This is a genomic window from Paenibacillus sp. sgz302190 (assembly GCF_059820445.1).
The window spans coordinates 1-43,670 of sequence record NZ_JBZYAO010000056.1; the positions used below are offsets into that span (position 1 = coordinate 1).

2 protein-coding genes and 5 pseudogenes are annotated in these 43,670 nt (G+C 51.8%); all 7 read right to left on the reverse strand.

The window, feature by feature from the left end:
* On the reverse strand, positions 1-2,932 hold a 2,932-nt coding region (locus tag AC6RNO_RS34300; RefSeq protein ID WP_497108180.1), incomplete at its 3' end, for a beta-ketoacyl synthase N-terminal-like domain-containing protein.
* Positions 2,933-3,037: 105 nt separating this feature from the next.
* Positions 3,038-20,698: pseudogene (locus tag AC6RNO_RS34305) on the reverse strand (SDR family NAD(P)-dependent oxidoreductase); the annotation flags it as partial.
* 476 nt (positions 20,699-21,174) lie between these two features.
* Positions 21,175-25,696 (reverse strand): annotated as a pseudogene (locus AC6RNO_RS34310) (SDR family NAD(P)-dependent oxidoreductase); the annotation flags it as partial.
* 349 nt (positions 25,697-26,045) lie between these two features.
* Positions 26,046-32,420, reverse strand: a pseudogene (locus AC6RNO_RS34315) (SDR family NAD(P)-dependent oxidoreductase); the annotation flags it as partial.
* A gap of 283 nt (positions 32,421-32,703) precedes the next feature.
* On the reverse strand, positions 32,704-33,471 hold the full coding sequence (locus AC6RNO_RS34320; protein ID WP_497108181.1) for a polyketide synthase dehydratase domain-containing protein: 768 nt from the start codon (positions 33,469-33,471) through the stop codon (positions 32,704-32,706).
* Positions 33,463-35,601, reverse strand: a pseudogene (locus tag AC6RNO_RS34325) (type I polyketide synthase); the annotation flags it as partial. The pseudogene AC6RNO_RS34325 and the gene AC6RNO_RS34320, both read right to left, overlap by 9 nt.
* 252 nt (positions 35,602-35,853) lie before the next feature.
* Positions 35,854-43,653: pseudogene (locus AC6RNO_RS34330) on the reverse strand (PfaD family polyunsaturated fatty acid/polyketide biosynthesis protein); the annotation flags it as partial.
* Between the last annotated feature and the right edge of the window lie 17 nt (positions 43,654-43,670).

Genomic DNA, 43,670 nt, shown 5'->3' on the forward strand with positions numbered 1-43,670 from the left:
GACGCAGCTGCCCCTGGCTTTGCGCCGATAAGACGATCAGGTAACCCGGCTTCCCGGCGTGCACGCGCTCCATCTGCGGAGCTTCTTCGATCACCATGTGCGCATTCGTTCCTGTAGCGCCGAATGAGCTGATGGCGGCACGCCTTTTGACCCCTGGTTTCACGTTCCATTCCTTCAATGCTGTATTCACATAAAAGGGACTGCTCGCAAACTGAATGTTCGAATTGCCCGACTCGAAGTGTAGAGAGGGCGGTATCTGCTTATGCTGCAAGGACAGCAGAATTTTGATTAACCCGGCTACACCGGAGGCAAGCTGCGTATGCCCAATGTTCGTTTTCAACGAACCGATCGCACAAAATTGCTCATCATCGGTATAATGGCGGAAAGCCCGGCTGAGCGCCTGATACTCGATCGGGTCGCCGAGCCTGGTGCCCGTTCCATGCGCTTCAACCATCTGAATCTGTGCCGGATCAATGCCAAACGTTTCATACACCTCGCGCTCCAGCCGTTCTTGCGACTTGAGGCTGGGCGCCGTTATGCCGTTGGTCGTACCGTCCTGATTGATCCCCGAACCGCGAATGACGCCGTAGATATGGTCACCGTCATCGATTGCGTCGCGGAGGCGTTTGAGTACAACCGCCCCAACGGCTTCTCCCGGCACCATACCGTCAGCCCGGTTGTCAAAGGTGTAGCACTTGCCGGTACGCGACAGCATCCCCGCTCCATCGGCCAACAAGTGATATTGAGGCGTAGCCTGGATATAAATACCTCCGGCCAAGGCCATGTCCGTCTCTCCGGACCACAATCCCTGGCAGGCGAGATGGATCGAAACAAGAGAGCTGGAGCAAGCCGTATCCACAGCAATAGCAGGACCTTGAAGATCCAGACAATAAGCAATGCGAGCCGCAATCGCTGAATTGAGAGAGCCCCATAACGCCTGAGGAGGAAGGTTTTCGGTAAACAGTGTGTTATAATCCCCTGCCGCACATCCAACGTACACCCCGCAGCGAGTTCCCCCAACTTTGGCTCCTGCGTACCCCGCATTTTCCAGCGCCCTCCATGACTCCTCTAAAAAAAGACGCTGCTGCGGGTCCATATAAGTGGCCTCAATCCCCGATATATTGAAAAATAACGGATCGAATTGATCGATCCCATCCAAAAAGCTTCCGTAATCGCAATACAAGTCTTCCTTTTTATGGTATTGGGACAAGTCCCAACGGGAAATTCGATCTACCAGATTATCGCCATTAGCCAAATGTTCCCACAGCGCATCCACACTGCCGGACTTGGCGAATCTGCCACTCATTCCAATGATAGCAATAGGTTCATAATAAGCGGCAGAGTCTGCTTGATCGGTCAGTTGAGAAGTATCCGTTTCTCTGATCGTGCTTCTCTGTGAATTTCCCACCTGCCTAAAAGCGTTTTTATGCTCCTGCGGCTCTGCCTTTATTTCCTGATGAGGAACCGAAGAATGCTCGCTTCCCGGCAACATGGCTGCAATGGCATCTCCGTGCTCTGACACAATAAACTCCGTTAGGCGGCGAATCGAGCTAAAATCAAAGATGTCGGTGGTTTGCAAATCGATCCTCAGTATGTCGGAAACCGCTTGAACAAAATTGACGCCAATAATGGAATCAAGTCCATAATCGGCAAACGATTGATCAAGATCGATCAGATCCCTGTCCAGCTTCAATGCTTCAGACATCGTTACGATCAATCTCTCTCTCACGAAATCGACGATTCTGGAGTTGGAGGAAGCCTCACGCACGCTCGTCACCGGACGATTGGGTTTATCCCGACGGGACGGGGGCAGCTCGCCTTTTTCCTTTTCAGATAATGGAGCGGGCTTGCTTTCCTGTATTTGCCGAACCACTCCATCGCTTTCAGCAACGATAATTTGTTGACCCAAATGATGAGATTCTTCCGTCGGGAAGAATACAGAGCCAAAGCCTTCGCTTTCCAGCACCTGCTGCCATACACTAGGATATAGTCCAGGACAGCCCGGAATGCGCAGCTCCGGATCTTCATACAGCCACCATCCTTTCAGCAGTCCAAAGGTCAGATGGGTGAACAAAGAATGTGTGCTGATTTCATTCAATAAAAGGAGACCGTTTTTTCTCAAGAGAGCTTTGGCGTTGCGCAAGGTTTTTTGAATATTGGCCGTGGCATGCAGCACATTAGCGGCAATTACCACGTCATAGGCACCCGGTATAATGCCTTGTCCGGCAACAGACTGCTCTGTATTGAAAATTCGGCAAGTCAAATAAGGATTGTCCGGGCCGTATTCTTTTTCGGCATGCAGCAAAAAGGCTCGCGAAATATCCGTATAGCAATATTCCTTGATATGATCCCTGTACGCCTGCAATCTATTGAACAACCCTGCGCTCGTCCCTCCGCTCCCCGCGCCAATCTCAAAAATTCGTATCTGCGCAGAAGGATTATGCTTGAGTGTTTCTTCTATAAATAAAATCAGCGTATTTCCGAGCACATCGTTAAAATAGTCCGATACACGATTGTTCTTATAGATACCCTCAACTAATTCCATCGAGGATCCTGGAAACATAATATCTGTAGCGGGCAGTTTTCCGGCGAGAATGTCGGGCAGCGCACGAAGCGCTGCGTCGACTAATCTCACTTGAGCTTTCAGATCGGGTTCATTCAACCAAGCTGTCTTCTGCTGTTCCCATTCCTCCCATACGGTGTTCACATTCGCAGGAACTTCATCGGCCAGATAATAAAACTGCCCATCGCAGGCAAGTATTCGTTCTTGAACCAGCAACAATAAACTCGTTTCCAACCATCTCTCATATCCATGGCTGATCCCGGTGTGTTTGAGGTCAATGTCCGTTCCCTTACTTCCATGGAACGATATGCCCACAGCCTGCAATTGCGCCCACAGCAGCTTGCTGAGATGCCGATCCATTACCTTCATTCTTTTCCCTCCTGTACACGTGCAGCAAATATCTTACACTTTGACGGTTAACCGTTGATAGTAGGCTGTCAATCTTTCGGTGTAAGCAATTAACAAATATTGGACAAGATTAAGGATTGTCGGATACTCCAAGAAAATAGCCGGTGTCATATCCAGTTCGTAGGTCTGATTTAATCTCTGAATAAGTTCGACCTGTTTGATTTGATCGAATCCGTACTCATCCAACTCCACATGAACATCCAAGTACTCATCGCTGACCTCAAGCAATTCAGATAAGTACCGTACGAGTACCTCTTGCACTTGAGAGCGCACTTCCCCGATCTCCGACTCTGCCGCTTGCGGGGAAGCAGCAGACAAATCCAAAGGCTTCACTGCGCTTTTCAGTTGCTGCTTCATGTTCTGAAACACAGAGGCAACCGTTTCCGGGTACAGCGCAACCTGTTCCTCGGCCTCAGTTTCTTTCTGATCGCCGGAATGGAGCGGAAGAGTACGGCCGGTAAACTCCATATCCGCTTTGTCACTCATCGCAGGAACCCAATAGCGGTCCCTGGCAAAAGGATACGTGGGCAAACTGACTCGCTGCCGTATGCCGCCGCCATACATATTCTCCCAATCCACAAATGCCCCATTGCTCCACAACGCCAGAACTTCACCATATTTACGTTGTTGAAGCAATCCGGGTATATCAGCAGCCGAGCTCTCGTCGGCCGAAGCGAGAAATGCCTCTTGCCCTCGTTTTCGATGCCCCGGATAAAGGCCTTCCACAGCGTTGTTGCCTTCCAGAAAAGCCTCCAGCTTCATCTTAAGCTCTTCCGATGAAGCAGCCTCAATGCCCAGGCGCTCCTCCATAGCTTCCCTTCCGACTTGCAGCGTGTACGCGATATCAGCGAGCATGTTGTCAGAAATCGATTGTTGCCGCAATACATGCAGCAATCGATCTGCCTGTTCGCGCAGCCGCTCCGGTTGTTTGGCGGACAGCACAATGAGTACAGGCTGCTGCCCCATGGCAGGCTGCGGAGAATGCTGACGGCTTTGAGGCACATATTCTTCAAGAAGAATATGGACGTTAGAGCCTCCGGCCCCGAATGCGGAAACGCCTGCTCTTCGCGGATATTCCTTCATTACTCCGTTTATGCTGATTTGCGGACGCACCCACTCCTCCAGCCTTTGCTGAACGACAAACGGTGTCTTGCCAAAGTCGATGTTCGGGTTCAACGTCTCTGCGTGCAGCGAAGGAACAAGCTGTTTATGCTTCATCTGTAGTAGTACTTTCGTTACCCCAGCGATCCCCGCTGCGCTCTCGCAATGCCCGATGTTAGACTTCACCGAGCCAATCGCACAGAACTGCTTGTCTTTCGTGTACCTCTGGAAAGATTTGGACAATCCTGTTATCTCTATCGGATCGCCAAGCGATGTTCCCGTGCCATGCGCTTCGATATAACTCACCGTTCTTGGGTCAATGCCCGCTTCTTTCAATGTTCGTGCAATGACATCAGCTTGGGCATTCGGATTAGGAACGGTATATCCGTTCGTTTTGCCGCCGTGGTTAGCCGCAGTTCCCTTGATCACTCCGTAAATCTGATCGCCGTCAGCGACCGCCAGATGAAACGGCTTGAGCAGTAATGCGCCCACTCCTTCCCCCGGGACATACCCGTCTCCCCCTTCCCCGAAGCTCTCGCATCTGCCCTTGCTCGAAACGAATTTGCCCTGACCCAGATTCAAATACTTATTCGGGTGAATCGATACATTCACACCGCCGGCAAGCGCCAGCTCGCATTCGCCGCGCAAGAGCGCATTGCAAGCCAGATGGATCGCCGTAAGAGAAGAGGAACACATCGTATCAATCGCCATACTCGGACCGTGAAAGTTACAGAAGTACGATACCCGATTGGCAATCGATGACGGACTTCCTGCAAGAGCGATAGAACGGCCTTGCGTCTGCTCCTGCGCTCCGTAAAGCTGATATTCTTCATACATCACTCCGACGTATACGCCCACGTTGCCGCCATAGCCATTCCCATAACGCTTACTTAAAGCTTCACGGGTATAACCGGCATCTTCCAATACTTCAAATGCGCATTGCAGGAATAAACGCTCCTGCGGGTCCATGATTTCCGCTTCCCGAGGCGAGATGTGGAAAAAGAGCGGGTCGAAACGATCTACGCCTTCCATGAAACCGCCCCACTTACTGTTCGTTTTACCCAACTTCGTCTTATCTTCATCGTAATATAAACGATAATCCCAGCGTTCCTGCGGAATTTCTGTGATACTGTCTTTGCCATCCCGCAAATTGCTCCAGAACTGCTGAATATCGACTGCGCCGGGATAACGGCCGGCTACACCGATAATCGCGATGTCCAATGCAGAGGATGACCTTGCTTCCTTCTCGTCTCGACGGGAAGGAACGAATCGCTCAGGCTTACTGCCGATCCTCTCCACCTTCTCGCGGCTTACCGGTTCTGAGGCTGCGGTGTGAGTGACAGCTCCCCCTGAAACAAGCTGCGGCTGTTGAATCTCTAACAGATTCAGCAGCTGCGCCCGATGGTTTTCAAGGAAATAATCGCTCAATGCATCTAACGTCTGATATTCGAAAAAGAGTGTTTTAGACAGGGAACCGAAGGTCTCTTCCAATTGGTTGTTCAACTGCATGATCATCAAGGAATCAATCCCGTATTTCTCCATTGGCATCATGGGATCAATCCGATTCGCAGGCAGTTTGATGACAGCAGCGAGCAGTTGCTTCAACATATGAACCGCTTTTTCCCGCAATTCGTCCGGATGAACCGCAACCTCTGACAGCTTGGAAGCTGCTTGTGCTTGCTCCACAGACGGCGAGGGCTGCCGGAACATCACGGATTGCAGACGCTGAAGATGGCCAGCCACTACCGATACCTGACTCCCTTCCGCGGCCCAGCTTCGATAGAAAGACTGAAGGCCGGCTTCTGTCTCCAGACTGACGATGCCCGTGTGCTGACGCATCATTCTCGCTAGATCGGGATCAACCTGCATCCCGCCATCCTGCCACAGCGGCCAATTGATCGATAGGGAGCGTCCCTGACGCCGGCCTTCTGCCGCCAGTTGGGAACGATAGTGCGCATAAGCGTCCATGAATGCATTCGCGGCGGCATAATCGCCTTGGCCGGCGCTTCCCGCCATTGCCGCCAAGGAAGAAAACATAATAAAGAAATCGAGCGTTTCATCCTTGGTCGCTTCATCCAAATGCATCACACCGCTAACCTTCGGAGCGAGAACTTCCTGCAGCTCATCCTGCGTTTTCTTCAACAAATAATTATCGCGAATGATGCCGGCGCAATGGATGATCCCATCAATCCTGCCATATTCCCGCTGTATCTCATGAATCCATTCATTTACGCTGTGAGCCTTCGTGATATCGACTTGCCGGTAAGCAACCTTAGCGCCGAGCTTTTCCATCTCTCTGATCTTGTCTCGCTTCTCCGGCTTCAAAGAAGTGCTGCCGGCAAGCAGCAGGACGGGCATTTTCACCCGGCGGATAATTTCGTTGGCAAAGATCAGACCCAAACCGCCGGCTCCGCCTGTGATGACATAGACGCCGCGATCCTTCCACGGCAGGGCTGCCAGTTGTCCGGGGCGATCCACTTCTGCCCAGTTGCCCACATACCGATTACCCGCTTCATACCGAACTCTCATGTCCAAAGTGCCTGCGTTTATTTCTAATAATTTGGAAATAAATACGTCCTCGGTCGACTCCGCGCCAATACATTGCACGGTTATTCTCGGATTCTCCAAGGCAGCTGTTTGCAGAAGCCCGAACAAACCGCTGAAAAGCTGCTGTTCCTTTTTTGTTGAGAAGACAAGCTGAATCAATACCTTCCCTGCGGAAGGCTTTCTCAAGAGCGCCTGAATCTCTTCAAGTATCCATTCCGCATACGTCTTGTACCGATCAGCAACGCCCTGTTCCTGCGATTGCAGGACAATAAAGCGAACACGGTTAAAGCGAGATTTCCAGTCGTCTTCCAGAGGATGTTCCGGTTCGCACATCATGACCAGATGCTCGTCATATTCGACATCTTGCCCGGCCTTGGCCGCCTGCTCTGTCCAGGCCGGCGCAAACAACGACGGCTCGGCTCCATTCTTATCCGCAGCCTGTTGCAATTCACTGTCCCATGCACGAGAAGTGTATCCCTTCAACCGTATCCGCGTACTTCCATCGGCATCCATCATATCGATATCGAGCTTTTGGAGCGAACTCTCGGGATGGCTGCCCTCACTGTAACGGATCAAAGCCCACATCGAAGCCGTACATGCCCCCCTGATTTCGATCTCCTGCAGGGCAAATGGGACGATGGGACGGATTAACGGCATGTCCTCTTCAGCATACGAACCCAACAAAAAGCCAATCGTTGCCTGCAAGGCCGCATCCAGCATGCCGGGATGGAGCACAAATTCATGCGAACCGACTGCAAAGGGTCCTGGCAAAGCCAGTTTGGCCAAAATTTGCCCCTTTCCGATATAAAGGGTTTCAATGCCTTGATGGGACGGCCCATAGTCGATTCCGATGGCCTTAAACGTTTTATACACGCGGCTCCGGCTTATTTCGGTATGACTGCACGAAGCCTGCAAAGCCGGCAAATCCCGCTTTTCCACAGCTGCTCCATAGCCCCATGCGGCTAATCCTTTACTGTGTACGATGCGTTCGTTGTTACTGCCGTACGATGCGCTGTAAATTTCAAAAGCCGCTTGGCCGGCTTCCGTGGGAACAAGTGCAATATGCAGGCTGGCAGGCTCCTCAGCGATCGTAACCGCTCTTGCCCAGACGATATTTTTCAAATACAGGATATCCGTCCTATCGCTTCCCGGGCTTTCGTTGGGTCCGCCAAGCGATCTCTCCGCGGCAGCGCGAGTCATTTCCAAATAGGCTGCGCCCGGGAAAACCTTTTGCCCGTTGACTCGGTGATCCTTGAAGAAAAATTCCTGTCCTGTAAAAAGCGATTCAAACCGTTGTTCCGAAAAATCGGAGGTGTTGCGATGCAGCAGCGGATGCAGGATCGCCAAAGTCCCGTTAGATTGGCTGCCATACTCTTTCTTGGCATCCGGCACCCAGTAGCGTTCCTTAGCGAACGGATACGTCGGCAAGCTGATTAAACGCGGTTTGCCCTCCTTGTACAGTTGACTCCAGTTCACGGAAAGTCCTCTGACCCACAGTTCCAGCACGTTTGCGTAAGCTTTTTGCTCCATCCATCGCGTTACAGAGTTCCTGATCTCCTCCTCCGAGCCGAACTGGGCAATCAGCTTTTGAATCCGTTGAGCCTGCCCTCGATACAATAATCCGCTGCCTTCGCCGCCTTGTATGAATGCTTGGAGATGCTGTTCCAATTCAGGGACGGAGGAAGCCGTCATAGCCAGACGCTCTTCCATCGCTTCACGCCCTGTCTGGAGCGTATAAGCGACATCCGCCAAGGCGGCGTCATCGATCTGTCTTTTTTGCAAAAAAGCTAACAACTGCTTCGCTTGCTCATAAAGGCGATCTTCATTTTTAGCCGACAGCACAATAACCGCGGGGGCGTCAGGTGTGATTGCGGCAGTCCGGCGATCAGCAGGATGCTTGGGCACATATTCCTCAAGCACCACATGCGCATTGGCGCCTCCGAAGCCAAAGGAGCTTATGCCCGCTCGCCGGGGCAGCTCATTGCCATCCTTATCCTTCACGGCCATCCAGGCCTGTTTTTCCTGCACAATGTAAAAGGGACTGTCTTTCAATTGGATATATGGATTGATCGTCTCACAGTGCAGGCTTTTTACCAATGTCCGATGTTTAAGCTGCAGCAGCACCTTGATTACTCCGGCAATTCCCGCAGCCAACTCAGCGTGTCCAATATTCGATTTGACGGAGCCCAAGCCGCAGTAAGCCTCCGGCCTCGGTGAACTTCCCGCCATTTCATGCAAAGACTGGAAGGCGGATTTGAGCCCGTTAATTTCAATCGGATCTCCAAGCTCCGTGCCCGTGCCGTGTGTTTCTATATAAGTGATCGTGTTCGGATCAATGCCTGCTTGCGTATAGGCTGTTTTGAGCAGATCGGCCTGGGCTTTCGGATTCGGAGCCGTCAATGAAGTCGCCCGGCCGCCGTGATTTTCGGCAGCTCCCCGAATCAATCCGTAAATCACATTGCCGTCCCGCTCGGCTGCGCTCAGCTTCTTCAAGAAGAGCATGCCTGCGCCTTCGCTGCGGACATATCCATTAGCTTCATCGGAAAATGTTTTACAACGGCCGTCATGCGCCAGCATACCTGCTTTGTTGAAACTGATATGCCCGTCCGGCGTAACGATCGTATTCACGCCTCCGACAATTGCCATCTCGCAACTGCCGTTTTCAATCGCGCTCACCGCACGCACAATAGCAACCAAAGAGCTTGAACAGGCGGTCTCAATCGGTTCGCTCGGCCCGTGGATATTCAGAAAAAAGCTCATTCGGTTAGGTCCTACAGAAGGAACAAGCCCGGTTGAGGAATAGCTGTCTACGGGAAGCTGAGCCTTGGAAATCAGACTGCTGTAGCCGCTGAAAGATGTTCCTGCAAAAATCCCCGTTTTCGTACCCGATAAACTTTGCGGTGACATTCCCGCATCTTCGATCACCTTCCATACATGGGTCATCAACAGCCGCTGCTGGGGATCCATTAATTCGGCCTCGCGCGGAGAAATCCCGAAAAACAAAGGATCAAATTCGTCCACACCGTCGATAAAACCGCTCCACTTGATATTGGTCTTATTTTCTTCTTTCGCCGGATCGCCGTAAATAGCTCTCCAATCCCACCGATCAGCGGGGATTTCACGAATGCAATCTTTGCCCTCGGCCAGATTGCTCCAGAACTCATCGATGTCCCGGGCCATCGGGAAGCAGGCGCTTACACCTACAATCGCGATGGCATCCGAATCGGCGGCGGCAGCTGCCTTTCTTTCGGAAGAAACCTCGGGAAGCTTGGCAAATCGGCGGCCGCGGCGGGTTGCGAAAGAAACAGACGCGGGTTGGTTGATCTGTCCGGTTGAACCGGTCAAGCTCTCCTCTTCCCCCGCAGCCCGTAAAACGCCGGGGCTTCCAATCGATTCGGCAAACTTTTCCCTAATACTAGGGCCGTGTTCCTCCAATAAATAGGCAGCCAGACTCGCCAAGGTTTCATACTCAAAAAAGACGGTAGGCGCCAATTCAAGCTTGAAATCCCGATTCAGATCGTTGGCGAATTGAGTGAACGAAATGGAATCACACCCATATTCGCTCAGCCCGGTATGGATATCGATATCATCGCCGTTCACTTTAAGCAATTTGGAAATCGCTGCCGTTAGAGCGGCCAGCAGCTTGTCCGGCAAGCTCTTTGCATCTCCAACCGCGTTTTGTCCAATGGACGAAGCGATTGCGGCAATCGGCTTTGCCGCAGCAACGCGCGGCGGAAACAGCTTTTGTCTGATTGGCGCAGGCCGCCCATTCACAACGATAATCCGGCTTTTATTTGCGGCGAATCCCTGAAGCAAAGCTCGTATGCCCGATGGCGTCGGCAGCGGTACGATCCCCAGATTATCCTCCATCCATTGCCCGGTCTGGGCAGGCACCTGCATCCCGCCTTCCTGCCACAACGGCCAATTAATCGAAATCGTTTGACCATGGCGTTGACCCTGCTCGGCTAGCGATACCCGATATCCGGCATAAGCATCCATAAAAGCGTTGGCAGCCGCATAATCGCCCTGTCCCAAGTTCCCCATCACGGCAGCCAAAGAGGAGAAGATCATAAAAAAGTCCAGCGGGAGTCCGCGGGTCGCCTCATCGATATGGATCAGGCCGTTCACCTTGGGAGCCATAACCTCGCGCAGCTGTTCCTGACTTTTCACATGCAAGTACTGATCGCGAATGAGACCTGCACTGTGGATAATGCCATCCAATCGGCCATAATCCTGTACGATCTTATCGATGAAAGCAACAACGGCTTCTTGATCCGCTGCATCCACCTGCCTGTAGTGAACCTGATTGCCGGAAGACGCCAGATTCTGCAGCTTGGCTTGCATATCTGCGGAAAGCGGCGACCGTCCTGTCAAAAAAACTACAGCCCCTTCCACATGCCGGGTCATTTCAGCAGCAAAAATAAGCCCGAGATTGCCCACACCTCCTGTAATGACATAAATGCCGCGGTCCTTCCAGGGATAATTTGGCGTATGATCCAACGCCTCTATCTCCTTCCAAACGCCTACACGGCGTTTACCTTGGCGATATTGAACCCGTCCGTCCGTTGGACGTACACGGTTCTCCAGCAGCCTCTGCTTCCAGACTTCCGAAGCAGCTTCGGGCTCCATTTCAATCAATTGACTCACAATTTTGGAATTCTCCATCTGGGCTGTTTGCAGCAGTCCATACAGGCCGGTCCACAGCCGCTGTTCATTCCTGCACGAGCCGACAAGCTGAATCAGCACTTTGCCGCTGGAACCGTTGTTCAGAATCGCCTGCAGCTGTGCCAATATCTGAGCCGCATACGCTTGAAAGCGTTCAGCGAGGCTGTCCTCTTCCGAATGAAGATGGATGCAGCTTGTTTCATTCATATGTTGCGCAAGCCAAGCCGCCAGATTGTTATCCTGCTCGCAAATCAACACCACATGCTGCTCAAAAGAAGCCTGCACAGCGGGTTCAATCGCCTGTTCGTCCCAACCCGGCTCAAACAACAAAGTCGCTGTTTGAACCGCCGTATCTGCACGGTCTCCCTCCTCATCCAGAACGCGAGTTGTATATCCTCTCATTCGCACGCAAATTTGACCCGTTTCATCCATCAGATCGATGTCGAGCTTCTGCAGTTTATCGCCCGGTTTGCTTCCTTGACTGTGCCGGATTAATGCCCACATTGAGCTCGTGCATGCGCATATCACTTCCAGCTCCTGCAGAGCATAAGGCAGCACAGGCTTCACCGGGGCAGGCACTGCTCCTCCAGCGGAACTGAGGAAATAACCAAGCGGTGCTTGCAAGGCAGCGTCCATCAGGCTTGGGTGCAGCACGTAAGCCTGATCCTGATCGGATGCCGATAAGGGCAAAGACAGCCTGGCCAAAAACAGATCGTTTCCCATGTACAAAGATTCAATGGCGCGGTGACCCGGTCCATATTCGATCCCCATCTGATGGAAAGCTTCATAGAGCAGCTCAGGAGAAATAAACCCGTTTTTGCATTCATGCATCAGATTTGCCAGATCCGCCTTCGGCTGGATCGCCGGAGCGCCTGCTTCTGCCACTCCCTGACAATGAACAATTGCCTCCGCTTCATTCCCGCGGGGCAGGCTGTAAATTTCAAAAGCAATTTCTCCGTTATCTTCTGGACACAGAGCAATATGAACGCCGGTCTCTTCCTCATCGACGATGACGGGCCGCAGCCATACGATGTTCTTGAGCCGCATTCTCTCGATTTGATTCTGTTGCAACATCGAACCCTGCACGCTGCTCCCCAGCGCGTCAACGACTGCAGCTCTGGCCATTTCCAGATAGGCCACACCCGGCAAAACGCGGCTGCCTTTTACGCGATGATCACGGAGAAAAAATTCATGACCTGTAAAGCTGGAGCTGTACCGCTGCTCCGCCAAATCGGAAGTATTGCGGTGAAGCAGCGGATGCAAGCGGGATTCCACACCCTGAACCAACGCTCTGCTCCTTGTGTTCGCCTGATCCTCAGGCATCCAATACCGTTCCTTACCAAATGCATACGTCGGCAAAGGAATGCGGCGAGGCTGAGCATCTCCATAAAATTGATCCCAATCCAGGGAAAGCCCCTTGACCCACAGATCCAGCAGCTTCGTATATTTCTTTCGCGCGATCCAGCGGGTTACGGCTTCCTGCATCTCATCGTCGGCAAACAGAGCCATCGTTTCTTTATTGCGCTTCACTTGTCCGCGATATACATATTCGGTACTTTCCTGACCTTCTATAAAAGCTTGCAGCTTCTCCTTCAATTCCTTCATTGAATATACAATCAAGGCCAAACGTTCATCCATCGCTTCGCGCCCTGTTTGCAAGGTGTAGGCGATATCGGCAAGAGCTGCATCCTGCAGAAGATGCTTCTCCAAATAGGCGTTCAAACGCAGAACCTGTTCCCGAAGGCGCCCTTCATTTTTGGCAGAAAGGACGATAAGCGCAGGCTGGTCCGGTGAAACAGCGAATAAGGGACGCTCTTCTGTTCGCGGTATATATTCCTCAATCACGACATGCGCATTAGCCCCGCCCGCTCCAAAAGAAGAAATGCCGGCGATGCGCGGATATTCCAGTGCAACTCCATGAAGGATGACCGACGGTCTTCTCCACTCTTCAAGCTTCTGCTGCACGGTAAAAGGCGTTTTGGCAAAATGAATGTTCGGATTCAATTGCTCCGCATGAAGCGTAGGAACAAGCTTTTGATGCTTCATTTGCAAAATAATTTTGGTCAAGCCCGCGATGCCAGCAGCTGCTTCTAAATGGCCAATATTCGATTTAACGGAGCCGATGGAGCAAAATCCGGTTTCCTGCGTATCTTTTCCGAACGCCTGCGTAAGTCCAGCGATCTCGATCGGGTCGCCCAGTTCGGTTCCTGTTCCGTGCGCCTCCATATAGCTCACGGTACGAGCATGGATGCCCGCTTTATCCAGTGCTTTGCGAATAAGCTCGCCTTGTGCCATTGGATTAGGAACCGTGTAACCATTCGTTTTGCCCCCATGATTGATCGCTGTAGCGCGAATAACGGCATAGATGTGATCCTGATCGGCAATCGCCCGCGACAGCGGCTTCAACAGCACGGTACCGACGCCTTCCCCCGGTACGAAGCCGTTGCCGCCCAGACCGAAGCTTTTGCATTGTCCGTCTGCGGAAAGCATCTGCTGCGCGCTAAGAGCGATGTAGCTGGACGGATGCAAATAGAGATTCACCCCGCCCGCAATAGCTATCTCGCATTCCTGTCGATGCAGGTGCTCACAAGCTTCGTGTATAGCGGTCAATGAGGAAGAGCACATCGTATCAATCGGCATGCTGGGGCCTTGCAGATTTAACAGATAGGAGACCCGATTAGCCACCGAACCGAAGGAAGTATGAGGATAAATACGCTCCTCTCTTTTCCAGTCTTCCGACCCGCACAAATCAAATCCCGTTTTAGTAATGCCTGCGAAAACGCCGACCTGGCGATTGAAGTGTTTGGCCAAACGTTCCCTTGTATACCCGGCATCTTCCATAACTTCCCAGCACGACATTAAAAACAACCGTTCCTGCGGGTCCATACTTAATGCTTCGCGCGGGGAAATATTGAAAAACAAGGGATCAAATTCGGCAAAGCCGTCTATGAATCCGCCCCATTTGCCATAGCTTTTGCCAGCCTCTGCCGCTTTCTTCGGATCTGCTTCGAACAGTTCGTCCATCGCCCAGCGATCGGCGGGAACCTCCGTTATGCAATCGGCCCCCTTCTGCAACTGCTCCCAATAAGCATCCAGATTGTTTGCTTGCGGATATCGTCCGCTGACCCCGATGATTGCGATCGGTTCGCGAGAAGGCGAAAGCCCAGTGCCCGCCGGCTCTGTTACTTGAATAAAGAGTCTGTTCTCCTTGCCAAGAAGCTTCGGAGCTGAAGGAACAGCCCTTGGCGCAGCCGCCGCATCATCGCTGTGTGCCTCAAGCTCGTTCTGTTCTAATCCCAGCAGGGCTGCCAGCTTCTCTTTCCTCGTCCGGATAAAATGGTCAATCACCGCATCCAAAGTTTGGTATTCGAAAAACAGGGTGCTGCTTACTTCTCCGAATGCTTTGCGAAGCGTGTCGGTCATCTGAACAACCAGAATCGAATCAATGCCGTAGTTCTCCAAGGGCTCGGACGGATCAATTTGCTGCGTCGGTATTTTCAGGGTATCGCCGATCAATTTCTTGAAATAGCTCAAACTTCTCTCCAACAATAAATCTTGCCAAACATCCGGCTTATTCTGTTTATTTTCGCGCAAAGCGGAGCGGGTCCGTTCTTCGGCGCCGATCTGGGGAGATTGCCCTGATTCATGCTTGCGTCGAATGCGAATCATTCCGTCGCTGGAAGCTGCTATAATCTGCTGTCCCAACTCATGCGCATCTGCTGCGGGAAAGAAAACATCCCTAAACCCTTCCTGTTCCAATAGATTTTTCCATTCTGTCGAGGATACTCCCGGCCCGCCCGGAATTCTTATTTCTGCATCCTCGTACAACCACCAGCCTTCCAAAAGGCCGAAAGTCAAATGGGTAAATAACGAATGGGCGCTAAGCTCATTCATTACAATCCAGCCATTGGACTTTAAAGCCGCCTTCACGTTCCGAATCGTTTGGCGAATGTCTTTGGTCGCGTGCAGCACGTTAGCCGCTATAACGATATCAAAGCTGCCGGTTGGTACAAGCTGCTCGAACAGCGATTGTTCCGCATTCACAATATGAGTTGTCAAATAAGGATGATCGGAACCGTACTCGTTTTCGGCATGCATCAAAAAGGCTTTGGAAAGATCCGTATACGCATATTCCCGAATGCGGTTGCGATACGGCTTGAGCTTGTCCAGAACAATGGCGCTCGTCCCCCCTGTTCCAGCTCCAATCTCAAGAATACTAATCTGTGCGTCGGGATCATGCCGCAGCTGTTCCTGGATACAGGCAATGACCGTATCGGAAAGCACTTCATTGAAGTGGTCGGCTGCCTCATTATTTTTGTAGATACCTTCTACACGCTCCATCGAAGAATTCGGAAATATAACCTCAGTGGCCGGACGTTTGCCTGTTAAAATATCCGACAGTGCTTGCAGCGTTGCTTCCACCAGCGACAATTGGGCCCTCAAGTTCGTCTCTTCCCGCCATCGCTCTTTTTGCTCCTGCCAAGCTGCATCCCCTTCGTTTAAAGAATCCCTGTAAGCGCTGTCGTAATTACCTGCTTGCGGGAATATTCCATGTTTCGTCAGAAGCGACATACTCTCCTCGAACCAACGCTTGTACATATCCAGTAGTCTACTTTGATCCGCGAGTATCCCGCTTCGCTGCAGCTCGCCCCAAAGCAGTCGGCCAAGCAAACGATCCATCCCTTCTCTTAAGGCAGCCCCATTGGCTATCAACTGTTCCACTTGCGGCCCCGCCTGCGGCATCAAGTTTCGAATACTCGAACCGGATACTGCACGCTGTTCGGGGTATACCTCCAGCCATTCATCCTCATCCGCATACTGCTGAGCCCGTGATTGATCCAATTGGATCAACGATAATTGATCGATGGGTCCTGCCTGCAGCGCTTCCAAAGCGATCATGGCGTCAGCCGGCTCGATAAAGCCGATTCCGCTTTGCGCCATCCTGTTCTTAAAGGCTCGCGGGACTGCGCTTCCTATCCCGATGTCGCCCCAGTAACCCCAGTTCATCACTTTGACCGAAGAAGACCATTCTTTCCTGAGCTGAAGAGCAAAAGCGTCCGCGAACGTACAGCCGGCTGTGTAACTGCTTTGTCCGAGCGGCTTGCCGAAAGAACCGATCGATGAAAAAAACAGGGCAAAATCCAACGGTTCTCTTCCAAATACTTGCGCCATTCGTACACTTACGTCTATTTTCGCAGACAGTCCCGCCTGAAACCGGGATTCGTTCATCTGGGCCATACTTTGATCCAGTGCACCGACGGCCGAGTGAATCACCCCATGAATGACAGCGTACCTCGCTTTGATATCTTCATAAGCGGCTTGAAGAGCCCGATAGTCACTTGCGTCCGCAGCGAGATATACAGGTGCCGGGCCCCAATTGCCCAATCGATCGAGCTTAGCGCTGATGCTGTCGTCTTGCGCTCGTCGGCCGATCCATACGATTCGGGCCTGGTAGGTGCGGATCATGTATTCGCTCCAGGCTTCACCGATGCCTCCGGCTCCGCCAATGACGACATACACCCCATTCTTTCGGTACACGGTGGACGAAGGTGCATGAATACCGTTCACCTTCAGCAGCTTCTGACGGTACCACTGCCGATTGCGCACAGCCCACGCATTTCCTTGCGGGTCTGGCGGAATCATGGTCATTTGGCCGTAAGGAATATCTGAATCCGGCTCCAAATCAATCAGGCGAATTTTCCATTCTGTCCATTCTTTTGCCAGGGAACCTGCAAATCCGTGAACACTTGCATGAGTTGGATGTACCGCATCTTGCGGATGAACCGCCTGTGTCCCGGTTGTCAAGATTGTCCAGTACAGTTCCTTAGACCCGAATCCCAGGCTCAGCAACGATTTGACCCATCGAAAAAGTTGAATCACCCCCTCCTGCTGGCTCTGAATAACAGCGTCGGAAGCGTAAGTGACAAGGTCGGAATGAGGAACGATCCAGATGATGTGCTTTATAGCCGGCAGTGCTTTTAACTGAGCGGCGATCTCTTCGATCGTCGCGCCAGGCTGCACAAACAGCTCTTGCAACCCAGGATAGCTGAGTTTGATGGCGTTTCGCTGATCGGCAGTGCCGCCAATCAACAGCACATGATCGGTTGGGTATGGAGACGCCGTCCCCCAATCCGCTATAGAGACAACGTCCCACACCGGCTGCTGCAGCAGCGCCTCCGAATGCTTCTGAGAAGCTACAGCGGCAGGATCCGACGGGGAAGAAGCTGACGTGCTCTCCTCTTTGCGAATCATCGAAAAGCCTTTCATCCGCACACAAACAGTTCCCTGCTCATCGCACAGGTCAAGGTCAAGCTTCTCCACTCTATCCCTGTTCGACCCGTCTTCACTGTAACGAATCGACACCCACATACTAGGCAGACAGCGCCCATAAATGACAAGCTCCTCCAGAGCAAACGGAGTGAACATAGCCAGGGACGCCGCCCCGCTTTTTGTCCGATTCGAGAAGCCGGACAACCGCAAGCCCAATCCTGCTTGAATGGCAGCGTCCATCAGGACCGGATGCAGCACCCAGGAATCCAGCCCATCGGCTGCGGAGACAGGTAGCTTCAAATGAGCCAGCACGCAGCCTTCGCCAGCATGAATAAACTCGATCCCCTGCTGCTCTTCTCCGTAATGCACGCCCATCCTTCTGTACAGGCTATAACATTCATCAGCCGATACATATCCGCCCCTGCATGCCGCCTGAAGCGCCTGCAGATTCAATCTCGGTGCTTCCGCAATGGGCGCAAGCAGCACTGCAGTTCCTTGGCTGTGTACGGTCAGTTCAGCAGCCGGGAGTTCCGCTGCACTGGATATGGTACAATTAATCTCCCCGTTATCTTGAGGGTATACTCCGATTTGGATATCAACCGGGCGATCCTCGAATTTAATAGGACGCATCCAGGTTATATTCTTCAATTGAAGCGCCTTGCCACTTGGATCGATGCCTTCTGCCGCTTGCTCCACAGCGGCCCGAATCATTTCCAGACAAGCTGTGCCGGGAAACAATCGCTGGTCCTGCACAATATGGCCCGCTGCAAAAAATTCCTGTCCCGTAAAGGTGGAACGAAACCGCTGCTCAGCCAGATTGGACGTATTTGCGTGAACCAGTGGGTGCAGTTGATTCGGCTCATCTGCCGTTATTGCCGCTGGCATCGGCTTTGTCTGCTCCAGCCAATACCGCTTCCGTTCAAAAGGATACGTGGGCAGGCTCATTCGCTTTACTTTTTTGCCGCTGTACCATCTATTCCAGTCTATAGATACTCCGCTGACCCATAGCTCAAGCAGCCTGGCATAGGATCCTTCCTCAAGCCAACTTTCGATGACTTTCTCGATATCCCCATCTTCCCCGATTGCCATCGCCTCGTGAATAGGTTTGACTTGACCCTGCATCAGATTCTCAATCTCCTGCCCGCCAGCGAGATAAGCTTCCAGCTTATTTGTAAGCTCACGGATCGAGCCTGCAGTCATGGCCAGGCGTTCTTTCAGCTCATCCCGGCCTGCTTGAAGCGTGTAAGCCATCGAAACCAAATGCTGCTCAGACAGACCTTGCTCGACAATAAAAGCAAGCAATTGACGCGCTTTTTCTTTGAGACGCTCTTCGTTCCGGGCGGATAAAACAATGATAACCGGTTGATCCGGGTTAGACGAAGGAAGGGCAAGCTCGTCGCCGTTCGCGATATGCTCCTCGATAACGATATGAGCATTAGCCCCTCCGGCGCCAAATGATGAAATGCCGGCAATCCGCGGAAGCTCACGCTGCCCGATAACAGGCCGCTGCCATGTTTCCAGCTTCTGCTGAACGGCAAAGGGACTGTTTGCAAAATCAATATGTTTATTGAGCTGCTTGGCATGCAGGGAAGGAGCCAATTGGCGATGCTTCATCTGAAGCAAAATTTTGGTAATACCAGCAATTCCAGCTGCGCTCTCACAATGTCCAATGTTCGACTTGACCGAGCCGATGGAGCAGTACTGCTTGTCTTGCGTATAGACTTCAAAAGCTTTTGTCAAACCCGCAATCTCTATAGGATCGCCTAATGAAGTACCGGTGCCGTGGGCTTCGATATAGCTAATCGTTCGAGGATCAATGCCCGCCCCTTGAAAAGCCTGACAAATGACTTCGGCCTGCGCATTCGGATTCGGAACCGTATACCCGTTGGTTTTGCCTCCATGATTAATCGCTGTTCCTTTAATCACGCCGTAGATGTGATCGCCATCAGCAACAGCTTTATCGAGCGGTTTAAGCAATATCGCGCCTACACCTTCGCCTGGCACATAGCCGTCGCCCCCTTCGCCGAAGCTTTCACAGCGCCCTTTGCTTGAGACAAAGCTTCCCTGTCCGAGCAGCAAATACTTATTCGGATGTACGGATACATTGACTCCGCCGGCAATGGCGGCGCTGCATTCGCCTCTTTGCAAGCTTTGGCAAGCTAAATGGATTGCGGTTAAAGAAGAAGAACACATCGTGTTCAGAGCTATACTCGGCCCGTGAAAATTAAAAAAATAAGATACCCGGTTCGCGATAGAGGATGAATTTCCACCCAATGCCACATTGCGTCCCCGTGTCTGCTCCTGAGCTCCATATAACTGATATTCTTCGTACATCACGCCTACATACACGCCAACTGCGCCGCTCTTGCCGAGATTCGTTCCTTTGCTTCCGGCAATAGACCGGGCGTAACCTGCATCCTCCATCGTTTCATATACACATTCCAGAAACAGGCGCTCCTGCGGGTCCATCCCTTCCGCTTCAAGCGGCGAGATATGGAAGAAGAGCGGATCAAACTGATCCACCCCTTCCAGGAAGCCTCCCCATTTACTATAAGTTTTTCCAGATTTATTTTTCTCTTCGTCAAAATAGAGACCGTGATCCCACCGATCAGCGGGTATTTCGGTGATACAGTCCTTTCCCTGGCTTAACTGCTCCCACAATTGCCGAACATTACGAGCCCCCGGATATCGCCCCGCAAGCCCGATAATAGCAATATCCAGCGCTTCCGGCTTTTTATCAGCCAAAAGTTTCTTCGCGGAACCAGCGGAGCGAGTCCGCTTGCGGGGTTGAGTGACGGCCGGCGCGGAAATTGCAGATGTTGACGTCTTTTCCGGGGATATGCGTTCCGCCTCCTTGACGGCTGGCGCTTTCAGTTCGATATCCAGCAAGCCGATGAACGATTTCCTGCATACTTTCCATATATAATTCGTCAATTCCTGAATCGTCTGATACTCAAAAAACAACGTTTTGGGCAACGAACCGAACTTTTGCTCCAGCTTCTCGGTTAATTCCATCATCATGACTGAATCTATGCCATACTTCTCCATAGGCGCGTCTGCTTCAATACGCTCTGCCGGCAGTCTCAGTACCGAAGACAGCAGATGCTTCATGTAGTTGACCGCTTGCTTGCGCAGTTGTTCTTCTCCTGTAGTTTGCAGCGCCGGTTCTGATTCGAAAATGGCTCCACTGTCCGGATCGGCCGCAAAATTAAGAATCGGAATTTGCTTGCTACGCACCATCTCCTGAATTTTTCTGGCAGCTCGTTCATGGGTGATCTTCCCGCTTTTGATTTGACGGTATAACCCTTTCACATCTTGATCCATTCTGTTTCCCACCTCACCTTACCGCAAAAGGATAATTTCCCTGAATTGTTCTTCAGTTAATTCGCCGCTGGAAACTTTTTCCGAAATCCTTACAAAATAGGCATCGGCAGGAGACTCTGCTTCTTCATTGCTCTCAAAGCCTCCTATAAAATGCCGTAATTTTTCCCGGTCGCCGTGCAATACAAGCATCTGCGCCCAATCGGAAGCAAGACTTTGATAACAGGCCTGCAGACCAACAGGGATCTTCAGAGCTGTCATGCCTGTATGCTTCGCCATCATGGCTTCCATCTCGCCTCCCACGCGCATCCCGCCTTCATGCCAGAGCGGCCAATTGATCGATAGTGTCCGTCCCTTGCGCTTTCCTTGAGCAACGAGACTGCTGCGATAATTCGCATAAGCATCCATAAAAGCATTCGCTGCGGCATAGTCTGCCTGACCCGGATTGCCGACCGCTCCGGCAATCGAGGAGAACATCATAAAGAAATCCAGATCCATGGCGCCGGCAGCTTCGTCCATATTTACTAAACCTGCCACCTTGGGGGCGAGAACCTCATTGAAGTGTTCGGCGGACTTTTGAATCATATAGGCATCGCGTGTAACGCCTGCGCTGTGAATAATGCCATCGATGCCGCCGAACCGTCTTACTGATTCACGTATAAGCTCCTCAACTGCTGCGGGATCTGTCACATCCATCTGTCGATAGACCACTTGAGTTCCGTACGCTTCGATTTCTTTCAGCTTGGCTTGCTTCTCCGCGTTCAGCGGGGATCGGCCAGACAAAATCAACACGCCATTGCCGACCTGCTCCGCCATATCTTTCGCAAAAATCAACCCTAAACCGCCTGCTCCGCCTGTTATGATATAGACCCCTTGCTTTTTCCAAGGGATTGCCTGTCCTTCATTTGGAATGGGCGTTTCCTTCCAGAAACATACAGATCGTTGAGAGCCCGCATAGCGAATTCGCTCGTCATCAGGCAATTGGCTGTTCTCGTTCAATATGGCTGCCAAAACGTCGGAGCCAATGTCCGCCTCGACTTCGAGGACTTGTCCGCGGATACGCGGATTTTCCGCTTGCGCTGTTTTCAACAGAGCGCCGAGCGCCGCGCACAGTCGGCTTTCTGCACGCAAGGGCACGACAAGCTGCATGAACACGCTGCGTTCAGTTCTCGTTCTTAACAGCGCTTGAATGTGTTCAAACATCTGAAGCGCATAGCTCTGATATTTTTCGGCCGGGCCTGACAATTTCGAATTCAAAACAAGACAGCGGACTCCGCTCATCCGGCTCTCAATCTGTTCTGCCCAATCAGCCTTGGGATCACATAAAATAATCCAATGATCCCCGTAATCAGCCGATGATGCTTGCAACGAAATCGGCTGATTACGCCATTCCGCATGAAGCCTCAATGTATCCTTCGTATCCCTGGCTGCCCGAATCCGGGCTCCAGCAAGTTCCGCGCAAGAAATACCTTTCATCCGTACCAGGACTTTTCCTTCTTGGTCGCACAAATCAATATCCATGATTGTTTCTTTATTGCCCCGCACATCCGTTTCACTGTCAACCTGATATCGAATCCAGGCCCACATGGAAGAACCGCAGGCTCCAAAGATGTCCAGTTCTTGCAAAGCGTTAGGCAACAAAAGTCGGATATTCGCGGCATCTCCCATGCCCAAACCAAGCATACTTTGGAGTGCCGCATCCATTAAGCTCGGATGAAGAATGTAGGGCTTTAATGTCTGATTCAAGGATTCGGGCAGCGCAAGCTTAGCCAAAACTTGGCCATGCCCCGCGTACAATTCCTGAATAGCCCGCTGTCTTGGACCATATTCGATACCAATCGAACGAAACGTATCATAAATATCCGTAGAGGAATATCGGTTTATCGAGCAGGATTCCCGAATGGTCAGAAGATCCAGGGAAGGGGGGTGATGAACCTGATGCAAAACGGCGCTTCCCTGGCTGTACCATACAGGCTCTCCTTCTTGTTCCTCCTGCTCGCTGAATATGTCAAAGGTTATGTCCCCTTCTTCCTCCGGTGTTAAACGGATGTGAATCTGAACGGGCTTATCTACTGCCAAGGGACGCGTCCAAAGTACGTTATATAGGCGAATGCCCCATTGATCCGCAGTTGCAAGATCAGCCGGGCGGCCATCCAACGCGGCCTTGACGGCTGCACGCGCCATCTCCAGATGTACGACACCCGGCATAACAGCCCGCCCTTGCACAGCATGATCCTTCAAGAAAAATTCCTGCCCTGTAAAGGCGGAGCTGTACCGCATTTCCTCAAAAATAGAGCTGTTTTGTTGAACCAACGGATGAAGCGCAGCAATAAACCCCGCTCCCGCTGCGAGTTCCCTAATGGCACCCTCGGGCACCCAATAACGCTCTTTGGCAAAGGGATACGTGGGCAGGCTGACGCGACGCAGTTTATGTTTGTTCGAGCCGTATAACAGACTCCAATCCAGCGTGATTCCCTTCACCCAGAAATCAAGCAGCGTACCGTATTTCTTACGCTTGATCCATTTCTCAACAGCTTCTTTCAACTCCTCATCGTCTCCGAAAAAGCTCAACAATTCCTTGTGCGCCTTAACATGCCCGCGATACATATCCTCCGCTTCCTCATGGCCTTCCAGGAACATATTCAGCTTGGCTTCCAGTTCACGAATCGATACAGCCGTCAGCGCCAATCTTTCTTCCAGAGCCTCCCGTCCAATCTGGAGCGTATAAGCAATATCCGGCAAATCCCCGTCAGAGAAGCCGCCGTCACTTAAAGCCAATCGGAGACGTTCCGCCTGCTGGCGGAGCTGCTGTTCATTTTTTGCCGATAACACGATAAGAGCCGGGTTCTGTATCGTGATGAGAGGCATCGCCCGTTCCCGGCTATCCGGTATATATTCTTCAATCACAATATGAGCATTCGATCCCCCTGCGCCAAAGGAAGACAAGCCTGCAATTTTCGGATACTCCCCGGTCATCTCTCCATCCCTGATGACGGGACGCTGCCATTCCGCCAACTTCTGTTGAACGAAGAAGGGGGTATGGTCGAAATCGATATGCGGATTGAGCGCTTCCGCGTGTAAAGAAGGAACTAACTGACCGTGTTTCATTTGCAGCAAAATTTTGGTCAATCCGGCAATTCCCGCCGCACTTTCGGCATGCCCGATATTCGACTTTACCGAACCGATTGCGCAGAATTGCTTGTCCTGGGTATATGCCTGAAATGCCTTCGTTAATCCTGAGATTTCGATCGGATCGCCAAGAGAGGTCCCCGTGCCGTGCGCTTCGACGTAACTGACCTTCCGCGGATCAACGCCCGCCTCTTTCAAGGCACTGGCAACGACGGCTGCTTGCGCATTGACGTTCGGCACTGTATAACCATTTGTCTTGCCGCCGTGGTTGATGGAAACCCCTTTAATGACACCGTATATGTGATCTCCATCAGCAACGGCCTTATCCAAAGGTTTCAAAAGCACAGCGCCTACGCCTTCTCCAGGCACATAACCGTCTCCGCCCTGACCAAAGCTTTCACACCTCCCTTTGCTCGATGCGAATTTTCCGTGCTCAAGCGCCAGGTACTTATTCGGATGAATGGAGAGGTTGACCCCTCCGGCAATCGCTAATTCACACCCCCTGCTTTTGATGCTTTGGCATGCCAAATAAATCGCTGTCAGGGAAGAAGAACACATCGTGTCGATCGCCATGCTTGGTCCATGAAAGTTAAAAAAATACGAAACCCTGTTGGCAATGGACGATGAGTTTCCGGAGAGTGCCACCGAGCGGCCCCGTACCTGTTCCTGCGCGCCGTACAATTGGTACTCCTGGTACATGACCCCTACAAAGACGCCCACGTTCCCGCCCAAGCCTCCGTCTGCGCTTGCCTGAAAAGATTTTCGCGTATATCCGGCATCTTCCAGCGTTTCATAAGCGCATTGCAGAAATAAACGTTCCTGGGGATCCATGGTCTCCGCATCTCTCGGCGCTATTTGGAAGAAGAGGGGATCGAACCGATCCGCACCTTCCAGAAAGCCGCCCCATTTGCTGCCCCTGTTCTCGCTATGATCCCAGCGGTCCAAAGGAATCTCCGTTACGCAATCTATGCCCTGCTGTAAATTGTGCCAATACTCTTGTATATGGTTCGCTCCGGGGTATTTCCCGGCTAATCCTATGACCGCAATATCCAGAGCTCCGCTCTCCGCATACCCCTGAACGGTTTTCTCTGATATATCGGCAATGGCTGATGGTTTGCTCTTGTGTTCAGTTCCTGTCTCCATATAAGAAGAGACTCCCAATACATCCATAAACGATTGCCGATAGCTCCCCAAGAAATGAGCCGTCAATTCCCGAAGGTTCTGATATTCAAAAAACAACGTTTTGGGCAGCGGCCCGAACGATGATTCTAATTGACTCGTTAATTGAACTGCCATTAAGGAATCAATTCCATATCTCTCGATCGGAGCATCCGATTCGATGCGATGCGCCGGAAGCTTAATCACGGGGGACAGCAATCGCTTGATATAACCCTCCGCTTTATCCCTTAGCCATTGGTTGAAGTCTGCCGAGAAAGCTTCCCCTGAATTTGGGGAAGTTGCTGCTTGCGGCGGCGTCACGTGCTCCGAGATTGCATGGCGGTTCTCCTCTATCAGAGAAGCCGCCAGACTCTGCAAGTCAATAGGCTCGGCGAATACAGCAGGATCAAGCTCAAAGCCGTATTCCCGCTGAAGCACCCGGGCCAGTTCGGTCCGCTGGACCGCGTCCAGCCCCTGATCGAACAGGATTGCATCGTCCACATCGCTTATTCCCACCTTCAAGAGCGAAGCGATGGTTTCCCGCAGAGTTATTTTCAAAGTATCGATGGATAGGTGAACTGCATGTGAGCCGCCCTGAAAAGCTGCTTGCACGGGATTCGAAGGGCCGGATTGCCCGGCATGCTCCAAGGCCAAACGCTTGAATTGCTGAACGGCATCCTCCGGATCTATTTTTCCTTCTTTAATTAGCTGATACAAGGATTTCAATTTGGGTTGGTTAGCCATATGCCCCTCCTGCCCCGATGCGAGACCGCAGGATCTGTTCAACTTCCTCTTCCGACCAGTCACCCTCGGATATTTGCTTGGTAAGCCGGATATAGAACTCGGTTTCACTGGCATCTATAGACGATTCCGATTCCAATACCCAGGTCGAAAATCCTTTCATTCGCACACATACGATCCCTTCCTCGTCGCAAATATCAATATCCACTGTCCGTGACTTGTCATCCGCATTTTCATCCTTGCTGTAACGAATCCACGCCCACATGCCGGAAGCGTTCGTATCCCGCAAGATGTCTACGGTTTGCAGCGCAAAGGGTACCGACAGCTGCAAATTCACTGATCCGTATACGAGACCAATTGATGCCTGGAAGGCTGAATCGATCAGACCGGGATCGAGGAAGCAGGAGTCTTGTACACGACTCGCCAAGGATGTCAGTGAAAGCTTTGCTGTAACTTGATCGGTTCCTATATAAATTTTGTCTATTCCGCGATGGCTTGCGCCATACTCAATGCCCATCCGTTTGAACGCATCGTAGCATTCGCCGGAAGTAAGCGCCGCGGATTTGCATTGAGACAGCAAGGCTTCTATATCCAGGTTGAAATTCCCGGATTTTGCAACAAGCTCGGCACTTCCGCTGCTGTACACAGCAGATTTCGCCGTGTTGTCTTCCCCTGATCCGCTGTAAATCTCAAAGTTCATGGAACCCTTGCCCGTTTGCGTTAATCCGATATGAACCTTAAGCAGCGGATTCCTGAAAGCAAGGGGGCGGTGCCAGACGATTTCCTTCAACCGAATCATCGTCTGATCCGCACGTGATAAGTTTGCCGCCTCATGAATAGCCGCTCGAACCATCTCCAGGCAAGCTGCCCCTGACAAAACCCGTTCTCCTCGCACCGTATGATCAGCCAGGAAAAACTCTTTTCCTGTAAAAACGGAGCTGAATTGAGTTCCCGAAAAATCCGACACGTTGCGGTGCAGCATCGGGTGAATGAAAGAAGAGCAATCAGCCCCCTCCTGATTACCGCTCGTCTGCACGAAGTCATCTGCAATCCAGCAGCGTTCCTTCGCGAACGGATAAGTTGGCAGACTGATGCGGTTAGGCTTCTCTGAACCGTACAACAAGTTCCAACATAAAGGTTGGCCCTTCACCCATACTTCCGCAGCCTGGTCCAGACGGTCGGTGCGAAGCCAATGCTGCAAAGCAAGCTGAGCTTCTTCTTCCGTTTCAAAAATTTCCGCATTGCTCTTACTAACCTTTGCATTCCACATTTGGGCGGAAGGACGACCCTGAATAAAATCGTCGAACGCCTTCACCGCATCTTCAACAAAATGCGCCACAAATGCCAGTCGATAGTCCATACCGCCGCGCCCTACTTGCAAGGTATAGGCGAAATCCTGCAAATCCGCATCTTTTTTAATTTCAAGCCAGCTTTTCATTGCCTGCGCATAACGTATCAACTGCTCCCAGCTTTGAGCCGATAATACGATGAGAACAGGCTGATCGCCTCTGGCTTCAGCATGTTTCAGCCTCTTGTCCGGCTTGCGATATTCCTCAATCACAAGATGGGCATTCGTTCCGCTGTATCCAAAGGCGCTTACACAGCAGCGAAGAGGAGACGATGATTTCCCCTGCAAAGGTTTCACTTCCGTATTGGCATAAAAAGGTGAATTCTTGAAGTTGAAATGCTGATTCGGCTCATTAAAATGAAGAGTCGGTACCAGCTTTTTATGTTTAAGACACAACAAAACCTTATGCACACTGGCGACTCCGGCAGCAGCGGACGTATGGCCGATATTACTTTTCACTGATCCGATCGCGCAAAACTGTTTGTCTTCCGTATGCTCTTTAAATACCTTCGACAGCGCCTCCAGTTCGATCGGATCGCCAAGCTTGGTGCCCGTGCCATGCATTTCCGCATAACGGATTGATTCCGGAGAAATATCGTATTTTTGATAAATGTCACGGACCAATTCTATTTGGCTGCTCATACTGGGCGCAGTGATCCCATTCGTTTTGCCGTCCTGATTCATACCGGATCCGATAATGACGCCATAGATATGATCATGATCCGCTTCAGCATCCTCCAACCTTTTCAGCACCAATGCTCCGACACCTTCCCCGGGAACAAAGCCGTTGGCGCTGTTATCAAAGCTTTTGCATTGACCGTCCGGAGACAACATCCCCGCCGAGCACATGTCCAAATAGCTGTCCGGCGACAAATACAGCGTCACCCCGCCAACCAACGCGATGTTCACTTCCCGGTTCAAAAGCGCCTGGCTTGCCAGGTGGGCAGCTGCCAAAGAGGATGAGCAGGCTGTATCAATCGAGATTGCAGGGCCTTTCAGATTCAAAAAATACGGAATACGTGCTGCGGCAATCGCTGCACTGTTGCCTGTCGTACTCGAAATGCCTGTCTTGCTGCTGCTCGTCCTGCGGCCGTACTCGTTACCCATCATGCCCAGGTAGACGCCGCATTTTTGATTGTTCAATTCATCAGGACCGTATCCTGCATCCTCGAAGGCTTTATAGGCTTCCTGTAAAAAGATGCGCTGTTGAGGATCTATCATCTCCGCCTCACTCGGTGAAATATTGAAAAATAATGGGTCGAAGTATTCGATTTCATCCAGTACCCCGAGCCATTTGCAATACATAGGACCGGCTTGACCCTGCCCCTGTTTGTAATAACGGTTAATATCCCAACGATCCGGGGGAATTTCCCTGACGGAATTTTTGCCGGCAACGAGGTTTTGCCAATATTGATCAACATCCTCCGCACCCGGGTATCTGCCGGAAATTCCCACAATCGCCACAGCTTCTCTGCAAGCTGGGTTTTCCGTATAGTGTGCTTGCTGATTAGCCTTGCCAGCAGGAGGATGTTCGGCGCCGGCAAGCTTGTCTTCTTTCGCAAGTCCGACAGCATCCGGAACTGCCTGACTGACTGGAACGGCTTCGATTTCTTTCGGGACGTTCTCCGGGACCTTCTCTTCAATCCGCTCGTTTTGCAACAGTCCTGCAAGCTGGCGAATCGTCGGATAATCATAGATGACGGTAGCCGCAAAAGAAGTTCCGTAATCTTTGTTAATCATACGAACCCATTCCACGCCTATGATCGAGTCCATTCCCATATCGATTAACTTTTGATCAGGATCGATTTGACCGGGATCGATATACAAAGCAGCAGCGAGGCTGGACGCTAATTCCTTCCGGATCGCTGCGGCGGATTTGGCAGGAAAGACGCTTGGCGCAGAGCGCTGCGGAGCCGCAAGCTCTGCTTCGTTTGCCACCGGCGTCAAAGCAATGCCGCTTGGTTTATCGGCCTGGCTCGAAGCAAATTCTCCCGCCATTCCGACTGGCGGCAAATTACGCTTCGGACATGTCGTCGGCTCTATGTCCTCTGCCGGCAGGTTTGACAGCTGCGCCTCTACGGCTGCAGGTATTTTGTCTTCTGACCTGGCGATCCAATAGCGGCCCTTCGCAAACGGATATGTCGGCAAAGAGATGCGACCGGGCTTCACATCGCCGTATAATAAGTTCCAGTTCACATGCAAGCCGTTCACCCAAAGCTTAAGCAGCTTGCTATACTTCCTTTTTTGAATCCATGCTGCAATTGTTTCTTCCATATCTTCATCGTTGGCGTATCCATCGAGCCCCGTTTGAATGAGCTTGGCTTGCCCGAGGAACACGTCTTCCAGCGAGGCCTGATCATTCAAATAGGCCAGCAATTTGGCCTCAAGCTCCTGTACCGAGTCCACCTTAACAGCCAGCCGTTCTTCCATAGGCTCCCGTCCCGTCTGGAGGGTGTATGCCATCGAGAGCAAATCGCCATCCGTTAACGGCCATTCTCGAATCGCGGTTACCATACGCTCGACACGACCGCGAAGCTGCTCCTCATTTTTGGCGGAAAGCACAATAAGCACAGTACTCTCCGCCGCCGAAGCCGAGCAGCCCGCCGCTGGCTGCCCGGGAATATATTCCTCGACCAGTATATGGGCGTTGGAACCTCCCGCTCCAAAAGAGGAAATGCCTGCAATTCTCGGAAACTCCCTCATTTCCCCGTCTACCTCAACCAACGGACGCTGCCACTCAGCCAGCTCCTGCTGAACGATAAAGGGCGTACTGCCAAAATCAATATGAGGATTCAATACCTTGGAATGCAAAGAAGGCGCCAACTGCCGATATTTCATTTGCAGAAGGATTTTCGTCAGTCCAGCGATGCCGGCACTGCTCTCTCCATGTCCGATGTTTGACTTTACTGAGCCTATAGCACAGTACTGCTTGTCTTGCGTAGACGCTTGGAACGCTTTAGCCAGACCTGTAATTTCGATGGGGTCTCCCAAAGAAGTGCCTGTGCCGTGAGCCTCGATATAGCTGATCGTTCGCGGATCAATACCCGCTTTCTTCAAGGCTTTGTCAATTACTTTGGCCTGCGCGTTCGGATTCGGGACCGTATAGCCGTTCGTTTTTCCGCCATGATTAATTGCGCTTCCTTTAATTACTCCATAGATGTGATCCCCGCCGGCAATGGCCTTTGAAAGCGGCTTAAGCAGGAGAGAACCTACGCCTTCGCCAGGCACATAACCGTCGCCGCCTTCGCCAAAGCTTTCACAGCGCCCTTTACTGGACGTAAAATGGCTTTGCTCCAGCGCCAAGTATTTATTCGGATGCACAGACACATTCACGCCTCCGGCAATCGCCAGCTCACAATCGCCCGATAGTATGCTGCGGCAAGCCAAATGGATCGCCGTTAAGGAAGATGAGCACATCGTGTCTATCGCCATACTCGGTCCGTGGAAATCAAAAAAATACGATACGCGGTTCGCAATCGAAGATGGATTTCCCGAAAGCGTAACGGTCCTTCCCTTTGCTTGCTCCTGCGCTCCATACAACTGGTACTCTTCGTACATGACCCCGACAAATACACCGACAGCATCCGGACTCGCGCTGCCATTCGCGCCGATCGGAGCACGGGACGCATACCCGGCATCCTCCAACGTCTCATAGACACATTGCAAAAACAAGCGTTCCTGCGGATCCATCAATTCCGCCTCGCGAGGCGAAATCGAAAAGAAGAGCGGATCGAATTGATCCACTCCATCTACAAAGCCGCCCCATTTGCTGTGCGTATACTGCTTATAATCCCAGCGGTCTGCGGGGATTTCGGCAACGGAATCTTTGCCTTCCTTCAAGTTCCTCCAAAACTCCCTGATATGGCCGGCTCCCGGGTATCGTCCCGCCAACCCGATAATGGCGATATCCGCCGCTCCGGCCTGCTGTTCATCTTTGGACTCGATAAGCCGCGTATGGCTTATCTGCGGAACCGAAGACCACGCCGTTTCTTTATCGGCTGCTTTGTCTGCGTACCCGAGCTTGTCTTTCAATCGTTCCGGATATACTTGCAAGAAATACGCCGTCAATTCGGCTATATTGGGATATTCATAGAATAGCGTTTTCGGTAAAGATCCGAATACCTGCTCCAGTTGATTCGTCATTTGCATAACCATAATAGAATCAATTCCGTACTGTTCGAACGGGATCTCGGCCTGGATACGTGCCGGCGGGAGCTTGATGACGGAGGAAAGCAACTTTTTCACATAAACAGCCGCTTGCTCCTCCAACTCGTGATCTCCTGCCTGCAGGTCGGCCGGACTTTGTTTTCCGGCTTCTGCTTTCGGAGCTTCTATATCCGCCTCGGGAGCTCCTGCGGCTCCCTGAAGCTTCCGCGCATCGCCTTTGATCACCGCTACCTGTTCCTGTCCCGAAGCCACACTTTGATAAAAAGCATGAATGCCGCAAGCTGTGTCAATCGCCAGCATCCCTGTACTGTGCTCGATCATTTGTTCGAATCTAGGGTCGATCTGCATGCCGCCTTCTTTCCACAACGGCCAGTTGATCGAAATTGTGCGTCCTTTTCGTTGGTTGTGAGCCATCAAACCATTGCGATATTTGGCGTAGGCGTCCATAAAAGCATTAGCTGCCGCATAATCCGCTTGGCCCGGGTTGCCTAAAATTCCTGCCGTCGAGGAAAAAATGATAAAAAAGTCAAGCTCCATCGCCGCTGTGGCATGATCCAGATTGAGCAATCCCGTCACCTTGGGGGCAAGCACCTCCATGAACTGCTCTCTGGTCTTCTTGATAATGAAATTGTCGCGAATGATGCCTGCGCTGTGAATGATTCCATGAATTCCTCCGAATTCCTCACGAATACTTTGAACCAGTTGGATGACCTCTGTTTCATCAGCGACATCGGCCTGCCGATACGAAACGCGAATGCCCAATCGTTCAATTTCGCGGAGACTGGCTTCTTTTTTCTCATTAAGCGGGGAACGGCCTACAAGAATCACGATCCCCTCTTTCACCTTCCGGGCAATCTCCTTCGCAAAGAGAAGACCCAACTCCCCTGCTCCGCCCGTAATCAGGTAAACGCCGCGGTCAACCCAAGGAATCGCGGAATCCTGTTGGGATGATTCCACCTCGCTCCAACCGGCGACGTATCTTTCGCCATCCTGATACCGAATCCAATGATCGTCGAGGAAACGGCTGTTTGCTTCCAATAAGGCTTCGATTTCCGCTTGACTCCTGTCCGTCGTCTCCACTTCGATGATTTGCCCGTTAAAGTTCGGATTTTCCAGTTGAGCTGTTTTTAGCAGAGCGGAAAGCCCCGAGCAGATAGGCAAATCCCGCTGCAAGGGAATCACCAGTTGGAGCAGCATCTTGCCTTTAGTCTTACCCTGAAGCATATGCTGAATCTCTTCAAATACCTGAATGGCATAGGTTTGAAAACGTTCCCCAATGCCCTTGTTATTCGGAACGTACAACAAATCCGCGTCCCCCCTTTGCTTGGTCATTTCCATTTCCATTTCCTGAGAATGGCGCGTCCGGATCGCACACCAGCACGCGGCGAACCGTAAAATCAGAAACGGCAGCCGTTTGGGCAATGCTCTGCTGACGCCAGCTTGGCTGAAGCATATGCAAGTTCGAATCCTTGCGGTTGGCGATAACCTTCCCTTGAGATATCAGCGTCGAGAAGCCTTTCATACTGACACAGACCCGGCCGTTCTCATCAACCAGTTCGATATCCAGCTTCATGATCTTGCCGTCGGCCTGACTTCCTTCGCTGTACCGCACCCAAGCCCACATGGCGGACGTGCAGGCAGCATGTACAGTAAGTTCATCCAACGCATAAGGCAAGGCGGGCTCGCGAAGGCCTGAATCCATCAGCAAGCCGAGGGAGGCCTGAAAAGCCGCGTCCATTATGCTTGGATGCAGGGTATACTGCTTTTGCGTATCGGCTGCACAAGAAGGCAGCGCCAGTTTCGCCAACACTTGATCGGTGCCTGTATGGAGGTGTACAATCCCCTGATGGCTTGGACCGTAATCGATCCCCATCGCACTGAAAGCTCCGTAACATTGTTCAGCAGTAAGCACACGATCCTTGCACTGTTCCCGCAAAGCCGGCAGATCGCAAACAGGGCTTTGTTCTTGTGCGACCAGAGCTCCGTGACCTTGACCATGAATCTTGCGATCGCCTCCGGCCTCTTCCGGTATGCTGTATATATCGTAGCCGATCTCACCTTGTTCACCCGCATATACCCCAATATGAAGCTCTACAGGCGTATCCTTGACAATAACGGCGCTCGTCCACACGATATGTTGAAGCCTTACGGAGAATTGCCCGGCTTTCTCAGGCTCGGTTGATCGTTCGATGGCGGCCCGAGCCATCTCCAGATAAGCTGCCCCAGGCAAAATCCGTTCTCCTTTGACCTGATGATCCTTTATGAAAAACTCTTCACCCGTCAGTGTGGTGCGGAACCTTTGTTCGGTGAGAATCGACGTATTTTGATGCAGTAAAGGATGCAGGACAGCCGTCCGCGAGGTCATCCCGGCGCTTTCGAGAACGGCTGCTTTCTTCAGCGGCAGCCAGTATCTTTCCTTAGCGAACGGGTAGGTTGGCAAGCCGATCCGACGCGGACGTTTGGAGACCTCCAGCATACTCCAATCGACTTTGAAACCGGACACCCAAGCTTGTGCGATAGCATGCATATTTCGCTCCTTGATCCAGGCGGGCATCCGGGACCTGATTTCCCCATCGTTCTCAAGCAGGCCGATGCCGTTTTTCCCTTTGGCGACTTTAGCTGTATAAATGCCCTTGCCTGCCCGATGGGATGCGAATTCGGCCAATGCTCTGCGCGTTTCTTGCTTGGAATCAGTCACCAACGCCAACCGGTAATCCAACGCATCGCGCCCTGTCTGCAGAGTATAGGTCAGGTCGCTCAGCTCGAAATCCTGGTGGCTGTCTATCCAAGCGCCCAGCTTTTCCGCATAATTCGCCAACTGATCTTCGCTTTGCGCCGACAATACCACCGTCATCGGTGAATGCCCATCTTCGCCCTCGAATGACTCAGGTTCCCGAACCATCTTCGGTCTGTATTCCTCAATGACAAGATGGGCGTTGGTGCCGCTGTAGCCAAAGGAGCTCACACAGGCCCGTCGAGGCTTATTGGATACTGCTTTCCAGGGAATCAGTTCGGTATTGACATAAAATGGCGAATCATCAAAGTCAAAATGTTGATTCGGCTGTTCAAAATGCAGTGTAGGCACCAGTTTTTTATGCTGCAAACATAACAAGATTTTTTGTACACTTGCTATGCCGGCGGCTGCGGAGGTGTGTCCGATATTGCTTTTGACCGACCCGATTGCACAAAAATTTGTGCGCGTTGTATGAGTCTTGAATACTTGAGACAGCGCCTCCAGTTCGATCGGATCGCCCAGCTTCGTTCCTGTTCCATGCATTTCAACATAACTGATGCTGTCCGGAGCAATCTTGTATTTTTCATAAATATCCCCGGTTAGCTCCATTTGACTGCTCATATTCGGGGCCGTGATCCCATTCGTTTTGCCGTCCTGGTTAACCCCGGAACCGACAATCACGCCATAGATCGTATCGCCGTCCGCCTCAGCATCCTTCAATCGCTTCAGTACCAAGGCTCCCACGCCCTCACCAGGCACGAATCCGTTGGCATTATTGTCAAATGCTTTGCACTTGCCGTCCGGAGACAGCATTCCCGCCGCGCACATGTCCACATACCCTTCTGGGGTCAAATACAGCGTAACTCCGCCGACCAAAGCGATATGAATTTCGTGCTGCAATAAAGCCTGACATGCCAGATGTATCCCCACCAATGAAGAGGAACAAGCCGTATCAATAGCGATCGCAGCGCCTTTCAAATTGAGAAAATAGGGAATGCGGGCTGCCGCGATAGCAAAGCTGTTACCTGTCGTACTCGCAATACTGGCGTGACTTTGGGCAGCCATCTTTCCATATTCGTTACTCATAATGCCCAGATAAACCGAGCATTTTTGATTGCTGAGTGATCCCGGACTATACCCCGCATGCTCAAAAGCTTTGTAAGCTTCCTGCAAAAACAGCCGCTGCTGCGGGTCCATCGCTTCGGCTTCGCCGGGAGAAATATGGAAGAACAGCGGATCGAAACAATCTATATCGTTCAGCATCCCTAGCCATTTGCAATTCACCTTGCCTTCTTGGAAAGGACGCGAATCGTAATAGGCGTTGACATCCCAACGATCCTCAGTAATCTCGCGAACCGAGTTTTTGCCGTGAGCCAGGTTGTCCCAGAACTGATCAAGATCCTTAGCATCCGGATAGCTTCCCGACATCCCAACGATGGCAATCCCCTCTATATATTCGTTGGAAGCAGACGGCTCCCCGCCCGTTTGGGACGCTGCATGCGGCGTAGTTTCCGTCATGACTTCTGACGGAGCTTGCGGCGCAGATTGCGTTATGATTTCCGATACGGTTCCCGTCGTTGATTGGGAAATGGTTTTCGAAATTGCAGCAGTCCGGCTTACCTGTGAATGAAAGTCGCTTTTCAAAAATTGTCCGAACTCCCGGATGCAGGAATACTCATAAATGATCGCAGCCCCAAATGAAGTTCCATACTTTTTGTTTATCGCCCTGATCCACTCTACGCCCACTATCGAATCCAGCCCGATATCCGCGAATCTGGCATCCACATCAATATCGGAAGGCTCCAGATACAGCGCCTCAGCCAAACTTGCCGCCAGCTCTTCCAGTAAAACCGTTATGGCAATCTCCGATTGATTGGAAACAGAGATACTCTGTTCGTCCCGAAGAGATACCGCAGATTGCGGCTCTATATCAACCTTGGCGCTTGCCGCAGAAGGAAGTTGCCGCTCATCCGTTGATGCCGACATCCCATTGGGATGAAGCAAATCACGCCGGCTTCCCTCTTTTTGCACCAGAGGAGCAAGTTCGCGCAGCGTTGCATACTCATAAATGATCGTCGCCGGGAAAGATGTCCCATACTTCTTGTTAATCGTTTGAATCCATTCCACACCGACGATGGAATCTACACCCATGTCTACCAATTTCGTATCCGCTTCAACGTCGTCATGATCAAGATATAAAGCCTCAGCCAGGCAGGCAGCCAGCTCTTCCAGCAAAGCAGCGCTTTCCGTTTCTCTCGAAAGCGACTGTTCCGAACCCAACTTAGAGCTTAACGGCGCCAACGTAACAGCGGCAGCGAACGGCTCTCTTTGGGAACCGGCGATCGGCTGAGATTCGGTTAATGGCAGCAAGACTATTCGACCCGGATTAGCGGTTTCCGTCATTGCGGCCGCAGAGTCGAAACTTTCAGCATCGGCTTGCTTGTGTATTCCTACTGCCCCGTCTGCGCCCGTATGCTTGTGCTCTACCCAATAACGCCGTTTTGCAAACGGGTAGGTTGGCAAACTGATGCGTTGAGGGAATCGTTCGCCGTACAGCAAGCTCCAGTCAAGCTCCAGACCGCTTACCCAATACTCTGCAAGCCGCCGCAGATTTCGCTCCCGCAACGTTGTCCGGAGCAAGGCTTGCGTATCCCCATCGGAGTTATTCGCTTTCACCTGTCCAATTGCCGTTGCCGGTGTGGCTTCTCCCCGGATAAATGCTTCCAGCGTATGCAGCACATCGGCCCGTGAACCGGCCGCGAACGCCATGCGATAGTTCATCGCTTCCCTTCCCGTCTGAAGCGTGTAAGCCATGTTCGCGATATCAAGCTGCCCATGAGCTTGAACAAACCTTTTGAACGATTCCGCATAGGCAATGAGCTGCTTTTCACTTTTGGCTGACAAGGTAAACAGCACTGGAGCCTGTGGATCAGCCAAATCGTTACGATCCCAGTCGGCAGAGACTTTGACATACTCCTCAATCACCAAATGAGCATTTGTTCCGCTAAATCCAAAGGAGCTGACACCCGCACGCCGCGGTATTCCCGGAGCAAGCTCCCATTTCCGCAATTCCGTATTGATGTAAAAAGGGCTGTCGTTTAACGCAATATGCTCATTCACCTTTTCAACATGGATCGTAGGCGGCAACATTTGTTGTTTCAAGGCAAGTATCACCTTCAATACTCCCGCTATGCCCGCCGCTGGCAGCAGATGACCGATATTGCTTTTCACAGATCCTAATGCACAATAATTTTGTTGAGTTGAATAGACTTGAAAAGCTTCAGTAAGGGCTTCCACTTCAATGGGATCGCCCAGCTTCGTCCCCGTTCCGTGAGCTTCAATTAATGTAATAGTCGAGGGGTCAATTCCAAAGCGTTCATATACCTCATCCTGTAAAAGCTCTCGCTGCGACTTTGCACTGGGAGCCGTAATGCCGTTGGTCTTTCCGTCCTGATTCACGCCCCAGCCTCGAATCACCGCCTGAATCTGATCCTGATCTCTGACCGCATCGGCTAACCGTTTCAACAGGACAACGCCGACACCTTCCCCGGGAACAAATCCGTTGGCCCGGTTGTCAAACGAGTAGCACCGTCCGTCTTCAGAAAGCATGCCTGCCTTACTCGTCATAATATGAAGCGACGGGCCTTCCATCACATTGACTCCGCCGGCCAAAGCCAGATCGGTATTGCGCAGCAGCAAGCTGTTGCACGCCTCTGCGATGGCGACAAGCGACGACGAGCAAGCTGTGTCAATCGCCATACTCGGACCCTTAAGATTCAGCAGATACGAAATCCGCGCCGCCAGGATCGAGGGGGTCTCACCCATCAGCCCGAGCGCATTAAGCTCTTGCCGGCTGACGCGCTTGCCGTAATCGCCTGCGGCGCAGCCGACAAATACGCCGCATCGGCTGCCGGACAGGGAGGACGGCAGCAACCCGGCATCTTCTATAGAAGTCCAGCAGTGCTCCAGAAACAATCGCTGCTGCGGGTCCATGAGTTCAGCTTCAACCGGAGTGATATGAAAGAATAAGGGATCGAATAAATCCACATCCTCCAGCACACCCATCCATTTGCTGATGGTTTTGCCAGGACTCTCTGGATTCGGATCATAATAAGCTGCAAAAGGCCAGCGTGACGCCGGAATTTCGGAAATGCAATCCCTTTTTTGCGCCAGATTGTTCCAATACTCCGCCAAGTTCGCGGATTTGGGGAATTGTCCCGACATACCGAGGACAGCAATCGCCGTATCGTCAGCCTGTATCTTCGTATATCCCTTTGCCTGGCCCTGCTCTTCCTGCTTCTCTGGAGTCGGCGGCACGGGTTGTCTGCGTGCACATGCCTGAACCATCAACCATTCGGCCACTTCATGCACATGGCGGTTTCTCCAATCCTCATAGGGCGTTCCTTTCAACCATTCGTTGCACGACCCCATAGCCGGGCCGCAAAAAATCTGAAAATTGTCCGCTTCAGATACGTCGCCGTCGCGCGTAATCTGGCCGCAATGGGCAAAATACCACTTGAAAATCAGTGCCATTTTCAAGCGGGGATTATGCTCCGCTTCCCTGATTTCTTCCGGATTCCAGCGATTTTTATAATTGCAAACAAGCTCCCACACTTCAGTAAATGTCTTCTTAAAAATGGTTGTTTCAATTTCGTTCTTTATATACGCAGGCAGTTCATCGATGGCATTATAATGGGCATACCATTGAAATAATGACTGGGCGCGCGCATAATAGCGACTGTTCTTTTTGACGACTTGAACCTTGGCGCCTGCCTCAAACATGTCTCCCGCAATCGTGATCGCCGTATCATGGATGGATACCGTTTGCAAAATATCCTTGACCGCCTCGTGAGCGCCGCTTTCCACAGTGCATTGATTAATGGAGCCAGTGAAAATAAAGTCTGCTCCCAACGAAAAAGCTGATGCAACCGCTTCAGGCGATCCGATTCCTCCGCCGCAGCCAATCATAATTTCTTCCTCGTAAGCGTAATGCTGATGCAACCGCTTTTTCAGAGCAATCACGGAAGGAATCAAAGAAAAAGCCACACCCTGATCCGTATGCCCGCCTGAATCGGCCTCTACGGCAAGATCGTCGGCCATCGGAATGCATTGCGATAATCTCGCTTCCTCTTCATTAATCCATCCTTTGCGCAGCAAACTTTCTACAAGATCGATGGGTGGCGGCGACAGAAACAGACGTGCTACTTCCAGCCGCGAGCACTTGGCAATCATTCGGCGGGGCAGCATAATCCGGCCTTGCTGCCGGCTAATTCCCTTAATTCTGCCGTAAACTAACGGCTCGGTCATTCCCGCGAAGGCCGAAACCTCAATCACAGGCACATTGTATGCAAGAAACAGCTCAACCTGCCGCCACTCTTCTTCAGGATCGTGAAAATTGGAGATCAGACACATGCCATAAGGCTCATCCGCGCTCAATTGAGCTTGGATTTTTTGGATATGCCCTTCGATTTGCTCCGTTCTAAAACCCGCACTCCCAAAAATACTTAACAATTTAGCCTTGCCCATAGCTACGACTAAGGACTCCGAAGCAACACCGCGTCCCATTGAACCTGCATAATAACTCCATTTGGAACGGTATCGCGATTGAAAGACCGAATTTCCCCATTGCTCAGGGCGGGCAGGCGACTCTTGTAAAGGCCGGTTTTGACCGCCCCTCCTGATTTGTTCGCTAAGGAAAACTGCGAATGCCTCAATCGTCGGATAGTCATATACCTTGGTTGTTGTAATTGACATGCCGTACTGCTTGTTTATATCTTTGATCCATTCCACACCCAAGATGGAATCAAGTCCCATCTCGATAAACTTCTTGTCCGCATGCACATCGCCTGGTTTCATGTAAAGAATGCGGGCTAAGCTGGCCGCAAGCTCCGCTTGCAAAGCCGCGATTGAAGGTTCCTGATTCAGCTTTGTCAAGCGTTCGCTTTCTTGCGAAGGCGAAGGCGATGCGGCCAATTCCGCTCCGGCATTCAATGCCGTTTTCTGGCTTGCGCCCGCATAAGTCTGAGAGGAGAGCTTCAGCTTCACCTGGTCGGCTAAATAAGCTGCAAACTCTCGAATCGTTGGATAATCATACACTTTGGTTGCGGTAATCGATGTTCCGAATTGGTGATTGATCGCTTTCATCCATTCCACGCCGATAATCGAATCGAGTCCCATCTCCACGAAATTTTTGTCCAAATCAACCTCATGACGCTTCATATATAAAACATCCGCCAGGCCGGACTTCAAATCTTCCTGCAAGGAACGGATCTGTTCCGGCGTCGGATCAGCCAACGGTGCAGACTTTGCCCGAATAGGCTCAACAAGCTCCAGTGGCCTTGCGCCATCCTGCGACGAGAGTTTAATGCGGCGAGGAACGGCTTGCTCCGATTGCAGGGCAGACGGCAAACTTTCGCTTAACGATACCAACGAGATTTCACTTGGTTTATCCGGGTTCCCAGTTGTCCATCCGTTATTTTCAGCTTGTAGAACAGGTAACGAATGGGCAGGAGATACAGCTTTCCGAACCCAATAGTGCTCTCTGGCAAATGGATAAGCAGGGAGATGAATGCGCGCTGCTGCCGCTTCGCCAAATAACGATTCCCAATCCATGTCATAACCCTGACAATAAAATTCGGCCAAAGCTTTCAGCATTTCCTGATACTTCTGCTTATCTGTTTGCAGCGACTCGCTTTGCCCTATCAGGCTCCGGACAAACCATTCAATCGTTTTCTGCCCTGTAAAATCACGGGAAACAGTGCCTGTAAACAAAGACGGCGATTGTTCTTTACGCACAGCCTGAGTTAAGACATGAATGGCATCTTCCTTATCTTGAACCACGACAGCACAGCGGTATTGAAAATGGTGCCGCCCTTTCAGCAAGGTATAGCTGATATCCGACAAATGAAGCTGTTCATCTTCTCCATCCCGTAAGAAAGCGACCATATCTTTGATCTTTTCTTGCAGAATGCTCTCCGTCTTTGCTGTAAATGCCAGCATATAATAAGGAGCGCGGCCTTTACTTGGTTTCAAGCTGTTCTCTTCGTAGCTTTCCACAACCAGGTGGGCGTTCGTTCCGCTCATGCCGAAAGCACTCACTGCGCCTATCCGGCTTTGCCCTTGCTTTTTCAGCCAGGGACGGGCTGCTTTGTTCACATAAAAAGGGCTATCTTTCCAATTGATATAATCATTCTCCGTCTCACAGTGAAGACTGGCAGGAATCACTTCTTGCCGCAGCGCCTGCACGAGACTGATGAGACTGACGATTCCGGACGCGGCAAGCGTATGCCCGATGTTGCTTTTCACTGACGTCAACGCGCAGTAGCCTTGCTTGGAGGTACGGCTTTTAAACATGTCGTACAGCGCATTGATTTCAACAGGATCTCCCAATTTGGTTCCAGTCCCATGTGTCACGATATAGTCGATTTGCTCAGGGTCCACCTTGCATTTATCGTAAACCGCGTTCAGCAAGCGGGTCTGCGCGACGCCGTTCGGCGCGGTTATCCCGTTTGTTTTGCCATCGTAATTGATCCCGCTCCCTTTGATAACCGCATAGATCGGATCACCGTCGGCCACGGCTTGGGATAACCTTTTGAGTACAACTACAGCCACCGCTTCCGCGGGAACCATCCCATTGGCCCGCTTATCGAACGCATAGCAGGCACCGTCCTCGGACAGCATGCCGGCTTGTTCCATGCCGGCTATCGTTTCATCAGACAGAATCAAACTGACACCTGCTGCCACCGCTGTATCGCATTCATCATTCCGCAGGCTGGCGCAAGCCTGATGCACAGCTACTAATCCCGACGAACATGCGGTATCAATCGACATGACCGGGCCTTCCAAGTTAAGGAAATAGGCCAGCCTGGCTGATAAAATCGCATTATGATTCGCCGTAATATTGCTTGTGTCTCTATCTAAAATAAGGTAGTCACCCTGCTCCACGCCGACAAATATGCCGATTTTGCTCTTTTCGATCTGCATGTTCCCGTATCCGGCATCTTCCAGCGCTCTCCACGATTCCTGCAAAAGAAGCCGCTGCCGAGGGTCCATACTTTCCGCTTCGCGTGGAGATATTTCAAAAAAGGCAGGATCAAACTCGTCAACGCCAGGCACCCAACCGCCTTTCACTGAAGCTGTCCGCGCAGCCCTTCCTGCCAAACGCTCAGACGGATATTCGGTTACAACACTTCTTCCGTTTGCCAAAACCCGCCAGAGCTCGTCGATATTGCGAGCATCCGGGAAGCGGCCGCTCATGCCAATGATCGCAATCTTCTCACTGAACTGCCGGGATGCATCTCCCCCATTCTCGTCTAACGGGGCAATACATGACATGCGGTCATTGGCGCTCGGGTTCTGCGGTTTCCGGGCAACCTCTTTTGCAGCTGTCTTCAGCGCGCTCATTGGCTGGGAACTCTCCTCGTGCTCCTGATAATGAGCTTGAATAGCGGCTTCATGATTACCCAGAAAATAATGGGCCAAGCGCCCTAGCGTCGGGTACCCATAAAACACAGAAGGTGACGTCTCGATGCCAAAGCAGCTCGTTAACGCTGCCGCGAATTGGGCGAGACTTAAAGAATCAAACCCGAATTCCGCCAGATTCGACGTTCGGTCAACCCGCTCGCGGGATATTTTCAGCAGTTGGCTGACCAGCTCTTTCAGTTCCCACTCCAAGCACTGCTCCACGCTCCAGCCCCTCATCTCAGGGCGTCTTCCTTGCCCTGACGGACGGACAGCAGCAACGGCTGGCGACAGCGAATCACCTTGAGGCTTCGCTTCTACCGAAGCCCCGCTCAATCCCAGAAACCGCCGTATACGGCTTGGCTGTCCGACAAGCACCAGCGTGTGAGCGCTGCTTCCGCTCACCAATCGTTCAAAGACCGCGAAGCCTTCTTCCGCTTCCAAATAACGCTGACCGCTCGCTTGCAAATACATCTTCGCATGCTCGCCGTCGCCGGCTCCCATCCCTCCGCCTTTCCATAACGGCCAGTTGATCGCTACCGTTTTGCCCTGCCTCTGCCCGCGCCGGCTAAGCTCGTTCCGGTAATTCGCATGCGCCANTTGCAAATACATCTTCGCATGCTCGCCGTCGCCGGCTCCCATCCCTCCGCCTTTCCATAACGGCCAGTTGATCGCTACCGTTTTGCCCTGCCTCTGCCCGCGCCGGCTAAGCTCGTTCCGGTAATTCGCATGCGCCATCAAGAACCGGTTGCCCATCGCGTAGTCACAGGAGCCAAAGTCGCCCAGAATCGCCGACGAGGAGGAAAAATAGCAGACGAAATCCAGCGCTTCCTCCCTCAATAGCTCATCCAGCACAAGGGCGCCCTCGATTTTCGGATCGAGGATGCGCTGGAATTCCGCTGCCGTTGTGCTCAGGATCGTCTGGCTGCTGAGCAGTCCCGCCGCATGAATCACACCATGGATGGCGCCAAAACGGTCCCGGACCTGTCTCAGCCCCGCTTCCATCCCTTCCCGATCACATACATCGGCTTGCAGATACATCACGCGCCCGCCCGCCG